46 protein-coding genes (1 of these 46 running past the window's edge) are annotated in these 57671 nt (G+C 69.6%); 25 read left to right on the forward strand and 21 right to left on the reverse strand.

The features are described 5' to 3' along the window. The coding region (locus tag MFF22_RS22030; RefSeq protein ID WP_238252751.1) for a hypothetical protein at positions 1 to 186 on the forward strand (186 nt) is incomplete at its 5' end. Next, positions 168 to 1382: a porin gene (locus MFF22_RS22035; protein ID WP_306424695.1), complete on the forward strand. Its 1215-nt coding sequence runs from the start codon at positions 168 to 170 to the stop codon at positions 1380 to 1382. The genes MFF22_RS22030 and MFF22_RS22035, both read left to right, overlap by 19 nt. A gap of 274 nt (positions 1383 to 1656) precedes the next feature. Here the strand turns inward: MFF22_RS22035 and MFF22_RS22040 are convergent, their stop codons facing one another. The 4 genes from MFF22_RS22040 to pedF all read right to left on the reverse strand — a co-directional run bounded on the left by MFF22_RS22040 (position 1657) and on the right by pedF (position 5994). Then, complete coding sequence (locus MFF22_RS22040; RefSeq protein ID WP_238252802.1) at positions 1657 to 2316, reverse strand: response regulator; 660 nt, start codon at positions 2314 to 2316, stop codon at positions 1657 to 1659. Positions 2317 to 2555: 239 nt separating this feature from the next. Beyond that, positions 2556 to 4361, reverse strand: coding sequence for a PQQ-dependent methanol/ethanol family dehydrogenase (locus MFF22_RS22045; RefSeq protein ID WP_238252752.1), 1806 nt, complete (start codon positions 4359 to 4361; stop codon positions 2556 to 2558). Between the two features lie 318 nt (positions 4362 to 4679). Beyond that, positions 4680 to 5558: a substrate-binding periplasmic protein gene (locus MFF22_RS22050; RefSeq protein ID WP_238252753.1), complete on the reverse strand. Its 879-nt coding sequence runs from the start codon at positions 5556 to 5558 to the stop codon at positions 4680 to 4682. A 10-nt stretch (positions 5559 to 5568) separates the two neighbouring features. Further along, positions 5569 to 5994: a cytochrome c-550 PedF gene (gene pedF, locus MFF22_RS22055; RefSeq protein ID WP_238252754.1), complete on the reverse strand. Its 426-nt coding sequence runs from the start codon at positions 5992 to 5994 to the stop codon at positions 5569 to 5571. A gap of 218 nt (positions 5995 to 6212) precedes the next feature. Between pedF and pedA1 the strand changes: the two genes are divergently transcribed. The 5 genes from pedA1 (at position 6213) to MFF22_RS22080 (ending at position 11640) form a co-directional block, all read left to right on the forward strand. Then, positions 6213 to 7457 carry a lanthanide ABC transporter ABC transporter substrate-binding protein PedA1 gene (gene pedA1 / locus MFF22_RS22060; protein WP_238252755.1) on the forward strand — a complete coding sequence of 415 codons (1245 nt, stop codon included), beginning with the start codon at positions 6213 to 6215 and terminating at the stop codon, positions 7455 to 7457. Between the two features lie 199 nt (positions 7458 to 7656). Continuing rightward, entirely contained in the window at positions 7657 to 8637 is a 981-nt protein-coding gene (locus MFF22_RS22065) for a PQQ-dependent catabolism-associated beta-propeller protein (protein ID WP_238252803.1), read from the forward strand. 121 nt (positions 8638 to 8758) lie between these two features. Next, a complete protein-coding gene (locus tag MFF22_RS22070) occupies positions 8759 to 9928 on the forward strand; it encodes an FIST N-terminal domain-containing protein (RefSeq protein ID WP_238252756.1) in 1170 nt (389 codons plus the stop codon). Between the two features lie 104 nt (positions 9929 to 10032). Further along, positions 10033 to 11298, forward strand: coding sequence for an ATP-binding response regulator (locus tag MFF22_RS22075; protein WP_238252805.1), 1266 nt, complete (start codon positions 10033 to 10035; stop codon positions 11296 to 11298). Between the two features lie 93 nt (positions 11299 to 11391). Beyond that, complete coding sequence (locus MFF22_RS22080) at positions 11392 to 11640, forward strand: PilZ domain-containing protein (RefSeq protein WP_238252757.1); 249 nt, start codon at positions 11392 to 11394, stop codon at positions 11638 to 11640. A gap of 78 nt (positions 11641 to 11718) precedes the next feature. Here MFF22_RS22080 and MFF22_RS22085 read toward each other — a convergent pair whose 3' ends face one another. Then, positions 11719 to 15030 carry a TRCF domain-containing protein gene (locus tag MFF22_RS22085; protein ID WP_238252759.1) on the reverse strand — a complete coding sequence of 1104 codons (3312 nt, stop codon included), beginning with the start codon at positions 15028 to 15030 and terminating at the stop codon, positions 11719 to 11721. A 188-nt stretch (positions 15031 to 15218) separates the two neighbouring features. Between MFF22_RS22085 and pepN the strand changes: the two genes are divergently transcribed. After that, entirely contained in the window at positions 15219 to 17828 is a 2610-nt protein-coding gene (gene pepN / locus MFF22_RS22090; protein ID WP_238252761.1) for an aminopeptidase N, read from the forward strand. 178 nt (positions 17829 to 18006) lie between these two features. After that, on the forward strand, positions 18007 to 20340 hold the full coding sequence (locus MFF22_RS22095; protein WP_238252763.1) for a sensor histidine kinase: 2334 nt from the start codon (positions 18007 to 18009) through the stop codon (positions 20338 to 20340). Positions 20341 to 20344: 4 nt separating this feature from the next. Here the strand turns inward: MFF22_RS22095 and MFF22_RS22100 are convergent, their stop codons facing one another. The 3 genes from MFF22_RS22100 to MFF22_RS22110 all read right to left on the reverse strand — a co-directional run bounded on the left by MFF22_RS22100 (position 20345) and on the right by MFF22_RS22110 (position 23765). Next, positions 20345 to 21676, reverse strand: a complete 1332-nt coding sequence (locus MFF22_RS22100; protein ID WP_238252765.1) for a lipopolysaccharide biosynthesis protein — start codon at positions 21674 to 21676, stop codon at positions 20345 to 20347. A gap of 98 nt (positions 21677 to 21774) precedes the next feature. Further along, positions 21775 to 22674, reverse strand: a complete 900-nt coding sequence (locus tag MFF22_RS22105) for an SGNH/GDSL hydrolase family protein (RefSeq protein ID WP_370877615.1) — start codon at positions 22672 to 22674, stop codon at positions 21775 to 21777. Further along, the gene (locus MFF22_RS22110; protein WP_238252767.1) at positions 22671 to 23765 is read right to left on the reverse strand and encodes an OpgC family protein; all 1095 of its coding nucleotides are present in this window, start codon (positions 23763 to 23765) and stop codon (positions 22671 to 22673) included. Before MFF22_RS22110 ends, MFF22_RS22105 begins: the two co-directional genes overlap by 4 nt. A gap of 252 nt (positions 23766 to 24017) precedes the next feature. Here MFF22_RS22110 and MFF22_RS22115 point away from each other — a divergent pair, with 252 nt between their 5' ends. After that, positions 24018 to 24293, forward strand: a complete 276-nt coding sequence (locus tag MFF22_RS22115) for a hypothetical protein (RefSeq protein WP_238252768.1) — start codon at positions 24018 to 24020, stop codon at positions 24291 to 24293. 14 nt (positions 24294 to 24307) lie between these two features. On the opposite strand, the gene rfbA is transcribed toward MFF22_RS22115, so the two are convergent. From rfbA to queE, 5 genes are all read right to left on the reverse strand, one after another. After that, entirely contained in the window at positions 24308 to 25201 is an 894-nt protein-coding gene (rfbA, locus tag MFF22_RS22120) for a glucose-1-phosphate thymidylyltransferase RfbA (protein WP_238252769.1), read from the reverse strand. A gap of 25 nt (positions 25202 to 25226) precedes the next feature. Next, the gene (gene rfbD / locus MFF22_RS22125; RefSeq protein WP_238252770.1) at positions 25227 to 26117 is read right to left on the reverse strand and encodes a dTDP-4-dehydrorhamnose reductase; all 891 of its coding nucleotides are present in this window, start codon (positions 26115 to 26117) and stop codon (positions 25227 to 25229) included. Further along, the gene (gene rfbB / locus MFF22_RS22130) at positions 26117 to 27166 is read right to left on the reverse strand and encodes a dTDP-glucose 4,6-dehydratase (protein WP_238252771.1); all 1050 of its coding nucleotides are present in this window, start codon (positions 27164 to 27166) and stop codon (positions 26117 to 26119) included. Before rfbB ends, rfbD begins: the two co-directional genes overlap by 1 nt. Before the next feature lie 135 nt (positions 27167 to 27301). Beyond that, complete coding sequence (gene rfbC, locus MFF22_RS22135) at positions 27302 to 27853, reverse strand: dTDP-4-dehydrorhamnose 3,5-epimerase (protein ID WP_238252772.1); 552 nt, start codon at positions 27851 to 27853, stop codon at positions 27302 to 27304. Positions 27854 to 27969: 116 nt separating this feature from the next. After that, positions 27970 to 28602: a 7-carboxy-7-deazaguanine synthase gene (gene queE / locus MFF22_RS22140; RefSeq protein WP_238252773.1), complete on the reverse strand. Its 633-nt coding sequence runs from the start codon at positions 28600 to 28602 to the stop codon at positions 27970 to 27972. Positions 28603 to 28901: 299 nt separating this feature from the next. On the opposite strand from queE, the gene MFF22_RS22145 reads away from it, so the two are divergent. From MFF22_RS22145 to MFF22_RS22160, 4 genes are all read left to right on the forward strand, one after another. Continuing rightward, on the forward strand, positions 28902 to 30377 hold the full coding sequence (locus MFF22_RS22145) for a D-alanyl-D-alanine carboxypeptidase family protein (RefSeq protein WP_238252774.1): 1476 nt from the start codon (positions 28902 to 28904) through the stop codon (positions 30375 to 30377). A gap of 111 nt (positions 30378 to 30488) precedes the next feature. After that, positions 30489 to 31583, forward strand: coding sequence for a CobW family GTP-binding protein (locus MFF22_RS22150; RefSeq protein ID WP_238252776.1), 1095 nt, complete (start codon positions 30489 to 30491; stop codon positions 31581 to 31583). Between the two features lie 96 nt (positions 31584 to 31679). Further along, complete coding sequence (locus tag MFF22_RS22155) at positions 31680 to 31934, forward strand: hypothetical protein (RefSeq protein WP_238252777.1); 255 nt, start codon at positions 31680 to 31682, stop codon at positions 31932 to 31934. 160 nt (positions 31935 to 32094) lie between these two features. Then, positions 32095 to 32706, forward strand: a complete 612-nt coding sequence (locus tag MFF22_RS22160) for an endonuclease III domain-containing protein (RefSeq protein ID WP_238252778.1) — start codon at positions 32095 to 32097, stop codon at positions 32704 to 32706. Between the two features lie 4 nt (positions 32707 to 32710). On the opposite strand, the gene MFF22_RS22165 is transcribed toward MFF22_RS22160, so the two are convergent. From MFF22_RS22165 to MFF22_RS22180, 4 genes are all read right to left on the reverse strand, one after another. After that, positions 32711 to 33028, reverse strand: coding sequence for an HPr family phosphocarrier protein (locus MFF22_RS22165; RefSeq protein ID WP_238252779.1), 318 nt, complete (start codon positions 33026 to 33028; stop codon positions 32711 to 32713). 92 nt (positions 33029 to 33120) lie between these two features. Beyond that, entirely contained in the window at positions 33121 to 37506 is a 4386-nt protein-coding gene (locus MFF22_RS22170) for a translocation/assembly module TamB domain-containing protein (RefSeq protein WP_238252780.1), read from the reverse strand. Beyond that, entirely contained in the window at positions 37506 to 39413 is a 1908-nt protein-coding gene (locus MFF22_RS22175) for an autotransporter assembly complex protein TamA (RefSeq protein ID WP_238252809.1), read from the reverse strand. Before MFF22_RS22175 ends, MFF22_RS22170 begins: the two co-directional genes overlap by 1 nt. A 319-nt stretch (positions 39414 to 39732) precedes the next feature. Continuing rightward, positions 39733 to 41796 (reverse strand): methyl-accepting chemotaxis protein, encoded by a 2064-nt coding sequence (locus MFF22_RS22180; RefSeq protein ID WP_238252781.1) that lies wholly within the window; start codon positions 41794 to 41796, stop codon positions 39733 to 39735. Positions 41797 to 42140: 344 nt separating this feature from the next. On the opposite strand from MFF22_RS22180, the gene MFF22_RS22185 reads away from it, so the two are divergent. After that, positions 42141 to 42569: a cupin domain-containing protein gene (locus tag MFF22_RS22185; RefSeq protein WP_238252782.1), complete on the forward strand. Its 429-nt coding sequence runs from the start codon at positions 42141 to 42143 to the stop codon at positions 42567 to 42569. Positions 42570 to 42574: 5 nt separating this feature from the next. Here MFF22_RS22185 and MFF22_RS22190 read toward each other — a convergent pair whose 3' ends face one another. Next, positions 42575 to 43738 (reverse strand): MFS transporter, encoded by a 1164-nt coding sequence (locus tag MFF22_RS22190; RefSeq protein WP_238252783.1) that lies wholly within the window; start codon positions 43736 to 43738, stop codon positions 42575 to 42577. Between the two features lie 273 nt (positions 43739 to 44011). Here MFF22_RS22190 and uvrA point away from each other — a divergent pair, with 273 nt between their 5' ends. The 8 genes from uvrA to MFF22_RS22230 all read left to right on the forward strand — a co-directional run bounded on the left by uvrA (position 44012) and on the right by MFF22_RS22230 (position 52719). Continuing rightward, the gene (uvrA, locus tag MFF22_RS22195; protein ID WP_370877616.1) at positions 44012 to 47110 is read left to right on the forward strand and encodes an excinuclease ABC subunit UvrA; all 3099 of its coding nucleotides are present in this window, start codon (positions 44012 to 44014) and stop codon (positions 47108 to 47110) included. Between the two features lie 576 nt (positions 47111 to 47686). Further along, positions 47687 to 48682, forward strand: coding sequence for a transporter family protein (locus MFF22_RS22200; protein ID WP_238252786.1), 996 nt, complete (start codon positions 47687 to 47689; stop codon positions 48680 to 48682). Positions 48683 to 48909: 227 nt separating this feature from the next. Beyond that, the gene (locus MFF22_RS22205) at positions 48910 to 49053 is read left to right on the forward strand and encodes a hypothetical protein (RefSeq protein WP_238252788.1); all 144 of its coding nucleotides are present in this window, start codon (positions 48910 to 48912) and stop codon (positions 49051 to 49053) included. Positions 49054 to 49210: 157 nt separating this feature from the next. Beyond that, on the forward strand, positions 49211 to 50182 hold the full coding sequence (locus tag MFF22_RS22210) for a S1C family serine protease (RefSeq protein ID WP_238252810.1): 972 nt from the start codon (positions 49211 to 49213) through the stop codon (positions 50180 to 50182). A gap of 136 nt (positions 50183 to 50318) precedes the next feature. After that, positions 50319 to 50600 (forward strand): GCG_CRPN prefix-to-repeats domain-containing protein, encoded by a 282-nt coding sequence (locus MFF22_RS22215; protein WP_238252790.1) that lies wholly within the window; start codon positions 50319 to 50321, stop codon positions 50598 to 50600. Between the two features lie 272 nt (positions 50601 to 50872). After that, positions 50873 to 51019 carry a DUF1127 domain-containing protein gene (locus MFF22_RS22220; RefSeq protein ID WP_238252792.1) on the forward strand — a complete coding sequence of 49 codons (147 nt, stop codon included), beginning with the start codon at positions 50873 to 50875 and terminating at the stop codon, positions 51017 to 51019. A gap of 79 nt (positions 51020 to 51098) precedes the next feature. Then, positions 51099 to 52514 (forward strand): methylenetetrahydrofolate--tRNA-(uracil(54)-C(5))-methyltransferase (FADH(2)-oxidizing) TrmFO, encoded by a 1416-nt coding sequence (gene trmFO / locus MFF22_RS22225; protein ID WP_238252794.1) that lies wholly within the window; start codon positions 51099 to 51101, stop codon positions 52512 to 52514. Between the two features lie 67 nt (positions 52515 to 52581). Continuing rightward, on the forward strand, positions 52582 to 52719 hold the full coding sequence (locus MFF22_RS22230) for a hypothetical protein (protein ID WP_238252796.1): 138 nt from the start codon (positions 52582 to 52584) through the stop codon (positions 52717 to 52719). A 160-nt stretch (positions 52720 to 52879) separates the two neighbouring features. Here MFF22_RS22230 and MFF22_RS22235 read toward each other — a convergent pair whose 3' ends face one another. The 3 genes from MFF22_RS22235 to MFF22_RS22245 form a co-directional block, all read right to left on the reverse strand. Next, on the reverse strand, positions 52880 to 54217 hold the full coding sequence (locus MFF22_RS22235; RefSeq protein ID WP_238252797.1) for a replication-associated recombination protein A: 1338 nt from the start codon (positions 54215 to 54217) through the stop codon (positions 52880 to 52882). 49 nt (positions 54218 to 54266) lie between these two features. Beyond that, positions 54267 to 55739 carry a Do family serine endopeptidase gene (locus MFF22_RS22240; RefSeq protein ID WP_238252798.1) on the reverse strand — a complete coding sequence of 491 codons (1473 nt, stop codon included), beginning with the start codon at positions 55737 to 55739 and terminating at the stop codon, positions 54267 to 54269. Positions 55740 to 55941: 202 nt separating this feature from the next. Then, entirely contained in the window at positions 55942 to 56400 is a 459-nt protein-coding gene (locus MFF22_RS22245) for a Ros/MucR family transcriptional regulator (RefSeq protein ID WP_238252799.1), read from the reverse strand. Positions 56401 to 56806: 406 nt separating this feature from the next. Between MFF22_RS22245 and MFF22_RS22250 the strand changes: the two genes are divergently transcribed. Together MFF22_RS22250 and gluQRS are read left to right on the forward strand one after the other, a co-directional pair. Next, entirely contained in the window at positions 56807 to 57079 is a 273-nt protein-coding gene (locus tag MFF22_RS22250) for a hypothetical protein (RefSeq protein WP_238252800.1), read from the forward strand. Further along, positions 57076 to 57671 carry the 5' portion of a tRNA glutamyl-Q(34) synthetase GluQRS gene (gluQRS, locus tag MFF22_RS22255; protein WP_238252801.1) on the forward strand. The gene runs 277 nt beyond the window's last position, so the window shows 596 of its 873 coding nt (coding positions 1–596); the start codon lies at positions 57076 to 57078; its stop codon lies beyond the right edge, outside the window. The genes MFF22_RS22250 and gluQRS overlap by 4 nt, the downstream gene beginning before the upstream one ends.

Here is a 57671-nt window from a genome sequence, read left to right on the forward strand (position 1 = left end):
CGGGATGCCGGTGCGGCTGGCGGCCTCGATGCGGATGAAGGCGCGCAGGGTGCCGTAGCCGGTCTGGGTGCGGGCATCGAGGTTGATGCGGGCGAGACCACGGTAGCCGCTGTAGTCGCCATTGCCCTGGCCGCGTCGAGCAGTACTTCAGCACCGATAAGGCCTTCGTGCAGTTCGCCGGCCTGACCGCCGGTCGCGCGTCCTCGTTCTTCGATTTCTACGCCCACGACTTTGAGTTCATCGGCGCCACGTCGGGTTCGGACGTCTCATCCACGAACCTCCTCGCCTACACCGCGACGGTCGGCAACGGCCTCTCGGCCACGATCTCGATGGAAGACCCGAGCTTCCGCCGCAGCCCGATCTACTCGCCGACCTCGGCGCAGTCCGCGGCGGTGGGCAACACCTCGACCGCCATCTTCGGCCAGTCGAACTCGCTGATCCCCGTGGTGCTCGGCGTTGATGCCAACGGCCAGCCGACCGGCTTCGGCTTCACCGACGGCATCCAGCGCAACCGCATGCCCGACTTCGTCGGCGTCCTGCGCTACGACCAGCCCTGGGGCTCGGCTCAGATCTCCGCCGCCGTCCACGAGCTGAACACCGGCAACGTCATCTCCCAGGGCGGTTTCCTCGGCGTGAACAGCGCCGGCGCGGCCCTCAACGCCACCAATGCCGTCGCCCAGCGCACCAAGAGCGAATACGGCTGGGCCGTGCAGGGCGGTGTGAAGGTCAATGCCCCGTTCATCACGCCCGGCGACGCCTTCTACCTCCAGGGCGCCTATGCCGAGGGCGCGCAGATGTACACCGGCAACGGCGCCTATCCCGGCTCCTACGCCATCAGCTCTAGCTCGATCCAGGGCGCGTCGTTCAACCAGAACTTCTCCGACGCGACGGTCAACCCGCTCACCAACCAGCTCCAGCTTTCCAAGAGCTTCTCGGTGGTCGGCTCGTTTCTGCACTACTGGACGCCCGAGTGGCGGTCGGCGGTGTTCGCCTCCTACGGTGAGAACACCTTCGGCTCCGGCGCCCGCGCTGCGCAGGGGGCCTATTACGGCTTCGTCCCGGCCACGGGAGCGAACGCCAACAGCACGGTGCTGTCGTCAGCCGGCGTCGGCAAGGCCGGTACGCGCTTCTACGCCCTCAACGGCAACCTGCGCGATACGTACTCGCTCTATGCCGGCGCGAACCTGATCTGGTCGCCGGTGAAGGACCTCGATATCGGCGTCGAAGGGCTGTACGCCCAGTACGGCGTGCAGAACGGCCGGGTGCTCGACACCCAGAAGTTCAACTACTCGCCGGCCTACGTGAATGCCGGCAATGCCGTGAAGACGATCACCAGCACCGACGTCTTCCAGGCCCGCTTCCGCGTCCAGCGCGACTTCTGATCCTGTGACATCCCCGGGCGGGACCGGCGGCCCGGGGTCGGCGGACCCCGCCCGGGAGAAGAAGCCGATAGTCGGAGCGCACCGCGTCCGCGACCGGCTTCGACAGAAAAGGGCACGCCGCGGGACCATCCAGTCCCGCGGCGTGCCCTTTTCGTTTCGCATTGCCGTGCCTTGTCCCGATCTCGGGCGGCCTGGGGCTCTCGCGAAGCGCGGCACGATTCGTGAACGAAGCCGTCTCACCCGAGCCGAGGCCACCGCGCCTTCGGACCTGACGTCACGCCGCAGGGAAGCCGCCATTGCTTGTGTCGAAGTCGAGATAGGCCGTTTCGATCACGATCTGCGTCCGGCTGATCACCTCGAGCTTGCGTAGGATCTCGGAGACATGGGCCTTCACGGTCGAGTCGCCGACCTGCAATTCGTGGGCGATCTGCTTGTTAAGCTTGCCCTGGCGGATCATCATCAGGACGCGCATCTGCTGTGGCGTTAGGCGCGACACCCGCTCGGCCAAAGGGGACTTGCGGCTCGAGACCGGCTCGGGCGCCCCGGCGAGGTCGGGTGGCGTGAACAGGGCACCGTTCATCACCTCTGCGATCGCCCGTGTAAGGGTCGCCTTGTCGACGGCCTTCGGCACGAAGCCGGACGCCCCCCGCTGCAGGGCCTCGCGCATGATCCGCGGATCCTCCAGCCCCGAGACGATCAGCACCGGCACCCGCGGGAAGCGGGTGCGGATGGTTACGAGGCCGTCGAAACCGGACACTCCCTGCATTGACAGGTCCAAGAGGGTGAGGTCGATGCCCGGCTCCCGGCCCAGCGTCTCGCAGGCGGCGCGGATGCCGTCCGCCTCATGCAACACGGCATCGGGGAAGGCGAGGGTGATGGCGCTCGCCAGGGCCTCCCGGAAGAGAGGATGATCGTCCACGATCAGCAATTGCATTCCGGCCACCCCCGTCTGCGGCCCGCTGCCCTCGCGGGCGAGGATCATAGCGCCGGCTGCGGAGCGGACAGGAGCTTTGGCTGTAGCGCGTTCCGGCGAGGGCGTCGTCATCGGTCTCGTCGCGATCATGCCGGGTGCGGGAAGGGCGCCCTCAGAACAACTGGTCCCCGGACGGCTCCGTAGGCCGGCCGGGGCGCGAGTCGGGCGGGACCGGGGAGCGGTCCCGCCGCAGCGTCGTCTCAGCGCGATGCGACCTTCTTCGGCAGCTTGAACGCCCAGAAGCTGCCGCCCTGGTTGATGCCGGCCGTGGTCTTGGCGACTTCGCCGCCCCAGAGCGGCACGGCGCCGCCCCAGCCGGCGGTGACGCCGACCCACTGCTCGCCATCCTGCTCCCAGGTGATCGGGGAGGACACCACGCCGGTGCCGACCTGGAACTTCCACAGTTCCTCACCGGACTTGGCGTCGAAGGCCTTCAGGAAGCCCTCCGGCGTGCCGGTGAAGACGAGGCCGCCCGCGGTGGTGAGCACGCCCGCCCAGAGCGGCGCCTTGTTCTTGTACTCCCACACGGTCTTGCCGGAGGCCGGATCGATCGCCTTCAGCGAGCCGATATGGTCGTCGAAGATCGGCTTGATGGTGAAGCCGGCGCCGAGATAGGCCGCACCCTTCTTGTAGTTCACCGGCTCGTTCCAGATATCCATGCCCCATTCGTTGGAGGGCACGTAGAAGAGCTTGGTGTCGGGGCTGTAGCCGATCGGCATCCAATTCTTGCCGCCGAGGAAGCTCGGCACGGCGAAGACCGATTTGCCCTTCTTGTCGTCGCCGGTGGCCTGGCTCGGATCGCCGGGGCGGTTCTCGGGAATGTAAATCGGGCGGCCGTCCTTATCGATGCCGCTCGCCCAGTTGATCTTGTTCACGAACGGCGTGGCCGAGATGAACTTTCCGTTGGTCCGGTCGAGGACGTAGAAGAACCCGTTGCGGTCGGCGGTGCCGCCGGCCTTGATGGTCTTGCCGTCCTTCTGCATGTCGAAGGGCACGAACTCGTTCACGCCGTCGAAGTCCCAGCCGTCGTGCGGCGTGGTCTGGAAGCCCCAGACGATCTCGCCGTTATCCGGGTTGATCGCCAGCCGCGAGGCGGACCACTTGTTGTCGCCCGGGCGCAGCCAGGAATTCCACGGGCCCGGATTGCCGGTGCCGACATAGATGAGGTTCAACTCGGGATCGTAGGTGCCGCCGAGCCAAGTGGCGCCGCCGCCGAACTTCCACATGTCCCCGGGCCAGGACTCGTTGGTCTTGCCGGTCATGGTGGAGGGCTTGCCGTTCAGCTCGCCCATATGGCCTTCGATGACCGGGCGCTTCCACACGATCTCGCCGGTCTCCGCGTCCCGGGCCTCGATGCGGCCGACGACGCCGAATTCGCCGCCCGACACGCCGGTGATGATCTTGCCCTTCACGATCATCGGCGCGGCGGTGTAGCTGTAGCCAGACTTGAAGTCGTCGATGTCCTTGCGCCACACGACCTTGCCGGTCTTGGTGTTGAGGGCGACGAGCTTCGCGTCGAGAGTGCCGAAGTAGATGTTGTCCTTGTAGAGGGCGGCGCCGCGGTTCACCACGTCACAGCAGGGCAGGATGCCTTCCGGCAGGCGCGCGTCGTATTCCCACTTCTTTTCGCCGGTATGGGAATCGATCGCGTACATGCGTGAATACGAACCGGTGACGTAGATTACGCCGTCCTTCACCAGCGCCTGGCTCTCCTGGCCGCGCTGCTTCTCGCCGCCAAACGAGAACGACCACGCCGGGACGAGGCTCTTCACGCTCTCCTTGTCGATCGCCTTCAGCGGGCTGTAGCGCTGCGCCTTCGGGCCGAGACCGTAGGTGACGACGTCGCCGGGGGTTTTAGCGTCGTTGATGATGTCCTGCTCGGTCACCCCGGCGCCCGAGGCGGCGGCGGTCTTCTCGGGCTCCTTGGCCGAGGCCGAAAGGCTGGCCGCGCCGGCGGCGAGGGCGGCAATCCCCACCGCCGCGAGAAACTGCGTCCGCATTCTCATGACATCTCCTCCGGGTGTTTCACGGCCGGTGGGGTTCGAACCCCTTGTTTGCGGCGCGGCCTCGACGCGATCCTCAGGCTAAGCGGATTCGCGGATGTCGGTTATTGGCCATAAGTATGATCTAGCAAGTAACTCTTTGACTTCGGGTGCGGGCGAATGATCGACATTACCGCAAACACGAATTCCATGAACACGTGCGGATTGAATTCACTATACAGACGTGAAAGCGAATTCGGTCAGTCTGATAATAACGGACTTACGTCCCGTGCGACGTCCGCCAGGATCGATGCACTCGTCTTGTAACGGCGGCGCGAAGTCTCAGTAGCCCGTGGGTGGATCGTAGCTCACCCCATGATTGGCGAAGATCTGCTTCATGGTGCCGTTGTCGATCATCGCGGTCATGGCGTCGCCGATCGCGTAGCCGAGGTCGCGGGAATCGCTCTTCACCGCGCCGCAGAGTTCCCATGAGGTCTTGATCGGACCGGCCAGCTTCACCTGCGTGATGCCCACCGTCTCGCGGGGCGTTTTCGTGTCGGAAAGGGCCCCTTCGATCTCGGACCGGGTGCCGGCCAGGATGGGGGCGTCCCCCGCAAGGAACGCCTTCGCAGCCTCGTCGAAGCTCTTGAAGTGCTTGAGGTTGGTGCGCAGGCTGCCGCCGTTGGCGGTGAGGAGCATCGCGTCCGAGGCGCTGTTGCCCTCCACGTCGATGGGCGTCTGCCCGATATCGCCGAGGGTCTCGAAATCCTCCGTCGTCCCCCGGCGCCACGCCAAAGCGAGCCGCTGCTGGAGGTAGGGCCGCGTGGTGAAGATCTGCTCGTTGCGCTGGGCGAACATCCGATCGGAGGGCACGTGAAGCATCACGTCCGAGAGGGCGGAGTTGGCGAGGTCGCCCCGCCACAGGGCGAGGCGCAGATCCCCGTCCGAGTTCTCCCCGGCATCGATGAGCCGCAGGTCGAGCTTCACCTTCAGCGTGTCGGCCAGGGCCTGCGCGATGTCCACCTCGATCCCGGCCGGCTTGCCGTCTCTCAGGGCGGAGAACGGCGCGTTGTCCTCATAGAGCGCGACCCGCAGGGTGCCGTCCTCCCGCACGGCGTCGAGGGAACGGGCGACAGCCGGGGCGGTCGCCGGCGGGAGTGCGGCGGCCAACAGCACGGCGGTTGCCGCTAGCAGGGCACGCCGGGGGAAGGGGCGGGTCATCGCGGCGCGCTCAATTGTCGACGTGCTGGGATTCGATGTAGCTGCGGATCGCCCACAGCCCTTCCTGCGAGATGACCCCCGCGAAAACCGGCATCTTGGTCATGCCGTCGATGATCGCGCCGTGGGTCACGCGCTCCTTGAACCACTCGTCGCCCTCCTTCCCCTTCTCGAGGTAACGGAGGTCGGGGGCGATGCCGCCGGAGATCACTTGAAGGCCGTGGCAGCGGGCACAGTTCTGGTTGTAGGCCGAAGAGCCGATCTTCACCGCAGTGGCGTTGTCCCGGTAGGGGTTCTCGTCGCGCCACGTGTCGCCGAGGGGCGGCAGGCCGTCGGTGTTGACCGGCTGGGGCTGCACATCTCCATGACCGAAGACGGCGCCGCTCGATACCGCGAGCGCAGCAAGAACGCTACCTGCGAGCGCAAGCCTTCTGGACATACCGAAACCCTCCCTCGCCGCCCCCGGCCGGCATGTATCGGCCGGTCTGGCAGCTATTGGTTTGGAGGCTAGCAAGCCGGAGGGAGTGAACCCATTGTGCTTTGGTACGACGCGCCGACACTGAAGGCGGACCGCACCTTGGTCTTATTTCCTGGCGGGAATGTCCGCCTTATGCCGGGTTCAAGAACGAACGATTGGGTGGAAACGAGACCGGCCGGATGCGGGTGGCGACCGAGCGAGGGGCCCGGAGGCAACATGGCGTGCGCAGGGGCGTGGTCGCCCTTGCGGGCGGACTTGTTGCCTGCCTCCTCCCCTTCTTCGCGGCCTCCGCCATGCCGGCGCTGACGGCCGATCCGGTCGCGGTGGCCTATCTCGAGCGACGGATCGAGCGGCCGAACCCCCTGAACAACGAGGATCCCTTTCCGGCGGACGAAGGCCTTAAGGGCGCTGAACTCGGCCTGCGGGATTCGAACTCCACCGGGCGTTTCGTGGGGCTGTCCTTCGGCCTGACGAGCACGGTGGTCGAGCCGGGAGCGGATATCCGCGCGGCCTTCGCCGGCCTGCTCGCCGGAGCCGGCCATCCCCGCTTCGTGGTGATCAACGCCCCCGCCGCCGACCTGCTCACCCTGGCCGACGCACCCGAGGCGAAGGACGTGATCCTTCTCAACATCGGCGCCACCGACACGTCCCTGCGCGATGTCGATTGCCGCGGGCGGGTGCTGCACGTCATCCCGTCGCGGGCGATGTTGACGGACGCCCTCGTCCAGCTCCTCGTGTTCAAGCGGTGGACGCGAATCCTCCTCGTCGCGGGGCCGGATTCGGGGGACGGGCTCTACGCGGAATCCCTGCGCCGGAGCGCCCGGAAGTTCGGGGCGCGGATCGTCGCCGAGACGAAGTTCGACGCCCGCGGCGCGGACCTTCGGGACAGCGCCCTCAGGGAATTCGCCCTGGCGACCCGGGGGCCGGACCACGACGTCGTGGCGGTGGCGGACGAGGCCGGCGAGTTCGGCACCAATCTCGTCTACAACACGGAAGCGCCCCGGCCGGTCGTCGGCACGCAGGGGCTGAGCCCCGCCGCCTGGGGGCGGCCCGTGGAGGCCTGGGCTGCCGCGCAGCTCCAACAGCGGTTCCGCAAGCTCGCGGGCCGGGCCATGGACCCTGTCGACTGGGCCGGCTGGATGGCCGTCCATGCCGTGGGCGAGGCGGCGGTCAAGCTCAAGTCGGCCGATCCGGCGGCCATCGCCAAGCTGATGCTCGATCCTGCCTTCGAGGTCGGCGGCTTCAAGGGGCGGGCCTTGAGCTTCCGCCCCTGGAACGGCCAGCTGCGCCAGCCCCTCTATCTGCTCTGGCCGGGCGCGGTGGTCGGCATGGCGCCGGTGGAAGGCTTCCTGCACCGGTCCACCGAACTCGACACGCTGGGCCTCGACCGGCCCGAAAGCGCCTGCAAGGCCTTCGGAGGATGACATGATCCGACCTCCGCCGCATCGCCGTGGCCGCGGGCGCGGGCGCGAAGAGGCGGCCTTTTCAGGCGAGGCGCTTCCGGGTGCGGGCCGCCTTCCCCGTTATTGCGAACGCAGTGAAGCAATCCAGGGTGGCGGGCCGCTTTCGGATGTGGCGCTGCTGGATTGCTTCGCTCCGCTCGCCTTGACGGTGAAGCGGCTTATGGCGGGTGGGGCCGCCATGGCCTTGCTGCTCGGAGCCCTCCCCGCCACGGCCGCCGAGATCTATGTGACCAACGAGCGCGACAACACGATCTCGGTGATCGACTCGGCCACCTACGCGGTGACTCGGACCTTCCCGGTGGGAAGGCGCCCGCGGGGCGTGGTGTTCTCGAAGGACGGGAAGCGCCTGTTCGTCTGCGCAAGCGATTCCGACTCGGTGCAGGTCATCGACCCGGATAGCGGCAAGCTTCTGGCCGACCTGCCCTCCGGCGAGGACCCGGAGCAGTTCGCCCTCTCCCCGGACGGCCGGACCCTGTTCATCGCCAACGAGAACAATGCCACCACCACGGTGGTGGATGTCGATACGAAGAGCGTGAAGGCGCAGATCGACGTCGGGATCGAGCCCGAAGGCATGGCGGTCAGCCCGGACGGCAGGACAGCCGTGACCACCTCCGAGACGACGAACATGGTCCACTGGATCGATGTCGCCACCCTCGCCGCCGTGGATGCGACCCCGGTTGACCAGCGCCCCCGTCACGCGGAATTCGCGAGGGACGGCAAGACCCTGTGGGTCTCGTCCGAGATCGGCGGCAGCGTCGCGGTGATCGATGTGGCGACCCGCAAGGTGGTTCGGACGATCCGCTTCGAGATCAAGGGCGTGGCCTCGGACCGGATCCAGCCGGTCGGCATCAGCCTCACCGACGACGGGCGCCTCGCCTTCGTGGCGCTGGGCCCCTCCGACCGGGTCGCGGTGGTGGATGCGAAGACCTTTCAGGTAAGCGCGTACATCCTCGTCGGCCGCCGGGTCTGGCACACGGCCCTCACCCCGGAGCAGGACCGGCTCGTCACCACCAACGGCGTTTCGGGGGACGTGACGGTGATCGACGTCCCGGCGCTGCGGGCGATCAAGACGGTGAAGGTCGGTCGCTTCCCCTGGGGCGCGGCGATCCGGCCCGCGCCGGGCGGGGCGGCGGGGAAGTAATGAAGGCGCGGTGAAGCCCGCATTCCTCCCCGGCTGGGCCTGTTTGCAACATTTGCCCGAGGCGAGATATAGTTCACTAATAGGTCGCCAAGTCAGAGCGGCCCCGAGTGGGAGTGGCGCCGTGATCGATGGAACGCGGATGCGTTCGCATCTGTGCGGGATCCAGTCGGCCTGGACCGAGACATCGGACGTGCGTGAGGCGGTTGCCTCCGTGGCGGCGCTCCTCGACCGGGAGCCGATCGGGCATCTGCTCGTGTTCTTCTCGCCGGCCTACGATGCACAGGACCTCATCGCCGCGGTGGACCACCATTTCCCGGGGGTGGCGCTCCTCGGGTGTAGCTCCTCGGGGGGGATCAGCCCTGCCGGTGCCATCGACCGGGGGCTCGTGGCCATCGCCTTCCCCCGGCAGGGCTTTCGCATCGTCAGCGACGTGCTGACCCGAATCGACCGGCTCGATGTCGGAGGCGCGGCGAGCGCCGTGCGGAGCCTGCGCCGCGCCCTCGATCAGGTCCGGCCGGATCCCGTGCCCGGCAGCCAGTTCGCCCTCTCCCTGATCGACGCCATGGCCAAGGCCGAGGAAACGGTGGTCTCGGCGGTCGCCTGGGCGCTCGACGGCATCCCCCTCGTCGGCGGTTCCGCGGGGGACGACCTCGCCTTCGCCGGAACGGTGCTGATCCATCACGGCGCGGTCCACACCAACGCCGCGGTGCTGATCCTCGTGGAGACCGATTTCCCGATCCGTATCTTCAAGAGCGACAACTTCGCCCCAACGCCGCGCAAGTTCGTCGTGACCGCCGCCTGCGAGGAGCACCGGCGCGTCCACGAATTGAACGCCGAGCCGGCGGCGTGGGAATATGCCAAGGCGGTGGGCCTCGATCCCGAGAACCTCACGCCGATGAGCTTTGCGGCCTATCCCCTCGCGGTGAAGGTCGGTGGGGAATACTACTGCCGCTCGATCAGCCGGGTTGAGCCGGACGGGTCCCTGACCTTCTTCTGCGCCATCAGCGAGGGCGCCGTGCTGACGCTTGCCGAGCCGCACGACATCGTCGAGGCCACCCGGGCGGAGCTCTCCGGACTCGACGAGATCCTGGGCGGCCTCGACCTCGTGATCGGCTTCGACTGCGTGCTCCGCCGCCTCGACGCCGAGAGTCGGCAGGTCCGCCACCGCATCTCGGATCTCTACAGCCGCTACGGCGTGGTCGGCTTCGAGACCTATGGCGAGCAGTACCGGTCCATGCACCTGAACCAGACCTTCACGGGCATCGCGATCGGCCGGAACCACCCGGCGTGATCGGCCCGCGGAGCGCAACGGTGGCGCTGGACGGCGAGACGAGCGACGAGTCCGGGGATCTCGCCCGCCGGGTCGTCAAGCTGGAGCGGATCAACGCTGCCCTCATGGCCCATGTCGAGCGGACCATGGACCAGCAGGGCGGCGCTTACGCGCTGTTCCAGACGGCGATCATGCTCGAAGGGCGGGTCCGTTCCCGCACCGAGGAACTCACCTCGCTGATGAAGAGCCTGGAGACGTCCAACACGGCTCTTCAGGCGGCGAAGGACGAGGCCGAGACCGCCAACCGCTCCAAGACCCGCTTCCTCGCCGCGGCGAGCCACGACCTGCTCCAGCCCCTCAACGCCGCCCGGCTCTCCCTCTCGGCCCTGGCGGATCTCGCCCCCGGCCACGAGGCGCAGACCATCGCGGGTCAGGTCGAGCGGGGACTCCAGACCATCGAGGACCTGATCAAGGCCCTCATCGACATCTCGAAGCTCGATGCCGGCGCGGTGCGCCCGGTGATCAAGCCGGTACGGCTCGCCGACCTTGTGGCGCATATCGAGTCGAGTTTCCGGCCCTTCGCCGAGCGGAAGGGTCTGCGGCTCTTGGTGCGCGCCGGGGACGTGGTGGTCGCTACCGACCTCGTCCTGATGCAGCGGATCCTGCAGAACCTCGTGTCCAACGCCGTGCGCTACACCGAGTCCGGCGGGGTGCTGATCGGCGTGCGTCGGCGGGGCGGCCAGTGCCGGATCGACGTGATCGATACCGGCCGGGGCATCCCCGAGGAAGAGCGGGCCCTCGTCTTCGAGGAGTTCTTCCGGGGCACCGCTGAGGGGGAAGATGCCGGCGGCCCGGGGCTCGGGCTCGGTCTCTCCATCGTCCAGCGCATGGCGACGGCCCTCGGCCACCCCGTGCAGCTCCATTCCCGCGTCGGGCGGGGAACCCGGATGAGCGTGGAGATCCCTCTCGCGGGGACGGCCCCCGACGTGCTGGTCCACCCGACGCCCGTCGCCACAACCCTGACGGGGGCACGGGTCCTCGTGATCGAGAACGACGCCTCGACGGCCGAGGCGCTGGAGCGGCTGCTCCGCGGGTGGGACGCCGAGGTCGAAAGCCACCGGGCCCTGGCGGGTGTGATGGACTCGCTCCGCGCGGGAATGCCCCGGCCCGACGTGATGATCATCGACTTCCACCTCTCGGACGGCGCCTGCGGCCTCGACGTCGTCGATCATCTCCGGCAGGCGCGGGGGTGGATCACTCCAGTCATCGTGACCACGGCCGATTACGGGGTCGAGGTCGGGCGCCGGGTGGTGGAGGCGCAGGCCGAACTGATGCTCAAGCCGGTCAAGCCGGCGCAGCTTCGCGCCCTCCTGAGCTACCTGCTCGCTTGACGGCGAAAACTGCGATGCGGACAATTTGAGTGAATTGCCTCACCGGACCTGTACCCGCCCATGCGAAGCTGTGATCCTCATCCGAGGCTCGCAATGATCGATCGCCGCGCCCAATCCCGAACCCGCCTCGACGTTCCGGGGCGGATCTGCCTCGACGAACATCGGTCCCTGTCGTGTCTGGTCTTTGACCGATCGGATGTCGGGGTCCGGGTCATCCTCCCGGAAGCCGAGTTGATCCCGGAGACCTTCCTGCTCGAGATCGACCGGATGCCGACCTTCCATGTCTGCAAATTGGTCTGGCGGAAGGGCGAAGAGATCGGCGCCCAGTTCCAGGCGACCTGAGCCGCATCGCTCCTCACGAACTATTCCGTCGTTCCGGGATCGTCGCCGTCGGCGGCGCCCGGAACGACGGCTAAAGCGCTACCGCGACCGTTCCCGCGCCTCCCGGATGCGCTCCAGAAGGTCCGCGGCGAGATCCGCCCGGGCCGCCGCATCGTCGGTCGGCCGGCGCAGGACGACGCGGTTCTCCTTAAAGACGAGGTCGTCCGCCGCCGCCATCGGACCGGGGCGGCGACCGGCGCGGAAATCGGCGGCGATGCCCTGAGGGCCGCCGTTCAACCGGGCGATGCCGAGCTGGCGGCAGGCGGCCCGCAGCCGCCCGAGGGCGAACAGCGCCGCGACGGGTTCCGGCGGCGCGCCGAACCGATCCTCCACCTCCGCCGCCAGGGCCTCGATGGCCTCCGCCTCCCGCAGGCGGAGGACGCGGGTGTAAAGGTCGAGGCGGATTTCCGGTTCTGGCACGTATGAATCCGGGATCGTCGCCGCGAGCCCGAGGCCGATCTCCGGCGTCCAATCCTCGGCCGGCTGACCTTTGGCTTCCATCAGCGCGAGTTCGAGCAGGTGGCGGTAGAGGCCGAGCCCAACGAGCTTGGCGTGGCCCGCCTGATCCTCCCCCACCAGATCGCCGGCCCCGCGCAGATCAAGATCCCGGGCGCTGATGGCGAAGCCCGCGCCGAGGCGGTCCATGGCCTCCAGGGCGCGCAGGCGCTGCTCGGCGGCGGGATTGGGGGGCGCCTTTGGGTCGCCGAGGAGGTAGACCACGCCCCGGCGCTGGCCGCGCCCGACCCGCCCGCGCAGCTGGTGCAGCTGTGCCAGACCGAAGCGGGCCGCGTCCCAGACCAGCATCGTGTTGGCCCGCGGCACGTCGAGGCCGCTCTCGATGATGGCCGTGGCGAGCAGCACATCCCCCGTGCCGTCGGCGAAACGGACCATCGTTTCGTCCATCTCGGCGGCCTTCAGCTCGCCGTGGGCGACGGCGATGTCGAGGTCGGGCACGAGCTTGGCGATCCGGTCGCGCAGGGGCGCGATGTCTTCGATCCGCGGGCACACCACGAAGCTCTGCCCGCCCCGGCGATGCTCGCGCACCAGGGCCTCGCGGATCGTCTCGTCGTCGTAGGCGGTCACCACCGTCCGCACCGGCTGGCGGAGGGCCGGCGGCGTCGCCAGGATGCTGAGGCTCTGCAGCCCGACCAAAGCCGATTGCAGGGTGCGGGGGATCGGCGTCGCGGTGAGGGTGAGGACGTGGCCCCCCGCCGCGAGGCGGCGGAGATCCGCCTTCATCTTCGCGCCGAAGCGTTGCTCCTCGTCGATGACCGTGAGCCCGAGGTCGGCATAGGCGACACCCTTTCCGGCCAGGGCGTGGGTGCCGACCGCGAGGCGGATGGAGCCGTCCGATAGCCCCTGCCGGACCCGTTTGGCCTCGGCCGGCGATACGAGGCGGGAGAGATGGCCGATGGCGATGCCGAACCGGGCGAAGCGGCGTTCCAGGGTCGCCGCGTGCTGGCGCGCGAGAACCGTGGTCGGGGCGATCAGCACCGCCTGCTTCCCGGCGAAGATGGCGGCGGCCAGGGCCCGCAGGGCGATCTCTGTCTTGCCGAAGCCGACATCGCCGCAGACGAGGCGATCCATCGGCTGCCCGGAGGCGAGGTCGGCCAAAATCGCCTCGACGGCCTGGGCCTGATCGGCGGTGGGGGAGAAGCCGAAGCCCGCCGCGAACCGCTCCAGTTCCCGGGCGGGCGGCACGAGGGGCGTGGCGCCGGCCTCCCGGCGATCGGTGGCGACTTGCAACAGGGTGCGGGCGGTGCGGGCCAGGGTCGCCTCCGCCTCGAGGCGCCGCTTCGCCCAAGTGTTGCCGTCGAGCTTGTCGAGGGTCACCGCGTCGGGTTCGGAGCCGTAGCGCCAGATCCGCTCCGCCTGATCGACCGGCACCATCAGCACCGCGTCGTCGGCGAAGCGCAGGCGCAGGGCTTCCGTGGCGACACCCCCCGCCGCATCCGGTCCGGAGAGCTTCTCCAGCCCCTCGAACACGCAGAGTCCCCGATCCCGGTCCACGGCCACGTCGCCGGGCCTCAATTCGACATCGCCGAGGGGCAGGGACGGGCCCGACACGCCCGCCGGCGCCGCGGAGGGGCCGAGTAGGTCCGCGGCGGTGATCACGGTCACGCCCGACAGGCGGAAGCCTGCCGCCAGGGGAGCCTCGAAGGCGAGGATGGAGCCGGGCTTCGCCTCTTCCGCCTCGGACCAGGCATCGATCAGACGGATCGGTGAGCCCGCGGCGTCCGACGACCGGCGCACGAGGCGGCGCAGGGGCGATTTTGGACCGGCGAGGACGATTCGGTCCCCCGCCTTCAACCGCTCGCGCAGGAACTTCGTCAGGGCGGCGCCGGGGCGATTGTCCCGGGCGAAGACCGGGACAGCCGCGTCGTCGGCGGCCGTCTCGGTGGCACTCGCCAGGGCCTTCTCCTCGGAAAGTCGCGCCCATTCCTCCGGCGAGAGGTAGAGGCCCTCGGCGGCATTGGCGCTGCGCCGGCCAGGGCGGCGTCCGCCGGTCGCGGTCTCCCGGCCTTCGGCCACCTGTTCGAAGAACGCACCGAGTCGCCCGTCTGCGCCTTCTTCGACCACGAGCCGCCCATCGGGAACGTAGTCGAGGAGGGTCACGAGGCGCCTGTAGAAGCGCGGCAAGCCATGCTCCTGGCCGGTGAACGGCACGAGCCTGTGTTCCGAGCCCGGCGCCAGCAGGATCTCCGTGGCCGGATCGACCAGCAGGTCGCGGGTCTCCGCCACGGAACGCTGCGTCAGGGGATCGTAGGAACGGATGGCGGTGACGCGGCCGTTCTCGTGCTCGACGCGGCAGGGACGCGGCGCGGCGGCCGGGAACACCTCCAGGGTCCGGCCGCGGACGGCGACCTCGCCGGGCTCATCCACCCGCTCGTCAAGGACGTAGCCAAGCCGCTGCAACTCGGCCGTCACCGCGGCGAGGTCGATCGTATCGCCGACGGCGAAGGCGACCCGCGCCCCATCCCAGGTTTCGGGCGGTGGCACCCGCTGGACCAGCGCCGGGCCGGTGGTTAGGATGATCGCGGGGCAACCCTCGCTGCCCGTCAGCCAGCGCAGCAGGGAGGTGCGGGCGCCCATCGTCGCCCGCGACGGCGAGGCGTGGTCGAAGGGGAGACAATCCCATTCGGGGAATATGCCGACGGCGAGGCTGGGCCGCAGCACGCGCAGGGTCGCGGCGAGTTCATCGAGACGCCGCCCATCGCGGGCGACGTGGATCACCGGGGCCGCTTCGTCCGTGAGGCCGATGAGGGCGACCGCGAGGGCCCCCGTCGGCACGAGCGGCACGTCCTCCTGGCCGCGTTCCGCCGCCTTACGCCGCACCCGTGAATTGGCCATGCCCTGTCCGCACTCACACCCTTTGAGCCGGCCAACGCCGGAACGGCCTCCCGGGTCCCCGGCAAAGCTGTGACATCCACAGCCGAAGGTCGGCGGAACCGCGCAGAGGGGGACGGATCGCCCACGCGTTGCGCGAGGCGCCCCGAGGGGCCAGAACGGGGGCGGAACCCTCACCCGGAGTGACCCGCATGCGAACAGAGACGCCGCCGCTGATCCGCCTGGAGGATTACCGCCCGAGCGCCTTCCTGATCGATCGGGTGAACCTCGACATCGTCCTCGATCCGCATGCCACGCGGATCACGGCGGACCTTGCGCTCCGGCCGAACCCGGCCGGCGCTCCCGATGGGCCCCTGCATCTCGACGGCGACGACCTCACCCTGGTCGGCCTGGATCTCGACGGGGCGCCCGTCCCCGGCGCGGACTATGCGGTCGATGCCTCCGGCCTCACGCTGCACAGGCCGCCCCGGCGCCCCTTCATGCTGCGGGTCGTCACGGAGGTCGACCCCACCGCCAACACCAAGCTTATGGGCCTGTACCGGACCGACGGGGTCTACTGCACCCAGTGCGAGGCGGACGGGTTCCGCCGCATCACCTACTTCCTCGACCGGCCGGACGTGATGGCGGTCTACACCACCCGCATCGAAGCCCGGCGGGAGGAGGCGCCGGTCCTCCTCGGCAACGGCAACCCCGTCGAGGCCGGCCCGGTCGGCGAGGACCGTCACTACGCCGTCTGGCACGATCCGCATCCGAAGCCGGCCTACCTGTTCGCCGTCGTCGGCGGTCGCCTCGGGAAGGTCGAGGCCCCGTTCCGCACCATGGAGGGGCGCGACGTCACCTGTGCCGTCTACGTGGAGCCGGGCCGCGAGGACCGCGCCGGCTATGCCCTCGACGCCGTGATCCGCTCGATGCAGTGGGACGAGCGCGCCTTCGGCCGCGCCTACGACCTAGACGTGTTCAACGTCGTCGCCGTCTCCGCCTTCAACATGGGGGCGATGGAGAACAAGGGCCTCAACATCTTTAACGACAAATACGTGCTCGCCGTCCCGGAGACGGCGACGGATGCCGACTATGCCAACATCGAGGCGATCATCGCCCACGAGTATTTCCACAACTGGTCGGGCAACCGCGTCACCTGCCGGGACTGGTTCCAGCTCTGCCTGAAGGAGGGCCTTACGGTCTTCCGCGACCAGGAATTCTCCTCCGACATGCGGTCCCGACCGGTGCACCGGATCGGCGAGGTGAGGTCCCTGCGCGCCCGCCAGTTCCCCGAGGATGCCGGCCCCCTGCGCCACCCGGTGCGGCCCAACGCCTATGCCGAGATCAACAACTTCTACACGGCGACGGTCTACGACAAAGGCGCCGAGATCGTGCGGATGCTGCGCACCCTCATCGGCCCGGCCGCCTTCCGCGCCGGCATGGACCGCTACTTCGCCGACAACGACGGGCGCGCGGCGACCGTCGAGGATTTCCTCGCCGCCTTCGCGACGGTGACCGGACGTGACCTGTCGGCCTTCGCCCGCTGGTACGAACGGCCGGGCACGCCCCGTCTCTCGGCCCAGGGCGCCTACGATGCGGCGGCGAGGCGCTACACCCTGCACCTCGCCCAGGCCCTCCCGACGGAGGGTCCGCCGCTGGTCATTCCCGTGGCCCTCGGCCTCGTCGGGGCCGGCGGTCCGCTCGACGGGGCGACCTGCGCCTCGGCGGCGGACGGAGTCTTCATCCTCGACCGGATCGAGGCCGAGCTGGTGTTCGAGAACGTCACCGAAGAGCCCGTGCCGTCGCTGCTGCGGGATTTCTCGGCCCCCGTACGCCTCGACCTCGCCCTGTCCGACGCGCAGCGCCTCCGGTTGCTCGCCCGGGACAGCGATCCCTTCAACCGCTGGCAGGCGGCGCAGGACGTGGCCCTGCGCCTGATCCTCGCGCCCGACGCGGCACGGACGGACGCCTTCGCGGAGGCGCTCGGCACCTTCCTCGACGGCGAGGCCCTGGCCGATCCGGCCTTCGCGGCCCTCGTCCTGGCCCTCCCGACGGAAGCCGAAGCCGCCGACGCGCTCTCAGGCGACATCGACCCCGATGCGATCCACCGGGCACGGCACGCCCTGCGCGCCCATCTCGGCAGGGCCCTCGCCCCGCGCCTTACCCGGATCGACGCCGCCCTCGCCCCGGCCGAGGGCGCCTCCTACAGCCCGGATGCGGCCTCCGCGGGCCGGCGGGCCCTGCGCAACGCCGCCCTCGACCTGATGGCGGCCGGCGACCCTCAGGCCGGCGCGGCCCTGGCCACCCGGCGCCTCGACGCGGCGACCAACATGACCGACCGCCTCGCTGCCCTGGCGACAATCGCCCAGATCCCGGGCGAAGCCCGCGAAGCCGCCCTCGCGTCGTTCGGCGAGCGCTACGCCCACGAGCCCCTCGTCCTCGACAAGTGGTTCGCTCTCCAGGCGACGATCCCCGAGGAAGGCACCCTGGCGCGAATCGCGGCGCTGAAGGGCCATCCGGCCTTCGCGATGACGAACCCGAATCGCGTCCGGGCGCTGATCGGCAGTTTCAGCATGGGCAACCCGACCCAGTTCGCCCGGGCCGACGGGTCCGGATTCGCCCTCGTGGCCGACACCGTGAAGGCCCTCGATTCGGCTAACCCGCAGATCGCCGCACGGCTCCTGACAGCGTTCGGATCCTGGCGTCGGCTCGAAAAAAACCGCCGACAAGCCGCCGCCGAAATGCTTAACGGCATCAAGGCCGTTCCTGGTTTGTCCCGGGATGTCGCGGACATCCTAGTACGGACCCTGAAAGACGGCTAACAAGTTGAGATAATTGCGCAAAAGCGATTCTGTGTAGGCCCGCAACACCTCCCTCGGGTCAAGTCGAAATGGTAAAAAAGCGGTGGACAAAGACCCACCGCAAATGATTGTATTCAGCGAGATTCGCAGGGCGTTCGCGCCCCGGCCGGATCGATTCTCCGAGGGATGAGGTTCGGCCATGCCGGAGGCGGTTTCCGCTTCCCTCTCCGCGCGTGCGGATTCGTCTCTGTCGGCGGTCTGGCCCGTCCGGCGGCGCGACCCGCGCCTGCAGCGGGCGGAGCGCTGGCTCCGCTACGCCGTGCCAAGCACGCTCTCGGTGTTCCTCGCCTGCCTCGTCGCCCTGGCGGCGATCCATATTCGCGGGCAGCGGGCCGAAATCATCGCGGGGGCCGAGGCGGAGGTGGAGGGGTTCGCCCGCCTCGCCGCCCACGCCCTGCGCTCCGCCGAAGGACAGCACCTCGACCTCCGGGTCCTGCTGCCGGAGGACGGCCGCCATTCAGGCCGCCGCCTCGTCCTCCTCGCGCCGAATGCCCGGATCACCCAGGCGCATCCGCCCCTCCCGGCGGAGATGGAAACCCTGCCCGACATCCTCGGCCCGAGCGAGCCGCTCTCGGCCCTCGGGGAGCGGGCCGGTGCGGTGCTCATCGACCTTCCGGGGGGCGAGCGCGTCCTGGCGGCGGTCCACAACCTTCCCAACGGGGGCGGACAGGTCGCTGTGCTGCAGCCGGTGGACCCGCTGATGATCGGCTGGGGCGCCCGGACCCGCGACCAGATCGTGCTGGTCGGTGCCGCAATCCTCGTCATCGTCGGCGTCGGCGTCGCCTATGGGCTGCAGACCCGGCAGGCGACCCTGGCGGACAGGGCCTGCGAGCAGATCCGCCTGCGCCTGGAGACGGCCCTGAGGCGCAGCGATTGCGGCCTCTGGGACTGGGATATCGCCCGCGGGCGGATCTACTGGTCCGATTCCATGTACACGCTCCTCGGCTACCGCCGGGAGCAACCCTACCTGGCGTTCGGCACCGTCAACGCCCTGGTCCATCCCGACGACGGCGACCTCTACAGCCTCGCCCGGGCCGTGGCCGCCAATCAGACCCATGTCGATCACGCCTTCCGCGTGCGGGGTGCGGACGGATCTTATGTGTGGCTGCGCGCCCGCGCCGAGGTCGTCGCGGACGGGTTCGACGGCGGCCGCCACCTCGTCGGCATCGCCGTGGACATCAGCCAGCAGCGCGCCCTCGAGGAGACCAACGCCGCGGCGGACATGCGCCTGCGCGACGCGGTCGAGGCGATCTCGGAGGCCTTCGTCCTCTGGGACCAGGGCAACCGCCTCGTCCTGTGCAATTCCAAGTTCCGGCACCTGCATGCCCTCAGCGCCGAGGATGCGCAGCCGGGTCGTCGCTACATCGACGTCATGAGCCGCGGCGCCCTCCCCCAGATCCGCCGGGAGACGCCGGAGATCGGCATGGCCACCGCCCGGACCTTCGAGGCGGAACTGGCCGACGGGCGCTGGCTCCAGATCAGCGAGCGCCGGACCCGGGACGGCGGCTATGTCTCGGTCGGCACCGACATCACCAGCCTGAAGCGCCAGCAGGAGCAACTGGTCGCCTCGGAGCGGGAGTTGATCGAGACGGTCACCGACCTCAAGCGGTCCCGGCGGACCCTGGAGGTCCAGACCCAGCAGCTGGCCGACCTCGCGGAACGCTACCTCGACCAGAAGGCGGTGGCCGAATCGGCCAACCGGTCGAAATCCGAGTTCCTGGCCAACATGAGCCACGAGCTGCGCACACCGCTCAATGCCATCATCGGCTTCGCCGACGTGATGGAGAACGAGGTCCTGGGGCCGATCGGCACCCCGCGCTACGGTGAATACGCCCGGGACATCCGCCAGAGCGGCGGCCATCTCCTCACGATGATCGACGACATCTTGGACATGGCCCGCCTCGAAGCGCGGCGGGTCCGCCTCAAGCCCCGCGCCCTGTCGGCCGGGAAGGCCGTGGACGACGCCATCGAGGCCGTCTCGGCGGAGGCCGCGCGCAAGGACATGCGGATCCATGTGGATGTCCGCCCGGGCGTCGAACTCCTGGCCGACATCCGCGGCATCCACCGGATCCTCGTCGGCATCCTGGAGAATGCGGTGAAGTTCACCGGCGCCGGCGGTCAGGTCGGGGTGCGCGTCCGGCAGGCGGGGGAGCATGTCCACGTCTTCGTGGCCGACACCGGCATCGGCATCCCGCGGGCCGCCCTCCCCCATCTCGGCCAGCCCTTCACCAAGGTCGAGACCCAGATCACGAGCCGCCACAGGGGGTCCGGCCTCGGCCTCGCCATCGCGCGCTCCACCGCGGAGCTGCACGGGGGCGCCCTGCGGATCCGGTCCGAGGAGAATGTCGGCACCGTCGTCCTGTTGAAGCTGCCCGCCCCGACGCTCCAGCGCCTCGAGACGATCGCCCAGGCGGCCGGGCGCGAAGCCGCCGCCGCAGGGCGCCCGGCGGTGGACCGGCGCTCCGCGGCCTGAGGGTTCAGGCTGCGTCCCAAACCGGGGTCGGCAACCGGTGAAGGTTCTTCGCCGCCAGGGAGAGGGCGGCGGCGCGGCCCGTCTGGGCCAGGGCCATGGCCAGGGCGGCACCCAGCGGCCCGAGCACCGGCACGAGGGCGACGCATAGGAGCACGGCGGCGGCGACGGCCCCACCGGTGATCGCCGCGCAGATCCGCTCGCCCCCCAACATCGTGAGCAGGTCCGCACAGGGCCCGAACAGGCTCGCGGCGATGCCCCCGGCCACGAGGACGGCGAGCAGAGGCAGCCCCTCTGAGACGTTTGCCCCGAACAGCGCCAGCAGCAGCGGACTTCCCGCGAGGAGGCCGAGTCCGACGAAGGCCGTCGCGCCGGCCGTGAAGCGGCCCTGTCGGCGCACCAGGGCCAGGAGCCGGCTCCGGTCGCCCATCGCCTGGGCGGCGCTGTAGTGCCGGAGGGCGGCGGCGCTGACCGCGTATGGCACGAAGGCCGCGATCTGCTGGATGCGCGTGGCCGCGAAATAGAGGCCGAGTTCGGCGGGGCTCGCCAGAGCGCCGAGCACGATGACGTCCACGAAGCTGAAGCCCGCGGTGGCGAGGTCGATCCCGGCGATGGGCAGGGTCGCGCCGAACCAGCGCCGCAAGTCATAGCGGTGGGGGCCGGGCGGCAGTTCCACGCGCAGGCGGCCGGCAACGAGCACGGACTGGAGTACGGTCGAGACCAGGGCGGCGGCGAACATGCAGGTCATGGCGGTCTCTGCCACGGCCGGTGCGCCCAGCAGCATGGCCCCTGCCAGGAAGGCCATCATTGCCGCCTGACGCAGGAGATACGGGGGCGCGATGGCGAGCCCGAGCCAATTCTGGCTGCGGGCGATGCCTTCGCAATAATCCTGCATGGCGAAGACCGGCAGGATGAGCGCGGCGATCAGCGCCGGCGCCCGGTATGTTGCCCCCAGCAAGCCGGGTTCGAGCCACAGGAGCGCGAGGCCCAGGCCCGCCGCCGCGAGCGCCGTGCCCCCCGTCACCAGGGCACCCGCCCGCACGTAGCCGCGGGCATGGTCCGCGTCCCCCCGGGCCTGATCCTCCGGCAGGAAGCGGCTGGCGCCCTGCGCGAGGCCGAGGGTGAGGGTATGGCCGACCAGGGCGGTCCAGACCCAGACGGTGGCGAAGATCCCGTAGGCGTCCCAGCCCATCACCCGGGCGGCGAGGACCTGCCCGGCATAGGCGAAGCCGGCCGCGGAGATCCGGATGGCAAAGACGGTGGACGCTCCCCCGCCGAAGCCCTGGCGCAGTAGGCTCAGCCGCCCGAGGATCGGTGCGGACAGGATCGTGGCCGCCAAGGTCCGCTCCTCGAGCATCTTCCGCCGAAGGGGACGCCGGTTCGGCTTGAGACAACGTTCCAGCCTCGCCCGACGGAGGGGCGGCCCTGGCGATCCTTCTAACCCGGTGCCCGTTGCGGCCCGGTTAAGTCGGGCGGCCCGGGGGGCGGCGGCACCACCGCGGCGGGCGGTTTCGCCGGCTCGGATGCCGGAGGCGAGGCGACTTCCCCGGCCGGCGCTTTGGCCGGCTCCGGTGCCGGTGTCCGCGCCAGGGAGGCAGAAATCGTGAGGGCGACATGCTCGGCCATGCAGCGCAGGCCGAGGTCGTTCAGCCTGAACTGACGGCCGAGGATGTGGACCTCGCCCTTCTCGTTGCGGCCCGCGAGGTAGCGCAGGGCCTCGAACCGCCTGACCAGGGGGACGCCCTCACGGGTCGCGACGTCCCGGACCCCGTCGACGATCCGGTTGTAATCCGCATCGGTGGCGACGCTGGCCGTGTAGAGCGGATCGACCAGCACGACGTCGATCCCGTGGGACTTCAGCCACGCGACGGATTCGTCGAGGGCCTCGGCGAAGGCGGTCGGATCGACCCGGGCGATGGCATCGTGGGTGCCCACCTGCCAGACGACGAGGTCAGGCTCCACGTCGGCGACCAGCGAGCGCAGGCGCTCGGCCGCGCCCGACGCGATCTCCCCCGGCAGGCCGCGGTGGTCGATGATCACGTCCACATGCGGCATCGCCTGTTCCAGCGCCGCTTCCAGCTTGACCGGATAGGAGGCGGAGGCGCCGGGCGCCGAACTGCCACCCACCGCCAGGATCCTGAGGATGTGGCGTTCCTCCAGCGCCGCCTTCGCCGCGGCGAGGCTAGCGACGCTATAGAGCTGCGAGCCCGGCACGCGGCATTCGAGGGACGGCGTGGGGGTCGGAACGTCGTCCGCCATCGCCGGCCCCGGCGTTCCCGCCGAGAGGCCGGCCAGGAGAAGGCCGCCGACGCGGAGCCAATCGCGAGCCGGTCTCATGGGCGGGGACGCGGGGCTCTGCGGGAACGCCATTCGACGAACCATGCGGTGATTCCCAACGCGACGAGGCCGCAGCCCGCAACCGCCGTATCGACCAGCAGGCCGCCCCCGGTCTGGAAGCGGATGATTTGGCCGATCAGGCTCAGCAGCGACCCCATCGAGAATACGGCCAGGGAGTTCCTGCCCAGGCCCGACAGGAAGCCGACGATCCAGCCAATCCGCGGCGCAAGCAATGCGTAGATTGGCGAAAAAGCCAACAAGACCCCAAGGAAGTGCACCAATCGGCTCGGTGTGAGGTAACTCTTCTCGAAGGTGAAAAGCAGGCGCGGCTCGGGGACCGTCAACGGATCCGGCCTGATTTCCAGCACCGACAGGGTGATCCCCACGAGGACGATCACGACGCCGAGGGGCATCAGGCGCCTTGTCCACCGCCTGAACGCAGGCGAGACGCGGTTCCAGTCCTGAAGCACGAACCCGAGGGTCAGGAGCAACTGCCAGCAGAACGGATCGAAGAACCACGTCCCGTCGCCGGGCCAGGATGGCAGGTTCCACTCGAAGACGAGGCTCGCAACGTAGAGCGCCCCGGAGATCGCCAGGACCGCCCACCGGCTTGCCCGGCCGATGAGCACGATCACGGGGGCGATCCCGATCAGGACGACGTAGAGCGGCAGGATGTTGAAGAAGCCGAGCTGATAGGTGAGCAGGGCCATCCCGCAGACCGACTGGATCGGATCGGCGAAGAAGTTCCCGGCATTGTGCCATTCGAGGATGAGCGGGTTGTCGAGGAGCAGGGCCGCCCCGGCGATGATAGCCAGGGCCAGCAGCATCACCGTGATCTGCGCCCTGTAGACCTCGACGGTCCGCGCCAGCATCCGCACGACGCTGCGCCAGCGCGGCTCCGGCTCGCCGTCGCGGGTCCGCGTGGCGATGCCGATCGACCACCCGGCCAGGAACACGAACAGCTCGGCCGCGTCCGAGATGCCGTACTGCGAAAAAGTGTAGCGCTCGAACGTGTTGCCGGGAATGTGGTTGATGAAGATCGTGATCAGGGCGAAGCCGCGCCAGAAGTCGATCGCATTGGGCTCCCGCATGGGGGCGGCGGCTCCGGGGTTTGCGCGGGCGGGATGGTTCGAGTCGGGTGTCTGATACGGCGCCGGGGCGCCGCTGGAAACCCGGACTAGACGGCAAGATGCGAGGCCGCCGCGGGGAGAAGGGAGGCGGTGAGGCGCGAGAAGCTCTGCATTGGCAAGCACATAACTTGGTCGGCTGCAGCGCCGAATTAAAGTCGCGCACGATCGAACCGGGGGGCGACGATCGCGTTACCGACGCGAAGGAGTTTTCCGATGCGTTCTGCCGCCCTCCCCGCCCTCGTCGCGTCGCTGGCCCTCTGGGCCGGAACGGCGGCGCCTGCCTTCGCTCAGGCGACGACTGGCACCGGCGGAGGCCCCACCAGCACCGTGACCGCTCCCAACACCAGCGCCACCGGCAGGACGATGCCGCCGGCCGGCGGCGATGCCGGCGCCGCCACCGCCGGGGAGCCGCGGGGCAAGCGCACGCAGGAACAGAAGGTCGATGACAAGATCACCCGCGGCATCTGCATCGGCTGCGGGCCGAAATAGGCCAAATCAGACGATCACAGGGCAGCCTCGCTGCGGGCGTTCGGCTCGTCGGCGAGGCGGAGCAGGTTCCGGCCGTAGGCGGTCTTGGAGAACAACTTGCCTCGGGCCACAAGCTGGTCGCGGTCGATGAAGCCCTGGAGGTAGGCGATCTCCTCCAGGCAGGCGACCTGTAGCCCCTGGCGGTGCTGGATGGTCCGCACGAACTCGGAGGCTTCCAACAGGCTGTCGTGGGTTCCGGTATCGAGCCACGCATAGCCGCGGCTCATCTTCTCCACGAAGAGCTGCCCGCGTTCCAGATAGGCCTCGTTCACGCTGGTGATCTCGAGCTCCCCGCGGGGCGAGGGCTTCACGTCGGCGGCGATGTCGAGCACTTGGTTGTCGTAGAAGTACAGGCCCGTCACCGCCCAAGTCGATTCAGGGTTCTCCGGCTTCTCGACGATCTTTGTGGCCTTGCCCGTCGCGTCGAGGCTGACCACGCCGTAGGCCTGCGGGTTCTCGACATGATAGGCGAACACCGTCGCCCCCATCGGTCGCGCCACCGCCCGCGCCAGTAGCTCGGCCATGCCGGCGCCGAAGAACAGGTTGTCGCCCAGGATCAGCGCCACGTCGTCGTCGCCCACGAAGTCGCGTCCGATGATGAAGGCCTGGGCGAGGCCTTCCGGCCGCGGCTGGACCGCATAGGTGAAGTGCAGGCCGAACTGCTCCCCCGTGCCGAACAGGCGCTTGTAGTTGTCGAGGTGCTCAGGGCTCGAGATGATCAGGATCTCGCGGATGCCGGCCAGCATCAGCACCGAGACCGGGTAATAGATCATTGGCTTGTCGTAGACGGGCAGCAGCTGCTTGTTGATCGACAGCGTCGCCGGGTGCAGCCGGGTGCCGGAGCCTCCGGCGAGGATAATGCCCTTCATCGGAGTTCTCCTTGGGTCCGTTCGCTCACGCGGTGGCAGGCCCGACCAGCCTGTCCAGGATGTCGTCGAGGGCGGCCTCCCACGGACGCGGGACGATGCCGTAGGCTGCCGTCAGGGTGTCCGTCGACAGCCGCGAGTTCGTGGGCCGGCGGGCCGGCGTCGGGTAGGCGGAGGTGGGGATGCCCTGGACCGGCACCGTCCGGCCGCCCCGGCGGGCGCTCCCCTCGACGATGGCCCGGGCGAAACCGCACCATGTGGTCGATCCGGCGTTGACGCAGTGGAACGTGCCCACGGGCGCGTCGGCATCCTGGGCCAGCCGCAGGGCGACCGTGGCCAGGGCAGCGGCGAGGTCCGCCGCGCTGGTGGGGCAGCCGTGCTGGTCGTCGACCACGCTCAGGCTGTCCCGCTCGCCCGAGAGCCGCAGCATCGTCTTCACGAAGTTGCCTCGGTGGGGGCTCACGACCCAGGCCGTGCGCAGGATCGCGTGGCGCGGGTTGGCCGTGCGCACGGCGAATTCGCCGGCGGCCTTGCTGGCGCCGTAGACACTGTGGGGATCGACGGGCTCGGCGGGGGCGTACGCACCTTCCGGCTTGGTGCCGGCGAAGACGTAATCCGTCGAGACATGGACCAGGGGAATCCCCCGCGCCCGCGTCTGTTCGGCGAGGATGGCCGGGGCCAGGGCGTTGAGCCGCCACGCGGCGGTCACGTCGGACTCTGCCTTGTCGACGGCCGTGTACGCGGCCGTGTTGATGACCACGCTGTAGTGCCGCTCGGCCAGGGCCGCCGCGACGGCGGCGGGATCGGTGATGTCGAGGTCGTCCCGCGGGGGCGCGTGGACACGCACGCCCTCCGGCCAGGAATGGGCCTGAAGCTCGGTGCCGACCTGGCCCGCGCCGCCGAGGACGAGGATCTCCATCAGCCGGCGAGCCCCAGGCGCTCACCGCGATAGCGGCCCTCGCGGATCGGCCGCCACCATGCCTCGTTGGCGAGGTACCACGCGACGGTCTCTTCCAGGGCCGCCTCGAACACCTTGCGCGGGCGCCAGCCGAGTTCGGTCTCCGCCTTCGTGCAGTCGATGGCGTAGCGCCGGTCGTGGCCCGGCCGGTCGGCGACGAAGGTGATCAGCCGCTCGTGCGGCCCGGCCTCCGGGCGCAGCCGGTCGAAGGCAGCACACAGGCCGTGGACGACGGCAAGGTTGTTGCGCACCGCCCGTCCTCCGAGCAGATACGTCTCCCCGATCCGGCCCCGCTCCAGCACCGCGACGAGACCCGCGGCATGGTCCTCCACGTGGATCCAGTCGCGCTCGTTCATGCCGTCGCCGTAGACGGGGAGGTTCTTCCCCTCCAGGGCGTTGAGGATCATCAGCGGGATCAGCTTCTCGGGGAAGTGGCGCGGCCCATAGTTGTTGGAGCAGTTCGTCACCAGCACCGGCAGGCCGTAGGTCTCGTGCCAGGCCCGGGCGAGGTGGTCGGAGGCGGCCTTCGACGCCGAGTAGGGCGAGCGCGGGTCGTAGCGGCTGTCCTCGGTGAAGAAGCCGCCCGGCGGCAGGGAGCCGTAGACCTCGTCCGTCGAGACGTGGAGGAAGCGGAAGGCGTCCCGCTCCTGGCCGGACAGGCCCTCGTAGAGTTCCCGCGCGCCGTCGAGCATGGTCTGCGTGCCGATCACGTTGGTGCGCACGAAGGCACCCGGATCGGTGATGGAGCGGTCGACATGGCTCTCGGCCGCCAGATGCATCACGGCCTGCGGCCGGAACTCGCGGTAGGCGGCCCGCACGGCGTCGCGGTCGCAGATATCCGCCTCGATCAGCCGGTGGCGTCCGCTGGCCTCCAGGGGCTTCAGGGAGATGGGGTTGGCGGCGTAGGTCAGGGCGTCGAGCGTCGCCACCTCATGGCCGAGGTCCTGCACTAGATGCAGGACGAGGGCCGAGCCGATGAAGCCGCAGCCGCCGGTAACGAGGATCCGCATAAATACCCCTCTCGGATTGAGTCGGCGCCTGACCCAATCCACTCTGCATGGCGAAACAGCGGCATTCGGGTGCTTCGCCACTAAGACGTGCAATCTTTCGCGCGATGGCCCGCCTCTAGCCGAGAAAACCGCCCGTTAGAAGAGCTTGCCCGCGTCGCGCAGGCGGGGCGCCTTCCTGTCCTTTTCCGACAGGACAGCCTCGTCTTCGCCGACGGGCCATTCGATGCCGATGTCGGGGTCGTTCCAGAGAATCCCCCGGTCATGGGACGGGCTATAGTAGGAATCGACCTTATAGGCGACCATCACGTCGGGGGTTAGCGTGCAGAAACCGTGGGCGAAGCCGTGCGGGATGAAGAGCTGCTCTCCCCCTTCGGCATCCAGGCGGACGGCGACGTACGTCATGTAGGTCGGCGAGGTCGGTCGGATGTCGACGGCGATATCGAGAATCGCGCCCGATAGAACCCGGATCAGCTTCGCTTGGGGCTGCGGCGGGATCTGGAAGTGCAGGCCGCGCACGGTTCCCTGCGGCGCGGAGAACGACTGGTTGTCCTGCACGAACGGCACCACGATGCCGGCCCGCTCCAGGGCGTCCACGCGGAACGTTTCCGAGAACCAGCCCCTGGCATCCCCGTGCCGCTTCGGAATGATGCGCTTCACATCGGGGATGTCCGTCTCGATCACGTCCATGCGGTACCTCGGTGTGTCATCATCGTGTTCCGGGCGATGATGCTTGTTCGACGCACCTGTCAAGCGGTGCGGCGGGAGCGCGCCGGAAGGTCGGCGTCGTCCGTTCGTCGGCGGTGTCAGGGAATGCCGATCAACTTGTGTGTCTGCAGCGAGAGGCGCCACCGGGCGTCCCGACGGCAGTAGGCGATGGCCGCCTGGGTGTGGGCGGCGGCCTGCGCCCCATCCATCGGCTGGAGGAACCGATGCCGGAACGGAAGGTCGGCGAAGGTCTCGGGCCGGGCATCCTCCTGCGGGAAGACCAGTTTCAGTTCGTCGCCGCTCGTCTGGGCGAGGGGATTATTTCCCTTGGGGCTGACGCAGATCCAGTCGATCCCCGGCGGCGCCGGCAAGGTGCCGTTGGTCTCGATGGCGATCTCGAAGCCCCGTCGGTGGACAGCCTCGATCAACACCGCATCGAGTTGCAGCAAGGGCTCGCCCCCCGTGAACACGACGTAGCGTCCCTCCGGGCCCCCTTCCCAGGTCGACGCGATGGCGCCGGCGAGGGCTTCTGCGTCGGGGAAGCGCCCGCCGCCCTCGCCGTCCATGCCCACGAAATCCGTATCACAGAAGCGGCAGGCGGCGGCCGCGCGATCTTCCTCCCGCCCCGACCAGAGATTGCAGCCCGCGAACCGGCAGAAGACGGCCGCCCGCCCGGCCTGCGCGCCCTCGCCCTGAAGGGTGTGGAAGATTTCCTTGACCGCGTAAGCCACCTTCGTCCCGTATCCATGCGACCCCGGCGCGTCGCGCGCCGGCGCGCGCTGATCGAATCCGGTTTGAAAGGCGCCGTTCCGGCGCCAGATCCCTGTTGCGCCACGGCGGCGGGCTGATGCAACCCCGCGTCTTCCTGCCGCGACCATCCTTCCCACCCCGGCCGTCCGGACTTCCCCCCGGTTCACACAGGGGGTACCGCCGCCATCGTATCGCCACGGAGCGTGCGTTGAAGGCATGTTCGACGCGCGTTTTCCTGCGGTGCGAGCGGCCGCTGCCGCCCCGCGACGAGACAGGTCCGATGCTCAATCATACGATAGGCCGTCACCTGGCCCGCGCCGTCGCCGCCGTCGCCCTGCTCGCGGGCCTCGCGGGGGCGGCCGGCGCCGTCACGGTGCCGATCCTGGTGGCGGATGTCGATTCCGGCCGGGTCGTCTACGCCCAGGCCCCGACGGATCCCTGGTATCCGGCCTCGATCACCAAGCTGATGACGACCTACGTCGCCCTCGATCTCGTCCGCCAGGGACGGGCGTCGATGGATACGCTGATCACGATCTCCCCTGCCGCCGCCGCCGAGCCGCCCTCGAAGATGGGCTTCAAGCCGGGCACGCAGCTCACCCTCGGCAATGCCCTCAAGATCATCATGGTGAAGTCGGCTAACGACGTCGCCTTCGCCATCGGCGAGAGTCTTGGCGGCAGCGTCGACGGCTTCGCCTCGATGATGAACGACGCCGCCCACCGGATCGGCATGCAGGACAGCCGCTGGTACAATCCGAACGGCCTGCCCGATCCCCGGCAATGGACCTCCGCCCGGGACATGGCGGTGTTGGCCCGGGCCTTGATCCGCGACTTCCCGGACAACCGCGACCTTTTCTCCATCTCGGCGATCCAGTTCGGCGGTGCGGTCATCCCGAACCACAACGGGCTGCTCGGCCGCTATCCCGGCACCGACGGCATGAAGACCGGCTTCATCTGTTCCGGCGGTTTTAACGTGGTGGCGACGGCAACCCGCAACGGGCGCCGAATCATCGCCATCGTCATGGGCCAGCCGAGCGCCCGGGAGCGTGACGTGAAGACCGCAGACCTGTTCGACTACGGCTTCGCGCAGGACAACGGCAGCGGCCCCTCCCTCGACGCCCTCCCCACCTCGTCCGTGGGCGCCCCGCCGGACATGCGGGCCTACGTCTGCGGCGGCAAGAAGGCCCCCCCGATCGACGAGGGTCCCGGTGCCGTGACGGCGTCGGGGGCGAGCGCGGCCCAGCTCCTGGGCGGCGCGGCGGCCAACTCGCCCGCCCTCGCCCTGGCGGCGTTTTCCAGCCCCGCCATGCGCGCCCGGTCCCTGCCGCCGCGGGCGCCGCTCCAGCCCGTCGCCGTGTGGATCGGGCGGGACCCAGCCGAGGGCCAGCAGATCCTGGCGCAACAGGCGGCCGAGGCCCAGGCCGCGGCGGCGAACGTCAGGAATGCGCGGCTCGAGGCGGCCAAGGCCCGGCGCGAGGCGGCCCTGGCCAAGCGGCAGGCTGCCAAGGAGGCCGCTGCCCAGGCCCGTGCCGCGAAAACGACGACGAAGTCGGCCGCCGGCTCGGCCCTGCCCCATTCGGCGAGCGCCTATACGTCGTCCGACGCGCCGGCCATGCCTGAGGCCAAGCCGGGCAAGGGTCTGACCAAGGCCAAGCCCGCTGCGCACAAGGCGGCCACCAAGGCTGCGCCGGCCACCAAAGCTTCGGCCAAGCCCGTCGCAAAGGCCCATGCCAAGAAGGCGGCCAAGGCCGACGAGTAGGCTCTTTTCGGGGATTGCCTGACTTGCCGCTGCGGTCAGGGCGAGGCGACGATTGCGGCGCGACGCCCATCCCCGATTGGCTTCGCGTGCAAAGCCGATACAAGACCGCCGATGTCCCTGTCCGACCCGCCCAAGCCCGACCCCCGCCGCCCGGAGCGGATCCCCCTCACGGTGCTCACCGGCTTCCTCGGGGCGGGCAAGACCACCCTCCTGAACCGCTGGCTCAAGGATCCGGCGCTGTCCGATACGGTGGTGATCGTCAACGAGTTCGGTGAGATCGGCCTCGACCACCTTCTCATCGAGACGGTGGACGAGGACATGGTCCTGCTCGGTGCCGGCTGCCTGTGCTGCACCGTGCGCGGCGACCTGATCTCGACCCTGGAAGACCTCCTGCGCCAGCGCGACAACGGTCGGATCGGCCCGTTCCGCCGGGTCGTCATCGAGACGACCGGCCTCGCCGATCCGGCCCCGATCCTTCACGCGCTGATCTACCACCCCTACCTCGTTCAGCGGTATCGCCTGCAATCGGTAGTGACGGTGGTCGATGCCGTCCACGGCGCGGCCACCCTCGACGCCCATCCCGAGGCGGTGCGTCAGGTCGCGGTGGCGGACCGGCTCGTCCTGACGAAGGCGGACCTCGGGGCAGGGAACGCGACCCTGCTCGCGCGTCTCGCGAGCCTGAATCCGGCCGCCCCCGTGCTGCCCCCCGAGACCCCGGCGGAAGAGCTGCTCGGCGGGTTGTTCGGGCTCGACGGCAAGGGAGCGGATGTCCGGGACTGGCTCGGGGCCGACGCCCTCGCGGCCGATCCTCCCGCGGGTCTCGACGTCAACCGCCACGACGCATCGATCCGGGCCGTTTGCCTCACCAGCGAGGCTCCGGTGCCTCGTCCGGCCTTCGAGATGTTCCTCGATCTCCTGCGCTCCGGGCATGGGCCGAAGATCCTGCGGCTGAAGGGGATCGTCGCCCTGGCCGACGATCCCGACCGGCCCCTGGTGGTCCACGGGGTCCAGCACGTGGTCCACGCGCCGATGGCCCTGCCCGCATGGCCCGATCCGGACCACACCTCGCGCCTCGTCGTGATCCTGAGCGAACTCGATCCGGCTTTCGTCCACAGGCTGTGGGATGCCTTCCTCGGCCGCCCCCGCCTCGACGCCCCCGACGCCGCGGCCCTGACCGACAATCCCCTCGCCATACCGGGTGGGTGACGCGCGGCATCGTCCTTGAAGGCAAGGGGCCGTGGGCGCCTTCCGGGCGCGGGATCGTCCCCCATCGGGACGGGTCGGACGAGGACGGGACAAACGATGGCGCGACGCTTCACCGTGATCCAGGGTGGCCTGGGGGATGCCGTGGCAGCGCCGCCCCGCGGGCGCGCCCTTCCCGGACGGGCCAAGCTGGAGGCCGTCGGAGCGGCGCTGCGTCGGCGGCTTGCTGCCCTCCCCCGCCGCAAGCCGGGAGCCCGCAGGGAGCGGGCGGCCCTTGCGCCGGCACGCCAGCCGATCCCCGTCGGGGCCTTCCTCGGCGTGCGGCCCGAGGGCTGGAGCCGGGACGCCGCCTGAGGCCGCTGCGCGGTGTCGCGCCGGAGACGCCGATCGGGCAAGGGTGCCCTACCTGCCCCGGATGCATGACGACACGATTCATGGGCTGACCCGGAACCGCTCCCCCTCTGTCGGGGAAAACCCTGGGGATTCGTCCGGTGCCGGGCGGGTCGAGGCGGTCATGGCCCGTCTCGCCGCGGCCGACCCTGATCCGAAGGCCGGCCTTGCCGTCGAGGACCCGTTCCGCCTGCTGGTGAGCGTGCTCCTCTCGGCGCAATCGACCGGGCCCACCGTCGCCCGCGTCTCCGACGCCCTCTTCGCCCGGGCCGCCACGCCCGCCGCCCTGCTCGCCCTCGGCGAAGGGACGATCCTCGACATCGTCCGGCCCGTGGGCCTCGGCCCGTCGAAGACGCGGGCGATCGTGAAGCTTTGCGCGGTCCTGGCCGAAACGTATGGGGGCGAGGTGCCGCGCACCGCCGTCGAGCTGAGACGCCTGCCAGGGATCGGGCGGAAATCCGCGGAGGTTACCGCGAACTTCGCCTTCGGCGAGAAGGTCATCGCGGTCGATACCCATGTCTTCCGGGTCTCGAACCGTATCCCCCTGGCGCCGGGACGCACCGTCGATGCGGTGGCGGACGGCTTGGCCGCCCTCGTCCCGGATTCCTACAAGGACGGGGCGCATGTCTGGCTGTTCCGGCATGGCCGCGACACCTGCACGGCCCGAAAGCCTGCTTGCGGGCGATGCGTCGTGTCGGACCTGTGCACGTGGCCGGAGAAGACTTTGACGACCTGACGCCCTATTCGTCCTCGCCGAACCGGTTGGCCAGCAGGGCCTCGATGGCGTCGAGGCAGGAATGCGCGTCGCGGCCCACGGCCGTGACGGCGATCCGGGTACCCATGGCGGCGCCGAGGGTGAGAAGCCCCATGATCGAGCGCCCGCCCACGGTCTCGCCCGCGCGGGTCACCGCGACGGTGGACTCGAACCGCTCGACCGTCTGCACGAACTTCGCCGAGGCCCGGGCGTGGAGTCCGCGCCGGTTGACGATGGGCAGCCTCCTCAGGAACCCCCCTTCCGGGACGGGGGGATCGTCGTCGCTCTCGTACAGGTCGTCCATCGGGTCCGCTTGGTCGTGGGTCGGCAGACGGGAAGACTAGACCATGAGCCGGCCAAGTCGATCCCACGATCCCGAGATCGACGGGGGAAGGCTCACCATTCGTACTCCGCACCCACGCCGAGGCTGGTGCGCCCATCGCTGCCGGCCTCGCCCTTGAGCTTGATCCGGCGGGTCACATCGAAATCCACGCCGACGGCGGTGTCGGCGGGCTTGGCGCCGGCCTTCACGCCGATGCTCACACGGTCGGAGATGTAGCGAGAGGCGCCGAGCGCCGGACCGCCGCTCGCCCCCGTCGACACGTCGAGGCTGTCGAGGCCGAGGCCCTTGCGGGCCTGCTCGAACACGTCCGGGCCGGCCGATCCGCCGGAGAGCTGGGCCACCGCTTGGGCGAGTTGCAGCGCCTGGAAGGCCGAGAGCCCCCCCGCCGCCTTCTTGAAGAGCAGGCGCGAGAGGATCTCGTCCTGCGGCAGGGACGGGTCCGAGGTCAAAGCGAATTGCGGCGCGTCGGCCGGGCCGGAGACGGCGACCCGGGCCGTGACGTCGCCGGCCTTGGTCTGCGCGGAGAAATCGAGTTCCGGCGTGGCGATGTTCCCGGCGAAGGTCAGGCGGCCGCGGTCGAAATCGAGGCGTTGCCCCACGAGGTCGAACCGCCCCCGGCGCATGGAGAAGTCGCCGTTGGCCCTGGGGTCCCGGGAGGAGCCGGTGATCCGCAGGGACCCACCCAGTTCCGCATCGATGCCGCGCCCGCGCACGAAGATGTGGTTCGGCGCATCGACGGCGACGTCGAGGGTCGCGTCGAAGGGCGGGGCGGCCTTCCGGCCCTTTCCCTTGCCGGCCTTGTCGTCGGCGCGGTGAGCGAGGCGGGCGCGAAGCTCCGGCGGCGTGTTGACGTGGCGGACGCCGGGGAGGGGCCGGGCGGTCGCGGGCAGGCGGTCGGGCACGGCCACGTCGATGGAGGCCACGTTCACCCGCCCGGCGATCCGCGGGGTGCGGGCGAGGGGCCCGGAGAGGGACAGATCGAAACCGGCCACCGCCGTCATCAGCGAACTGGACACCAGTTCGGCCCGCTCCGCGGTGATGCGGAAATTCCCCGGGAATCCCGCCGCCGGATCGAGGGTGACGCGGCCCGAGCCGGCGAGACGCCCGCCGTTGCGGGTCGAGGCGGCGAGGCGTTCGACGACGAGGGTGTCGCCACGGCCGGTCACCCGGCCCTCGATGCCGGTCAGGCGGATGCCGTTGAGGGAGTCGGTGAAGCTGCCGCCGCTCAGCGTGGCGCTGCCTTCGGCCCGGGGCGCGGCCAGGGTGCCGGTCACGCCGCCGTCGATCGCCACCCGGCCGCCGACGCTCTGTCCCGTGGCGCTCAGCATCGAGTTGGCCAGGGCCGCATCCAGGGTTCCCTTGGCCCGCAGGCCGAGGGAACCGCCCGGTGCGACGGGGATCGCCCCCGACAGGACGAGGGCGACGCCCCGTCCGGCGCTGACGCGGCCGTCGAGGCTCGCCTGCCCCCCGGACAGGGTGCCCCTGGCCTCCGCCTCGATGGGCGGTAGACCTGCGCTGCGGGTCTGCGGGGCGACGAGGCGGCTCACTTTCATCGCATAGTGCCCGTCGGGCCGGCTCGCGCTGCCGTGCAGGTCGGCCTCGCCGTCGAGGGTACCCGACAGGGCGAGGTCCGGGGCGGCGATCCGCGCGAGGGACAGGGGCAGGGCACGGATGGCGACCCGCAGGTCGAGGTCCTGCCCGGCCCGGCCTGAGACCTGGACCCTGCCGGAGCCGGCGGTGATGGAGAGCCCGTCGATCACCGCGCCCCCCTGGGCCAGAGTGATCGCCGCAGGACCGGTGAGCGCGAAGCGATCGGCCCCCCGGGCGGTGGAAAGGCGGGAGATCTCGATCCGTGTCGCCTCCGCGGGGATCAGGCGGGCGGCGCCGTCCAGGGCGAAGCCCCGGGCGCGGGCGGTGAGCGTGACGTCGCTGGCGGCGGGAGTGCCGGTGGCCGCGAGGCGCAGGCTGTCGATGCCCTGGCCGGCGGCCACGATCCCATCCGCGTCGAGATGCCCGTCGAGCACGGGCCGAGCGCGGATGTCGGCGCCCCGCAGGTCCGCATCGAGCCGGCCGAGGGCGGTGGCACCGTAGCGTAGGCCGCTGCCTGCCGCCCGGATCGCCACGTCCTGGCGGCCGCCGTCGCGGGAGAGGGTGACGGCGGCATCGAGGCGACCCGCCAGGGTTTCTGGACTCAGGGGCGAAAGGTCGCCGAGGTTGCCTGCGCGCACCGTCAGGCTTCCGGCGGCGAGCTGCGTCTGCTCCGCCACGGCGGCATTGCCCTCCACGGCCACCGACCCGAGGGTCAGGGCGAGGCGGTCGAGCACCCAGTCGGCCCCGGACGGCAGGGCGGCGCGGGAGAGGTGCGCCCCGCCGGACAGGGGCTTGCCGCCAACGTCGCCGGAGAGCTTCAGCGTGCCGTCCGCGGCCCCGGTCGCGTCGGCGAGCGTCGCCTCCACGGCGAGGTTGCGGATCGGCTTCCCGTCGGCGGTGGCCGAGGGGGCGGTCAGGGCCAAGGCGAGGTCCGGCTTCTCCAAAGAGCCGGTCAGGCGGGCGTCGAGGGCGGCCTGGCCGGTGAAGCGGGGATCGAGGTCGGCGAGGCTCTTGACGTCCACATGGGCGCCCACGTTGGCGGCGCTCGCCGTCGCCTCGCCCTGCAGGGCGGCCACGAGCCCGGCGCCGTCGAGGTGAAGGTGGTCGAAGCCGTAGCCGTCATAGGTGCGGGACACCCGGCCCGTGAGCGAGGGCGTCCGGCCGAGGAGGCGGTCGGCCGGGCCGTTCCCGGTCGTCAGGCCGCTGGCCGTCACCGTGAGGTCGGCGCCGAGGGCCTTGCGCGCCGGATCCCCGGACAGGCGCGCCTTGGCGTCGAGGCTGCCGGCGAGGTCCCGCCCGGCGAGGCCGGAGAAGGCAGCCAGCTCCGGCAGGGCGGCGTCGAGGGTGCCGCTTAGGGTGTTCTGGCCGATCCGCCCCACATAGGAGGCCCGGGCGGTGTCGGAGGTGGCCGACAGGCGGGCCACGTCGATCACCCCATCCGGGCCCGACGTGGCGCGGAGGGTCAGCTTGGCCGTCGAGCCGATGGCCCGGCGCAGCGCCGGGTCGGCGAGGCGAAGGCCCTCGGCGTCGCCGTCGGCGGCGATGGCGAAGCGCCCGGCCTTCGGGTCGCCCTCCGGCTCCACGCTAAGGACGGCGGCCACCCGGTCCAGGGCGGAGTCGCGGCTGCGCAACCCAGCGGCGTCGAGCTTGCCCCGGACGGTGGGGCTGGCGAGGGGACCCTTCAGGCTGCCGTCGAAGACGAGCTTGGCAATCTCTGCCTCGCCGGCTTTGGTGACGTCCCCCTCGGTCGGGAGCGCCCGGGCCTGGAGAGTCAGGTCGGCGACCCTGTCTGCCGTGATGCCGCCCGACGCCGAGAGGCGGGCCGTGCGGGAAGCGAGTTCCAGCCGGTCGATGCGGAAGGCGCCGCTGTCGGCGAAGCCGAAACCGCCTTCGAGCTTCGTGGTGCCGGCGAAGACCGAGGCGGCCGGGCCGGGCACCAGCCCCTCGATGCGGGCGGCGAGGTCGAGGGAGAGGCGCCGTTCTGCGCCGATGCGGGAGATCCGGGCGCCGCCCTTGGCGCCGATGTCCGGGCCGGCGGTGAAGTCGAGCCTGGCATTCCAGGCGTCGAGGGTGCCGGTGCCGTCGAGGTCGAAGGAGATGGGCGGCGTGCCGGGGATCGACGCCGCCTTGGAGAGGAGGCCCCCCGCCTCTTCCATGAGGTTGGCCTTCAGGTCGAGCTGGTCGCCGTTCGGCACGTAGGCCAGGGTCAGGGCGAAAAACCCCGCCGCATCGAGACGCTTGGCCTCGGCCCGGAGGTCCAGGCCCTCGCTCGCCGCGCCGAGCTTGGCCCGCCCCTTCGCCGAGAGCCGCGCCGGCTGGCCGGCGACGCCCTCCCCCAACACCAGTTCGGCGAGGGTAAAGCCCTTGACCTCGACCTTTACGGGAAGATCCGGCAGCAACTTCCCGTCGGGCTTGGCTTCTGCCGGGGTGGGCCCGGGCAGCGGCCGCCGTAACACTTCCAGCCGGCCGATCTCCAGCGTGTCGACCTCCAGCCGCCCGGACAGCAGCGCCAACCGCCGCCAAACGATCCGCGCCCGGTCGAGCTTGAGCCAGACACCGGCCCGGTCGCTCACCGCCACGTCGCGGATCACGGCGTCGGAGGACAGGGCGCCGTCCACCGCGCCGATGGAGACCCGCGAGGCTGGGGTGGAGAGCGCCTTCGACAACAGTCCGCCAAGGACCGACTTGTCGGCATCCTCCGCCCGGGGGCTGAGCGGGGCGAAGGTGAGGAGGCAGAGAAGGGCGGCGACGAGGGCGGTGATGGCCCGATGCCCCCCGCTCCCCCCTTCATTGCTTCGCTCCGCTCGCAATGACGGCGTGAGTTGCGCAGACTTCCGGATCAGCACCATCAGAACGCCTGTCCGAGGCTGAGATACAGGACGGCCGGGCGGACATGGCCGCCCTTGTAGGCGTCGAGGGGAAAGGCGAGGTCGGCGCGGATCGGGCCGATGCCCGTGTAGTAGCGCAGGCCGATGCCGACCGACTTGCGGATCGTCTCGTTGAAGTCGGGCAGGGACGACGCGAAGGCGGTACCCGCATCGAAGAACGGCACCACGCCGATCGTATCCGTCACCTTGATCCGCGCCTCGAGGGACGTTTCGAGCAGGCTTCGCCCACCGATCGGCAGGTTGTAGGGGCCGATGGGGCCGAGGGTGCGGTAGGGGTAGCCCCGCACCGAACCGCCGCCGCCCGCGAAGAAGCGGAAATTGTCCGGGATCTCGCCGAGCTTCTCTCCCGAGACTGAGCCGAAGCCGATCCGCCCGGCAAGGATGATCCGCGACTCGTCGTCGACCGAGTAGTAGCCGGAGCCCTGCGCCTTGGCGACGAGGATCCCCGGATCCGAGATCCCGCCGGGATAGGCGGCCAGCGACGCGATGGCGCGGAAGCCCTGGGTCGGGTCGAGGAGGCTGTCGGTGGAATCGTAGGTCACGGAGGCCGGCACGCCGATCAGCCGGTAGTTCACGGTGCCGAGGGCGTCCTGCGAGCGGCCCGCCTGGGCGTCGAGGCCGATCTGCGCCGAGAACGTATCCGAGAACCGGTGCCGGATCGCCCCCGAGACGCCACCGCCATCCACGAGGTAGCTCTGCTGCACCTCCCGCGCGACGAAGGCGTTCGCCAGGAAGTCGTTGCGCGTGCCCCAGAGGGCCGGCTGCACGTAGGTCGCCGAGAGGCGCCCCCCGAGTCCGTTGGTGCCGATCCCGGCCAGCTTGCGCTGGGTGGCGTAGGGATCGGAGCCGAGGCCGAGGTAATAGAGGTCCGCGTCGATGCGGAAGGTCTCGCCACCGCCGAACAGGTTGCGGTTGGCGTAATAGGCGCGCACCCCCGGCCCATCGACGGTGGAGTAGCGCGCCGAGACGCCGATCAGGTTCTTTTCACGCTCGCTCACCTCCACGAAGAGCGGCAGGTTGCCGTCGGCATCGAGGGTCGTCCCCTCGCGGACGCGGACCGCACCGATCCCCTCCACGCGCGCCACCGACCGGCGGATCGCCGCCACCGCCTGGGGCGAATAAGGATCGCCCGGCTCAGCGTAGATGAAGGAGCGGATCGTGGCCGGGTCCATGCCCGGCGCTCCGCTGACGCTCACCGCCCCGATGCCGGCCTTGGGCCCCGGATCGAGGGTGAAGGTCACGTCCATCGCGTGGGCGGCGTCATCGACCACGGGGTCGCGGTTCACCACCTTGGCGAAGGGGTGCCCCTGCCCGCGGAAGCGATCCACGATCGCGGCCTCCCGGGCGAGCACCGTGGCCGAGCGTGCCGGCACGTCGTCATCGACGCGGGTGAGACGCGGGGGCAGCACCGCCTCCGGGAAGGGCCGCCCGGACGGGTCCCGCACCGAGATCCGGCGCAGGGTGTAGAGCGGGCCGAGATCGACGGCGACCTTTACGGGCACAAGGCCGCGGTTGCGCCACGCCTCGGCGGCGCGCACCGCCGCCTCCGTCCGGCCCGGTGACAGGTCGACGCCGTCGATGCGGATCTCCACCCGCCCCTGGTAGTAGCCGTAGCCGGACAGCACGTCCGCCAGCTTGGCGCGGTCGAGTTCGGCCCGGCGGATGAGCCCCTCCCCGTCCGGCGGCGCCTCCTGGCGCAGGCGATACAGAGCCGAGGCATCCTGCACGGCCGTCAGGATGTCGGAATCGTCGGTGCCGGTGATCTTGGCGGCATAGGGCAGCGCCGTCGGGCTAGGAGCCGGCGGCTCCGGATCCGACCCGAACAGGCCGAACAGGTCGAAGGCGCGGGCGGGCTCAGGCAAGGCCATGCCGGCAGCGCTCGCCGCCCAGGCGATCACCAGACCGCGGGCAGCTTCCTTCGACAGGGAAAGCGGACGTCGAAACAGCGTCAAGCGGGCGACAGCCGTTAGACCCGATCGCAGCCGGGCTGGCCGTTTCCGTGCTCGGTCATGCTCGACGCCCCCCACGTCTCGCTTGCGCCTCGCCCGGGCGCGATGTCACCTCTGTCCGACGGCCGCAAAGTCGCGCGGCCCCGGCCGGTCAGACCACGCTGCAAATGAGACGACTCTGTGGCGAAGACACGTTTCGACTCACATCCATCGGTGGAGCGCCCGCGACGGATCGGCTTCACGCGGCCCTGACCTTCGTCAGGAAGACGGCGACCGCGCCGCGCAGGGCGGTCGCCTGACGCGACAGGTCGCTGGCGGCTGCCAGCACCTGCTCGGACCCTTGGCTCGCGGTGGCGGCGGCGGCGTCCACCCCCGTCACATGGCCCGAGACCGCCCGGGTATCCTGGGACGTCTGCGAGGTGGTGCGGGCGATCTCGGCGGTCGCCGCGCCCTGCTCCTCCACCATCGCCGCGATGTCCGAGCCGATCCGCGCGAGGTCGCGGACCACGGTGGCGATGCCCCCGATCGAGGCCACCGAGGCATGCGTCGCCCCGGAGATCTCCGCGACCTTGGCCGCGATGTCGTCGGTGGCGCGGGTGGTCTGGGAGGCGAGCTCCTTCACTTCGGCGGCGACTACCGCGAAGCCGCGTCCCGCCTCCCCGGCACGGGCCGCCTCGATGGTCGCGTTGAGGGCCAGGAGATTGGTCTGGCTGGCAACGTTCGAGATCATCCCGACGATCTCGCCGATGCTGGTGGCGGCCTCCGCGAGGCGGCGGACCTCCCCTGCGGCCCCATTGGCGTCCCGCTCGGCCGACGCAGCCAGGCCCGCGGAGTCGCCGACCTGCGAGGCGATTTCCCGGACCGAAGCCGACAATTCCTCGGTCGCCGCGGCGACGGCATCGGCAGAGGCGGCGGCCGAGGCCGAGGCCGAGGCGCTGGCGACGGCCCGGCTGAGACCGGTCGTGTCCCGGGCCGCCTTCGCCATACCCAACGCCGAGGACTCCAGCTGGCTCGCCGCAGCGGACACGGCCTCGACGATGCCGCCCACCTGCCCCTCGAAATCGTCCGCCAGCTTTCGGGCGGCATCCCGCTGGGCGGCCCCGTGTTCGAGGGTCATTTGCTCCTGTGCGTCCCGTGCCGCCCGCCGTTCCGCGACGCTTTCCCGGAAGGCGACGGCGGCTCCGGTGATGGCCTGCAACTCCCGGGGGCCGCCCACCGGGAGGGCGACGGCATCGGCTTCGCCTTCCTCCCGGCCGATGGCGGTGAGGGCCCGGGCCACCCGGTTCAGGGGGCGGCTGATGGCGGTGCCGAGGGCGGCGGCGATTCCCACCGACGCCACGAGCAGGGCGAACGCTCCGCCGATCCAGAGCCACAGCATCCGCTCGGCGCCCGCCCGCAGCAGGCGCGCCTGCGCTACGAGGGTGCCAGTGAGGCTGTCCTCGACTCCTTTCAGCCCGTCGATGCGCTGCGTGGCGAGCTTGAACCAACCGGGCCCGTCCCGGAAGGCGGGGGCGTTGCCGGGGATGGTGCCGAGCAGGCTCTCCCGCAGCCGGGAAACCTCCCGGGCCGGGGCGTCTGCCTCCGCTGCCTCAAGGAGGGCGATCTGGTCGGGTCCTGCGCCCGACCGGAACAGGCTCGCATAGGTGGACTGATTGGCGGCCAGCGTCGCGAGGCGGCGGGATGCCGCCAGATCGTAGGTTCCGGAGGCGAAGACGGCCGAAGCTGCCGCCCGCTCCTGGCCGGCGGCTTCCTTCATGAGCAGGAAGGCCGCATAAGCCTGGGTGCGCGCGGCGATCGCGGCGTCGTTCATGGCGCGCCCCATCGCCCGCACGAGGCCGAGGCCGTCGCCGATCATCCCCGTGTAGAGGAGGGTCGCCTGCGGGGCCGGGATCGCCAGCGAATCCACGGCGACCCGGTGCGCGGCAAGCCCGTCGAGCTTCTGGATCAAACCCTTGGCGCCGGCCTCCGCCGCCTCGCCCATGGCGGTGAACCCGCCGGCCGCCACAGCCTCGCGGAGGCCTACCATCGCCGCATCGGTGCGCCCCCGCTGCTCCGTCAGTTCAGGGCCGAACTGCGTTCCCTTGGCCGCTATGAACAGGCTGGAGGCACCCCGCTCGCGCTGCGCCTCGTGAATGAAGGTGCTGATCCGCGACGCCAACCCGACGAGATCCTCGGCCCGCACCATCTCGGCCCGGCGCGACCACTGATCCGCAATCGATAATCCTGCCGCGCCGGTGAACGCGAGGCAGGGCGCCAGCGCCACGGCGAGGATGCGCGAATGCAGTGTCGAAAGAAGAGCCATGGCAGAGTCGCAAGTCAAAATGAGCAAATAAAAAATAATCTGCTGCGTTAAAATTCTCGTTACTTACGCCGCCTAGCCCATCATTCTCGATGCGCGATTTGCCAGCATCAATGATGTCTACTTGGGCGGATGGCCAAGTTGTTCGGCAATCGTCCCGGCGACGAGCGAAGAGGCGCAACGAATAGTCTGATCCGTCTAGCGATGCCGAAGGCTCGCGTCCGGGAGTATGACCGGTTCGCATTCATGCGGGCAGAGGATCGGCCGAACCGTCCGGCTCGTGGAACCTCCGCCGGGCGGGCGACCTGAACGGGATCGGCGGACGGGCCGGAACAGGAGATTTTGCGATGGCCGAGGCGACGGACGGGACCGGGATCTTCGACGTGGGGGCCATCGCGGCGGCCCTGCCGGACAGCGCGGCGACCCTGCTCGCGGACACCTATCTCACCGACCGGCCGGCGGCGAGCGCCCGGGTCTTCAGGGTCTACCGGCCGACGCCGGCGCATTATCACGAGACCTGCGACGAGTACCTCTACTGCCTGTCCGGCCGGGGGACGTTCTGGATGCGCGACCCCGCCACGGTGGCGCCCTTCATGGCGGGCCAACTCCTGTTCTTCGAGAAGGGCACGGTCCACGCGATGCCCGAGATCGATACCGGCGAGCCGGTGGTGTTTCTGTCCATCGATACGCCCCGGCGGGCGCCGACCGACATCGTGTTCGTCAACCCGGAGGATGGCGGCCCGGCGACCTTCATGGCCCGCAACGCTGGGTCGTGAGGGCCCTAGAACCGGAGGAAGCGCCCTCCGGCCGCCACCCCGATGAGGAGCACGGCGAGCGTGAGGAACGCCGCCGGCAGGCTGGTCGCCGCAGCGATGAAGCCGATGGCCGCCGGCCCGGCGAGCACGCCGGCATAGCCGAAAGTCGTCACGGCTGGCACGGCGACGCTGGCCGGCATCGCCGTCTGCCGGCCGGCGGCGGTGAAGAGCACCGGCACGATGTTGGCGCAGCCGGCACCGACCAAGGCATAGCCGCCGACCGTCGCCTGCCAGGTGGTCACCGCCACGGTCAGGGCGAGGCCGGCCGCGGCGCAGAGGCCGCCGAGGAGGAGGATCCTCTGCCGGCCGAGGCGGGCCACGATGTGGTCACCGGCCAGCCGGCCGACGGTCATCGTCACGGAGAAGGCGGCGTAGCCCAACGCGGCCAGGGCGGGCTCGAGGTGCCGGTCTTGCACGAGGAAGACGGCGCTCCAATCGAGGACCGAGCCCTCCGTCAGGAACACGATGCAGCAGAGCAGGCCGATGAGCAGAACCGCCCCCCGCGGGATAGCGAAGGCCGGGCCGCCGGACGTCGCCGCCCGGGCCAGGATGCCCGGCCACGCGGCGGCGAACAGGGCGGCGACGGCCGCGAGGGCCACGCTCGCCATGCCGAGCGTTCCAAACCCGACGGAGAGAAGCCCCCCGGCGGCGAGCGCCCCCACGAGGCTGCCGAGGCTGTAGAGGCCGTGGAAGCCCGACATCATCGGCCGCCCGGCGGCCCGCTCGACGGCCACGGCCTGGAGGTTCATGGCGCAATCCACCATCCCCATTCCCCCGCCGAACAGCAGCAGCGCGGGCGCCAGCAGCGCCGCTCTGTCTGCGGTGGCGAGGACCGGGAGGGCGAGCCCGATTGCAGCAGTTCCCCCGATCAGGACGGGCCGGAGCCCGATCCGCGCCGCGGCTGCGCCCGCCAGGGGCATGGCGAAGAGCGACCCCACCCCGAGGCACAGGAGCAGGAGGCCGAGCTGCCCCTCGCCGAGGCCGGCCCGAACCTTCACATACGGGACCAGGGCCGCCCAGGAGGCCGTGCCGATCCCGACGATCAGGAACAGGGCGCGGGTGGACCACGCCTCGGCCCGGCGTGACTGCGGGGCCCTGGCGGTGGCATCTGTCGCGGCGAGGGTCGGCATCGGCACCGATGACTGCGATTCGGGAACGCGACCTATGTGACGGCGGCGATTCACGGTCGCAAGGCGCCGACACGCCCGTCTGCCCTGCAGGAACAGGGCGCGGGCGGTTGCCGCCGTACTCATTTCGTTCTAGCAAGCTCCCGCGGGGGCGGGTCCGCAACCGGACCGTCGCACCTTGTCATCGGCCTGCGGGGATCGACATGAGCCGATGTCGCGGCCGGTCCGCCGGACGCATCCCTATCCGCGTCGACGCCTCGAAAGACCGCCGCCCTCATGGCAAGAGCCCGAGCCGGAGCCCAGAAGCAGGCCGCTGAAACGCCAGCCTCCCCCCGTTCCGCACGGGCGAAGGCCGCTCCCGAGGAGCCGGCGGCGAAGATGCCGGCGAGCAAGCCGCCGGCCGCCAAGACGCCCCCGCGCGCCCGGGCCAAGGCCGAGGCGGCCGTGGATGCCAAGCTCGAGCGGCTGTTCGACGGAGCCGGGCCGCCCGGTCGTGACCAGCGGGTGATCTCCGTCCGGGGCGCCCGGGAGCACAACCTCAAGAACGTGGACCTGACGATCCCCCGGGACCAGCTGGTTGTGTTCACCGGCCTGTCCGGCTCGGGCAAGTCGTCGCTCGCCTTCGATACGATCTATGCCGAGGGGCAGCGCCGCTACGTCGAGTCGCTCTCGGCCTATGCCCGCCAGTTCCTGGAGATGATGTCGAAGCCCGATGTCGATCAGATCGACGGGCTCTCCCCGGCCATCTCCATCGAGCAGAAGACGACGTCCAAGAATCCCCGCTCGACGGTGGGCACCGTCACCGAGATCTACGATTACATGCGCCTGCTCTGGGCACGGGTGGGCATCCCTTATTCGCCCGCCACCGGGCTGCCGATCGAGAGCCAGACCGTCCAGCAGATGGTCGATCGGGTTCTGACCCTGCCGGAGAAGAGCCGGCTCTACCTGCTTGCCCCGGTGGTGCGCGGCCGCAAGGGCGAGTACCGCAAGGAGATCGCCGAGTTTCAGAAGAAGGGCTTCCAGCGCCTGCGGATCGACGGCGAGTTCTACGCCATCGACGATGCGCCCAAGCTCGATAAGAAGCTCAAGCACGACATCGACGTGGTGGTGGATCGGATCGTGGTGCGGGACGACATGGGCTCCCGCCTCGCCGAGTCGTTCGAGACAGCCCTCGATCTCGCCGACGGCATCGCCGAGATCGTCTTCGCCGACGTGGCCGAAGGCGAGGAGGCGCGGACGATCACCTTCTCGTCGCGCTTCGCCTGTCCGGTCTCGGGCTTCACCATCGCGGAGATCGAGCCGCGGCTGTTCTCGTTCAACAACCCGTTCGGCGCCTGCCCCACATGCGGCGGCATCGGTCATGAGATGCGGATCGACGCCGAACTGGTCATCTCCGACCCGGCGCTCAGCCTGAAGCGCGGGGCGGTGGCGCCCTGGGCGAAGTCGACCTCGCCCTATTACGGGCAGACGCTCGATGCCCTCTCCGCCCATTTCGGGTTCGAGACCACCACTCCCTGGGCCAAGCTGAAAGAGGCCGACCGTGCGGTGGTACTGTACGGATCCGGCCGCGAATCGATCCGCTTCCATTACGATGACGGCCTGCGCCGGTATTCGGTCAACAAGCCCTTCGAGGGCGTGATCCCGAACCTCGAGCGCCGTTACAAGGAGAGCGACTCCGACGCCGTGCGCGAGGAGATCGGCCGCTTCATGAGCGAGACGCCCTGTGCCGCCTGCCTCGGCAAGCGGCTGAAGCCGGAGGCTCTGGCCGTGAAGGTGGCGATGCAGGACATCGCCGAGGTCGCCGACCTGTCGGTGAGCAAGGGGCATCGCTGGTTCGCGGACCTGCCGGGGAAGCTCACCCCGAAGCAGAACGAGATCGCCGTGCGGATCCTTAAGGAGATCACCGACCGGCTGAGCTTCCTGATGGATGTCGGTCTCGAATACCTCACCCTCGCCCGCGGCTCCGGCTCGCTTTCGGGCGGCGAGAGTCAGCGCATCCGCCTCGCGAGCCAGATCGGCTCGGGCCTCACCGGCGTGCTCTATGTCCTCGACGAGCCGTCCATCGGCCTGCACCAGCGCGACAACGAGCGCCTGCTCGGCACCCTCAAGCGACTGCGCGACCTCGGCAACTCGGTGATCGTCGTGGAGCACGACGAGGACGCAATTCTCCAGGCGGATTACGTGGTCGATGTCGGGCCGGGCGCGGGCATCCATGGGGGCGAGATCATCGCCCAGGGGACGCCCGCGGAGGTTCTGGCCCACCCCGCCTCCCTGACCGCCAAGTACCTGACGGGCGAACTCGCGGTGCGGATGCCCTCCGCTCGCCGCAAGGGGCGCAAGGGCAACGTCGCTGTGTTCGGCGCCCGCGGGAACAACCTGAAGGACGTGGACATCGCGATCCCGCTCGGGACCTTCACCTGTGTGACCGGGGTGTCCGGCGGCGGGAAGTCGACCCTCGTCATCGACACGCTCTACAAGGCCGTGGCGAAGAAGCTGAACGGGGCGGTGGAGCACCCGGCGCCGTTCGGGCGGATCGAGGGGCTGGAACACCTCGACAAGGTCATCGACATCGATCAGTCGCCCATCGGCCGCACGCCGCGGTCGAACCCGGCCACCTATACCGGCGCCTTCACCCCGATCCGCGATTGGTTCGCGGGCCTGCCGGAGGCGAAGGCCCGCGGCTACCAGCCGGGGCGCTTCTCCTTCAACGTGCGCGGCGGCCGCTGCGAGGCCTGTTCCGGCGACGGCGTCATCAAGATCGAGATGCACTTCCTGCCGGACGTCTACGTCACCTGCGACGTCTGCAAGGGCAAGCGCTACGACCGTGAGACCCTGGAGGTGAAGTACCGCGGGAAGTCCATCGCCGACGTGCTCGACATGACCGTCGAGGAGGCGGCCGAGCTGTTTAAGGCGGTGCCCTCGATCCGCGACAAGATGGAGACGCTCAAGCGGGTCGGCCTGGACTACGTCCGCGTCGGCCAGCAGGCGACCACCCTGTCCGGCGGCGAGGCCCAGCGGGTGAAACTCTCCAAGGAGCTCTCGAAGCGCGCTACGGGCCGGACCCTGTACATCCTCGACGAGCCGACCACCGGTCTGCACTTCCACGATGTCGCCAAGCTGATGGAAGTCCTCCATGAGCTGGTCGATCAGGGAAATACTGTCGTCGTCATCGAGCACAACCTAGAAGTCATCAAGACGGCCGACTGGGTGATCGATATGGGGCCGGAAGGCGGCGACGGCGGCGGTCGCGTGGTCGCTGAAGGGACGCCGGAGCAGATCGCCGCCTCCAAGGCCAGCCATACCGGCCGGTTCCTTCGGGAAGTGCTGGAGCGCCGCTCCATCAAGTCGCCGGCCCGCCGGAAAGCCGGCGCGTAGGGCTCATCCGCGACGCGTCCTGACCCGGCCGCATCCCGTCGCGAGGGATCGCGCGGCGGCTGGTCCGCAGGCTGACTCAGGCCTTACGCCGTCAGCGCCCGTCGATTGGCAAATTTTGCCGCGTTGCCCGAACAGTGTGGGACGCCCCGCCCTGATTCGACCGCCGACGGTGCGGTTCCGGGCGCGCGAAACTGACCGATCCGACCCCTGAGAGGCATGTCGGCGGCCCCGGCGCGGCGCAGCCGGCGCCAGGGCCGATTACCGGTTCGTCCCGTTTCCTTCCGGGACAACAGCTTGACCGTTCAACGATATTTTTCCGGAAGGCTCGCTTCACCGAGGTGTTGCATCGCGGCAAATATGCGACTTTTGCGCAACGCTTGGGCCGCACGTGCCAAACAGACAAGCATTCCCCTGTCTTTCAAAGGGGGTTTGTAGAATAGTCCCAGACGTTGAGACGGTGCGGCTCCGTGGGGGCGCTCGGCATTGAACGAACGGCGATCGCCTAGGGCGGATATGACCGGCACGGTAATGCCGAAAGCGGGACGGAAGCCGAAGACCTTGGGAAGGACCGATATAATGATGAAGAACTGGCTCGCGGCCGGCGCGGTCGCGCTCACGGTCGGTATGACGTCTACGATTGCACAAGCGCAAACCACCACCGTTCCGGGTGAGCAGGTCGGCCTCGCGGTTGGCGCTCCGCTCCCCGAGGGTGTGTACGCGATCAACACCTTCACCTACCGCCGCACCGACGGCCGGAACGACGCGGACACCGCCGTCAACATCCCGGTCCTCGTGTGGTCGACCCCGCTTGTGCCCTTCGGCGGCCGCATCGAGCTGCTGCTCGCGCCCCCGACCGTGTTCGCCTTCACCCGTAACCCGGCCGGCGTCGCCAACAAGGACATCTCGATCAACGTCGGCACCTTCGTCGGCGGCATCTGGGCCTTCGACCTCGGCGGCAACTTCGGCGCCAGCTTGCTTGGCGGTGTCTACCTGAACGACCTCGACGGCGACCGCGGCTCGCTCTACGCCGGCCAGTTCAACGCCGCCGGCCGTCCGATCGGCACCCCGATCCTGCCGCAGCTGTCCTCCAACACCTACCGCTTCGGCGTCGCCGGCAGCTACACGGGTGACGGCTGGAACATCACCGCCAACCTGACCGCCAACATCTACGACTCCCCCGGCCGCTTCGGTGGTCCGGTCGGCGCCGCCATCGGCCCGATCCGCCTGTCCGACGCCCTCAACCTCGACCTGACGGCGACCAAGACCTTCGGCAACTTCGAGATCGGCGCCGTCGGCTACGGCACCTACAACTTCGACATCAGCCAGTTCAGCGCGGCAGTGAACAACCGCGGCCGCTTCGCCCTCGGCGGTCTCGTCGGCTACGACTTCAAGGTGTTCAAGGTTCAGGCCTACGTCGCCCGCGACGTCGTGACCGGCGCGACCCTGACCAATGCCTTCACCGGCCGGACCCGCTCCGACTACTCGACCGACGGCTGGATCCGGTTCATCGTTCCGCTCTACAGCCCGGCCGCCGCGTCGCCGATCCCGGCCCCGCTCGTCCGCAAGTACTGAGATCGGAACACGGTCGCGGCGCCGAGCGCGCCGCGGCCCTCCGCTCCCGCGAAGGCCCGGTCCCTTTGGGGATCGGGCTTTCGTCGTTTCCGAACCCGCTCGCTCTCCCGCAGGCCCGAACCGCGGACACCGGCATTGCGCCTTGGCCGCTTTTGTGGGAAATTTACCCACATATGACTTGCGGGGGCTTGGCGGGGAGTGAACCCTTGGACTTGCGGGATCAACCGGTGCACAACAGGCGGACATGGCGGTGGCGCGATCTCGCGGCGCTCGTGGCCGTCGCGGTCTGGTCCGTGCTGATCGTGGAACTGTTCCCCGCGCCCGTACCCGCGCCGCCTGCCATCCCCTACTCCCTCGCGCGCCTGCGCTGACCCGTCGGCGCTAAAGGGAAAGGGAGGGCCGCCATCGGTCCGGGGCGCTGACCGCCGCACCCGGTGTCCCGTCGTCTGCGGCTTCCTACTTAAGGGAGGCTTCGGCATGGGCGCCTCTCCGGAGGCACCGCCGGTCGGGCAAGGCGAAGGGGCGCCGATGATGCAGGGCGAACGAAAAATCCCGGTCCAGGTTCAGCCGAAGACCGCCGACTACAGCTACGACCTCGACAAGGCGATCGGCGCGGTCCTGTCCCTTTCGAGTCGTGTGCCCGAGGACGGGTTCACCGCGGAGACCCTCGGCACCGAGCGGGCCGGCAACGGCGTCGTCATCGGCGAGGACGGGCTGGTGCTCACGATCGGCTATCTCGTCACCGAGGCCGATAGCGTCTGGCTGACGACCCGGGAAGGACGCTCCGTGCCGGGGCATGTCCTCGGCTTCGATGCCGCCACCGGCTTCGGCCTCGTCCAGGCCCTCGGCGACCTCGGCACCCCGGTGCTACGGCTGGGACGGTCTGCCTCCCTCAAGATCGGCGATCGGGCGGTGCTCGCGGGCGGCGGCGGACGCAGCCACAGCGTGGCCGTCGAGGTGATCGCCCGGCAGGAATTCGCGGGCTACTGGGAATACGTCCTGGATGAAGCGCTGTTCACGGCGCCCTCGCATCCCCATTGGGGCGGGACGGCGCTGATCGGCCCGAAGGGCGACCTCCTTGGGATCGGTTCGCTGCAGCTTCAGCAGGGCGGGCAGGCGGCCGGACGGGCGATCAACATGATCGTCCCCATCGACCTCCTGCCGCCCATCCTCGACGACCTCAGGACCCGGGGACGCGCGAACCGGCCGCCGCGCCCGTGGCTCGGCCTCTACGCGACGGAGAGCGAGGAAGGCATCGTCATCATGGGGCTGGCCGATGGCGGCCCGGCGGAGACGGCCGGCCTCCAGGGTGGCGACGTCGTCGCGGCGGTCGCCGGCGAGCCGGTTTCGGATCTCGCCGCCATGTTCAGGTCCATCTGGGCCCTGGGTGAGGCTGGGGCGCGGATCCCGCTGACGGTCAAGCGGGACGGCAGGGCGGTGCTGCTCACGGTAGTCTCCGGCGACCGGGACAAGTTTCTGCGGACGCCATCGGTCCATTGAGGTTGCCACAACCTCGCCGCGAAAACGCCTCGACCCTGCAAGTTCGACAACCGTAATCTCAGGACCAGTTCAGGTCGGCGGGCTGATTCTCCCTACGAACCGGCGCCCGCCGCCGGGAGACGATGGAGGTCCTGTCATGGCATTCGTGAGCGTCCTTCGCACCAAAGCCCTCGTCAAACCCGCGATCCTCGCCGCCGCCCTGGCCGGCGGCCTAGGTTTGGCCGGGACAGCCGAGGCGGCCGGCGGCTGCGGCCCGGGGTTCCACCCGAACCCGTGGGGCGTGTGCCGCCCGAACTTCGGCTATGGCCCCCGCCCCTATTGGGGGCGTCCGGTCGGCGTGTATGGCGGCTACGGCTATGTCCGCCCGCGGCCCTACTACCGGCCCTACGGCTATTACGGGCCGCGCCCGTTCTACTAAGATCGGTTCCGATCTCGCACCTGCAAAAGGCGTTCCATCAGCCGATGGGGCGCCTTTTGCCGTCCGATGCGGCGCATGCGCATGCGCTCACAGAATGATCAACCCGTGAGGTTGCCGTTTCCTTAAGCGCGTTATGTCATCAGCGCAGATCAGATGCTTGACCATGGACCTGACGATGCGGCGCAGCAGGATTATATGTGCGTTGCATCAACAACAGGCAGCGGTGCCGTTCCCGTCGGCATCCCCTGCCTCATCAGAGGCCATTGAGTTCCATGTCTGCCGCCCGCAGCGTTCTGTCCCGTGTCCGCGCTTACCTCCGCTACCGCGATACGGTCTCCCAGCTCTCCCGCCTGTCGGATCGCGATCTCGCCGATCTCGGCATCAGCCGCAGCGACATCCCGGGCATTGCCCGTCACTGATCGCCGACTTTCGGCCGAACGGACGCTTTCAGGGCCGTCACCCGTTGATCCGGGGGGCGGCCCTCCGTTATTTTCGGGCATGACGCACACCATTCACATCATCGGCGGCGGTCTCGCCGGGTCCGAAGCCGCCTGGCAGGTCGCGCAAGCCGGGCATCGCGCCGTGATCCATGAGATGCGGCCGGTCCGTGGCACCGAAGCCCACCGAAGCGACGGGCTGGCGGAACTCGTCTGCTCCAATTCCTTCCGGTCTGACGATCCCAACGGCAACGCCGTGGGGCTGCTGCATCAGGAGATGCGCAGCCTGGGTTCGCTGATCATGCAGGCCGCCGATGCCCATCAGGTTCCGGCGGGTGGGGCGCTGGCCGTCGACCGGGACGGCTTTTCCGCGGCCGTCACCGCTGCCCTCGCGCAGCATCCCAACGTCACCGTGGTGCGCGAGGAGGTCGCCGGGCTTCCGCCGGAAGAGTGGGGGCCCTGTATCATCGCCACCGGTCCCCTGACCGCTCCGGCGCTGGCCGAGGGCATCCGGGCGCTGACGGGGGCCGAGTCCCTCGCCTTCTTTGATGCCATTGCGCCCATCGTCCACCGCGAGTCCATCGACATGGACGTGGCGTGGTTCCAGTCGCGCTACGACAAGCCGGGACCCGGCGGCACCGGTGCGGACTATCTGAACTGTCCCATGGACCGGGAGCAGTACGATGCCTTCGTCGCGGCCCTCGTGGCCGGCGACAAGATCGGCTTCAAGGAGTGGGAGGGCACGCCCTATTTCGATGGCTGCCTGCCCATCGAGGTGATGGCGGAACGGGGCCCGGAGACCCTGCGCCACGGCCCGATGAAGCCGGTGGGTCTCACCAACCCCCGCGCTCCGGACAGGAAGCCCTGCGCCATCGTCCAGCTCCGGCAGGACAACGCGCTGGGCACCCTCTACAACATGGTCGGCTTCCAGACGAAGCTGACCTACTCGGAACAGGTGCGGATCTTCCGGACGATACCCGGCCTGGAGAAGGCCGAGTTCGCCCGGCTGGGCGGCCTGCATCGCAATACCTACCTCGACAGCCCGCGCCTCCTGGATGCGACCCTGCGCCTGAAGGCCCGGCCGACCCTGCGCTTCGCCGGGCAGATCACCGGCTGCGAGGGCTATGTGGAGAGCGCGGCGGTCGGGCTGATGGCCGGCCGCTTCGCTGTCGCCGATGCCGCCGCAGCAACGCTCCAGCCCCTGCCGCAGACCACTGCGCTGGGCGCCCTCATTGGCCACATCACCGGCGGCCACATGTCGGCCGAGGAGCCCGCGGGCCCGCGCTCCTTCCAGCCGATGAATGTCAATTTCGGCCTGTTCCCGCCCCTGGACCGGATGCCCCGGGGCGAAGCGGGGCGCCGCCTGCGCGGTCCTGAGAAGGCTGCGCTGAAGAAGAAGGCCCTCACCGACCGGGCCCGGTCCGACCTCGCCGCCTGGATCGAGGGCCGGCAGCCCCTCCCCGCCGCGGCAGAATAGGCGCGCGGCGGCGTGCAACATGGCATGCCGCGCTGCGTTGTTCCGCGAGCGAGGCCGGAGCCCAGCCATGCGGATCCGCAAGGAAGCCACCTACGACGGGGTCTGGACGCTCTTCGTCGGCGAGCATCTGTGCATCAGCGACCTCAGTGAGGCCGAAGCCGACGCCCTGGCTATGGCTTTCGCCGCACTCTCCGAGGACGAGTGAACGGAGACATTCACCGTTTTGGCGGGAGATGTGACGTACCCCCGTCATTGCGAGCGAAGCGAAGCAATCCAGCAGCGCCACGTTCACCAGACGGAGCGCCACCCTCGATTGCTTCGTTTCGCTCGCAATGACGGCGTGGCCGGCGAGCGCGATCCGCCCCCTACCCCTGCCCCCCCCGTAGCCGTCGCAACTCGTCCCAGCGGGCGAGGCGTTCGGCGAGGCGAGTCTCGAAGCCCCGCTCGGTCGGCTCGTAGAGGTGCTGCCGGCCGAGCGCGTCGGGCCAGTAATCCTGGCCGGAGAAGGCGTCGGGCTCGTCGTGGTCGTAGCGGTAGCCCTCGCCGTAGCCGACCTTCTTCATCAGCTTGGTCGGCGCGTTGAGGATCACCCGCGGCGGCGGCAGGGAGCCGGCGTCCTTGGCGAGGCGCGTCGCGGCCTTGTAGGCGGTGTAGACCGCATTCGATTTCGGGGCGCAGGCCAGGTAGATCGCCGCCTGGGCGAGGGCCAACTCGCCCTCCGGGCTGCCGAGGAAATCGAAGGCGTCCTTGGCCGCGTTGGCGACGACGAGGGCCTGAGGGTCCGCCAACCCGATATCTTCGACCGCCATGCGCACGAGGCGCCGGGCGATGAACAGCCGGTCCTCCCCGGCATCGAGCATCCGGCATAGGTAGTAAAGGGCCGCATCGGGATCCGAGCCGCGGACCGTCTTATGGAGCGCGGAGATGAGGTTGTAATGCCCCTCCTGCGCCTTGTCGTAGACGGGCGCCCGCCTCTGGACGACCTGCTGCAGCCCGTCCGCGTCGAAGGTTTCCCCCGGAGCCGCCGAGCGCCAGACCTCTTCGGCGAGGGTCAGCGCCGCCCGGCCGTCCCCGTCGGCCATGCGGACGAGGACCGCCCGCGCCTCCTCCGTCAGGGGCAGGGCCTGGGCGGTGAGATCCTCCGCCCGCGCCAGGAGACGCGCGATCGCCCCCGGGTCGAGGGCACGGAAGAGCAGGACCCGGGCGCGGGAGAGGAGGGCTGCGTTCAGCTCGAAGGACGGGTTCTCGGTCGTGGCACCGATGAGGGTGACGGTGCCGTCCTCCATCACGGGCAGGAAGGCATCGAGCTGGGCCCTGTTGAAGCGGTGGATCTCGTCCACGAAAAGCAGGGTGGCCTGTCCCTGAGCCCGACGCTTGCGGGCTGCCTCGAACACTTTCCGCAGATCCGGCACGCCGGAGAAGATCGCCGAGATCTGCTCGAAATGCAGGTCAGTCGCGGAGGCGAGCAGACGCGCCACCGTGGTTTTGCCGGTGCCGGGCGGGCCCCAGAAGATCAACGAGCCGAGGCTGCGCCCGCGCAGCAGGCGGGTCAGGGCGCCGCCCTCCCCCGTGAGGTGTTCCTGCCCGACCACCTCGCCGAGGGAGCGCGGCCTCAGCCGGTCGGCGAGGGGGCGGTTGACGCCGCTTTCCTGCGGCGATTCCGGGGGCGGGCCGGACTCGGCCGAACCGAACAGATCAGGCATCCCGGCATCAACACCGCTTGTCCCCCGGCGCGCAAGCGGCCGCCCGCGATCAACCCCTGAAGATCGAGGTCATCATTTCGCCGTTGCGGTTGATGGCGATCTGCCAGATCCCCGTTCCCATGGCGATCGCCTTGGCGAGGTCCTTCGTCGTGGTGATCGGCATGCCGTTGACCGAGACGACGACGTCGCCCTTCTGGAGACCGGCCCGGGCCGCGGTGGTGTTGTCGTCCACCGAGTCGACGGCCACCCCATCGACGGCGAAATCGACCTGGAGATCCTCCGCCACCGCCGGAGAGGTGTTGACCAGGGTGGCCCCGAAGAACGGCGACGGCACGCGGACCTTCAGCGGATCCCGCGGGCGCGTCTCGGGTGCCGTCGTGAGCTTCACCGCCACCACCTGGCGGGCTGTGCCGCGCAGGATGCCGAGCTTGGTCTGCCCGGTGATGCCTTTGAGGGCGAAGCGGTAGCCGAACGCCTCCGGATCATCCACCGGCTGGCCGTCCACCGACAGGATCAGGTCGCCGCGCTTGAGCCCCGCCTCCTCCGCCGGGCTCTTGGGCTGGAGGCTCGCCACCAGCACGCCGGTCGGGTGGTCGAGGCCCATGCTGTCGGCGATGTCGGGGGTGACGTTCTGGATCCTCGCCCCAAGCCAGGGGCGGCGTACCACGGTCTGGCCGTCCCTGGCCGCCATGACGACCGCCTTCACCATGCCGACCGGGATCGCGAAACCGATGCCGTGGCTGCCGCCGGATTGGGAGTAGATCGCCGTGTTGATGCCCACGAGCTGGCCCTGGAGGTTGACTAGGGCGCCACCCGAATTGCCCGGATTGATCGCGGCGTCGGTCTGGATGAAGTACTGGTAGTCGGCCGAGCCGACCTGCGTCCGTGCCAGGGCAGAGACGATGCCCTGTGTCACCGTCTGGCCCACGCCGAACGGGTTGCCGATCGCCATCACGAAGTCGCCGACCTCGAGCCGATCCGCATCGCCGAAGGGCATCGGCGCGAGGCCGCCCGGCGGCTCCTTGATTCGCAGCACCGCCAGGTCCGTGCGGCTATCCCGCAGGACGATGGAGGCTTCGAACTCGCGCCGGTCCGCCAGGGCGACGCGCACCTCGTTCATGTTGTCGATGACGTGGGCGTTGGTGATGATCAGCCCCGACCCATCCACCAGCACACCCGAACCCAGGGACTTCTGTGCCCGCTCGCCCCGGGGGCCGCGACCGCCATCAGGCTCGCCGAAGAAGCGGCGCATGAACTCCTCCATCGCGCTCGTGCGCGCGCTGGAGCGCTTGTCCACATGCGAGGCGTAGACGTTCACCACCGAGGGCGCCGCGCGCTTCACCACCGGCGCGAAGGAGAGCTGCACCTCGCCCCGGCTGAGGGGCACCTGCTTGGTCGGCCCTTCCTTGGCCGGCGCCTCCTTGGCCGGCACATCCTGCGGCTCGGTCCGCACCATCTGCGCGGAGGCGGTCCCGCCGAGCAGGACGGCAAGGATCGCGGCGAGGGGAAGGCGAGTCGTCATACGATGCTCCGAACAGGGGCGCTCCCGCCGGCCGGACGGCGCGGAAGCCTTCGGAAGCAGCCTATCGGAGCCGATTGAGGCAGGCACGCGACACCTTCGCCGGACCGGGGGGCCTATTGACCGTGCAGGCGGCGGGTTCGACACCGGGGTGACGCCAAGACTGAGTCCGGGGGGCAGCGTCTGGGGCGGCAGGCCCTGCCCCTCATCCGACGGCTTTGCGCTGCGCCCTCGCCGTCACGGCGCCCTGGCCCGGTTGGACCCTGTGAATCTTGCCGAGGCCGAGGGCCTTGGCCAATTCCGACCGGCGCTCTGAATAGGCCGGCGACGTCATCGGGTAACTCGCATCGAGTCCCCACTTCGCCCGGTAGTCATCCGGCGTGAGCCCATGCATCGCGAGGTGACGCCGCAAGGTCTTGTAGGGCTTCCCGTCCTCGAAAGAGATCAAAAAATCTTTGGTGATGGATCTCTCTATTTCCTGCGGCGTGAGCTTGGGCGGTATCTCGATCGGCTTACGTTTGCTTTCGATCTCCGAGATCTTCCGATAGATGTTCGCGATGACGTCCGGCAGGTCGCCCGATTGGATATGATTATTGCCGACGTATGCCGTAATGACTTGAACTGTCAACGACAGTAGGCGATCATCGAAGCTTGATGACATCATCTTTGACTCGGTTTAGCGCTCGTGTGACGTAAAAATGCGCATGAAACATGGTATAACCCGACTGAGGCGGGCGCACAATTCACGGATGCGACAAATCGTACGGGCAACCTCAGATTTTGGATTTTTTGCTGGCATTCAGTCGGTAGTCCATACGGATCTCCCCGGCTTTGAGGCAGATCGTACAACCTACGGTCGTGCAACGAGAACATAGCTCAACTTAAGCCATTACCATTCATTGACTTGCCGATTCGATTCGCTTGGTCAAAAATGATATGAATGCTTCCATTTTGCTGTCCGACCCCGGCATCGGCCGCGGCGATGCATGCCCGGTTGGCTTGGACGCTGTTGGGGGTGATCCGGTGGGGACGCGTTGACAGGACAGGGCGAGCCACGCGAACAAGGCCCCATGTCGCAGACGTCTCCTCGATCGAATTCGGCGGGCGAACGGGTCGCCCTCGCCGGCATCGCGGCCGTGGTCGTGGTGACCGTTCTCCTGGGGGCATTGGCGCCGAACCGGTCCGGTCCGGCACCCCGGACGGCGGCGGACGATCCGGGCTGCCTCGAATGGTCGGACGGGTGTCAGGTCTGCCAGCGCTGGCCGGACGGGCCGTCCTGTTCCTTGCCCGGCATCGCGTGTGAGCCGGGGGCGTTGCGCTGCCTGCGCCGCGGCGACGGGTGAGTCAGACGCAGGCCGTCCTGCGGTTCGCGCCCAGCCCGAACGGGCGGCTACACCTCGGACACGCCTACTCGGCCCTCTTGAACGCCCGCTTCGCCGAGACGCTCGGCGGGGTCTGCCGCCTGCGGATCGAGGATATCGATCCGGCGCGCTCGAAGCCGGCCTTCGCCGAGGCGATCATCGACGATCTGGCCTGGCTCGGCCTGACCTACCCGGAACCGGTGCGGCACCAATCCCGGCACATGGAGGACTACCGATCGGCCAGGGACCGGCTGATCGAGGAAGGTCTCGCCTACCCCTGCTTCTGCTCCCGTGGGGAGATCCGCGCCCGGGCGGTCGCCACCGATCCGGACGGCGCGCCGCTGTATCCCGGCCTCTGCCGGAACCGGGATCCCGGCGAGGCCGCAGCCCGGTGTCAGCGGGGAGAGCCGCATACGTGGCGTCTCGATATGGCGCGCGCCCTCCCCCGTGCCCTGAACCGGGGTGCCATCACATTCCTCGCCTTCGACGCGACCGGCGAACACCGGGTCTTGGCGGATGCCATCGCCTGGGGTGATGCGGTGATCGCCCGGCGGGACGTTCCCACCAGCTACCA

Origin of the sequence: Methylobacterium persicinum (assembly GCF_022179525.1) — a bacterium.
Taxonomy (GTDB): Bacteria; Pseudomonadota; Alphaproteobacteria; order Rhizobiales; family Beijerinckiaceae; genus Methylobacterium; species Methylobacterium persicinum.

What these genes read in the sequence shown, in the direction of transcription:
- MFF22_RS22040 (WP_238252802.1), bottom strand. Translation starts at nt 2,316, where the DNA reads ATGCAATTGCTGATCGTGGACGATCATCCTCTCTTCCGGGAGGCCCTG.
- MFF22_RS22045 (WP_238252752.1), bottom strand. Translation starts at nt 4,361, where the DNA reads ATGAGAATGCGGACGCAGTTTCTCGCGGCGGTGGGGATTGCCGCCCTC.
- MFF22_RS22050 (WP_238252753.1), bottom strand. Translation starts at nt 5,558, where the DNA reads ATGACCCGCCCCTTCCCCCGGCGTGCCCTGCTAGCGGCAACCGCCGTG.
- pedF (WP_238252754.1), bottom strand. Translation starts at nt 5,994, where the DNA reads ATGTCCAGAAGGCTTGCGCTCGCAGGTAGCGTTCTTGCTGCGCTCGCG.
- pedA1 (WP_238252755.1), top strand. Translation starts at nt 6,213, where the DNA reads ATGCGGGTGGCGACCGAGCGAGGGGCCCGGAGGCAACATGGCGTGCGC.
- MFF22_RS22065 (WP_238252803.1), top strand. Translation starts at nt 7,657, where the DNA reads ATGGCGGGTGGGGCCGCCATGGCCTTGCTGCTCGGAGCCCTCCCCGCC.
- MFF22_RS22075 (WP_238252805.1), top strand. Translation starts at nt 10,033, where the DNA reads ATGGCCCATGTCGAGCGGACCATGGACCAGCAGGGCGGCGCTTACGCG.
- MFF22_RS22080 (WP_238252757.1), top strand. Translation starts at nt 11,392, where the DNA reads ATGATCGATCGCCGCGCCCAATCCCGAACCCGCCTCGACGTTCCGGGG.
- MFF22_RS22085 (WP_238252759.1), bottom strand. Translation starts at nt 15,030, where the DNA reads ATGGCCAATTCACGGGTGCGGCGTAAGGCGGCGGAACGCGGCCAGGAG.
- pepN (WP_238252761.1), top strand. Translation starts at nt 15,219, where the DNA reads ATGCGAACAGAGACGCCGCCGCTGATCCGCCTGGAGGATTACCGCCCG.
- MFF22_RS22095 (WP_238252763.1), top strand. Translation starts at nt 18,007, where the DNA reads ATGCCGGAGGCGGTTTCCGCTTCCCTCTCCGCGCGTGCGGATTCGTCT.
- MFF22_RS22105 (WP_370877615.1), bottom strand. Translation starts at nt 22,674, where the DNA reads ATGAGACCGGCTCGCGATTGGCTCCGCGTCGGCGGCCTTCTCCTGGCC.
- MFF22_RS22110 (WP_238252767.1), bottom strand. Translation starts at nt 23,765, where the DNA reads ATGCGGGAGCCCAATGCGATCGACTTCTGGCGCGGCTTCGCCCTGATC.
- MFF22_RS22115 (WP_238252768.1), top strand. Translation starts at nt 24,018, where the DNA reads ATGCGTTCTGCCGCCCTCCCCGCCCTCGTCGCGTCGCTGGCCCTCTGG.
- rfbA (WP_238252769.1), bottom strand. Translation starts at nt 25,201, where the DNA reads ATGAAGGGCATTATCCTCGCCGGAGGCTCCGGCACCCGGCTGCACCCG.
- rfbD (WP_238252770.1), bottom strand. Translation starts at nt 26,117, where the DNA reads ATGGAGATCCTCGTCCTCGGCGGCGCGGGCCAGGTCGGCACCGAGCTT.
- rfbB (WP_238252771.1), bottom strand. Translation starts at nt 27,166, where the DNA reads ATGCGGATCCTCGTTACCGGCGGCTGCGGCTTCATCGGCTCGGCCCTC.
- rfbC (WP_238252772.1), bottom strand. Translation starts at nt 27,853, where the DNA reads ATGGACGTGATCGAGACGGACATCCCCGATGTGAAGCGCATCATTCCG.
- MFF22_RS22145 (WP_238252774.1), top strand. Translation starts at nt 28,902, where the DNA reads ATGCTCAATCATACGATAGGCCGTCACCTGGCCCGCGCCGTCGCCGCC.
- MFF22_RS22150 (WP_238252776.1), top strand. Translation starts at nt 30,489, where the DNA reads ATGTCCCTGTCCGACCCGCCCAAGCCCGACCCCCGCCGCCCGGAGCGG.
- MFF22_RS22155 (WP_238252777.1), top strand. Translation starts at nt 31,680, where the DNA reads ATGGCGCGACGCTTCACCGTGATCCAGGGTGGCCTGGGGGATGCCGTG.
- MFF22_RS22160 (WP_238252778.1), top strand. Translation starts at nt 32,095, where the DNA reads ATGGCCCGTCTCGCCGCGGCCGACCCTGATCCGAAGGCCGGCCTTGCC.
- MFF22_RS22165 (WP_238252779.1), bottom strand. Translation starts at nt 33,028, where the DNA reads ATGGACGACCTGTACGAGAGCGACGACGATCCCCCCGTCCCGGAAGGG.
- MFF22_RS22170 (WP_238252780.1), bottom strand. Translation starts at nt 37,506, where the DNA reads ATGGTGCTGATCCGGAAGTCTGCGCAACTCACGCCGTCATTGCGAGCG.
- MFF22_RS22175 (WP_238252809.1), bottom strand. Translation starts at nt 39,413, where the DNA reads ATGGCCTTGCCTGAGCCCGCCCGCGCCTTCGACCTGTTCGGCCTGTTC.
- MFF22_RS22180 (WP_238252781.1), bottom strand. Translation starts at nt 41,796, where the DNA reads ATGGCTCTTCTTTCGACACTGCATTCGCGCATCCTCGCCGTGGCGCTG.
- MFF22_RS22185 (WP_238252782.1), top strand. Translation starts at nt 42,141, where the DNA reads ATGGCCGAGGCGACGGACGGGACCGGGATCTTCGACGTGGGGGCCATC.
- MFF22_RS22190 (WP_238252783.1), bottom strand. Translation starts at nt 43,738, where the DNA reads ATGCCGACCCTCGCCGCGACAGATGCCACCGCCAGGGCCCCGCAGTCA.
- uvrA (WP_370877616.1), top strand. Translation starts at nt 44,012, where the DNA reads ATGGCAAGAGCCCGAGCCGGAGCCCAGAAGCAGGCCGCTGAAACGCCA.
- MFF22_RS22200 (WP_238252786.1), top strand. Translation starts at nt 47,687, where the DNA reads ATGATGAAGAACTGGCTCGCGGCCGGCGCGGTCGCGCTCACGGTCGGT.
- MFF22_RS22210 (WP_238252810.1), top strand. Translation starts at nt 49,211, where the DNA reads ATGATGCAGGGCGAACGAAAAATCCCGGTCCAGGTTCAGCCGAAGACC.
- MFF22_RS22215 (WP_238252790.1), top strand. Translation starts at nt 50,319, where the DNA reads ATGGCATTCGTGAGCGTCCTTCGCACCAAAGCCCTCGTCAAACCCGCG.
- MFF22_RS22220 (WP_238252792.1), top strand. Translation starts at nt 50,873, where the DNA reads ATGTCTGCCGCCCGCAGCGTTCTGTCCCGTGTCCGCGCTTACCTCCGC.
- trmFO (WP_238252794.1), top strand. Translation starts at nt 51,099, where the DNA reads ATGACGCACACCATTCACATCATCGGCGGCGGTCTCGCCGGGTCCGAA.
- MFF22_RS22230 (WP_238252796.1), top strand. Translation starts at nt 52,582, where the DNA reads ATGCGGATCCGCAAGGAAGCCACCTACGACGGGGTCTGGACGCTCTTC.
- MFF22_RS22235 (WP_238252797.1), bottom strand. Translation starts at nt 54,217, where the DNA reads ATGCCTGATCTGTTCGGTTCGGCCGAGTCCGGCCCGCCCCCGGAATCG.
- MFF22_RS22240 (WP_238252798.1), bottom strand. Translation starts at nt 55,739, where the DNA reads ATGACGACTCGCCTTCCCCTCGCCGCGATCCTTGCCGTCCTGCTCGGC.
- MFF22_RS22245 (WP_238252799.1), bottom strand. Translation starts at nt 56,400, where the DNA reads ATGATGTCATCAAGCTTCGATGATCGCCTACTGTCGTTGACAGTTCAA.
- MFF22_RS22250 (WP_238252800.1), top strand. Translation starts at nt 56,807, where the DNA reads ATGTCGCAGACGTCTCCTCGATCGAATTCGGCGGGCGAACGGGTCGCC.